This is a genomic window from Azospirillum agricola, assembly GCF_017876095.1.
GTDB lineage: Bacteria > Pseudomonadota > Alphaproteobacteria > Azospirillales > Azospirillaceae > Azospirillum > Azospirillum agricola.
Genome location: NZ_JAGINM010000039.1, coordinates 1 through 44,449, shown reverse-complemented (window position 1 = coordinate 44,449; position 44,449 = coordinate 1). Strand labels below are relative to the sequence as shown.

Sequence of the window (44,449 nt, the reverse complement as noted above, 5' to 3'; positions counted from 1 at the left end):
GACGACCCGCTCGTCATCTCAGCGGAGTAAACCGGCAGCCTCAGCGCGCCGAGGTACACGAACCCTCATCAGACACCACGTCTCGGGGCACGATCAGTAGGAAAGTCGCAATCAAAAGAGTTCGCTATGTCGTCCCGTCGTCTTGACACTATCGCTGCCTTTTCCTTCGCTGCCTTGGCGTCATTGCCCGTCGCCGGGCGAGCCTCTTTTGGCATTTGCAGCAAGGAGACGTCGCTTCAGACCGAGATGGCTGGCAGAGTCAACTCTCGGTGGCTTCGCGCCCCCGCAACCAAATCAAAGCCCCTGAAAGCTTCGCTTTCAGGGGCTTTTCCTTGTCTCCAGCCAGAAGCGACCATCCATTTAGCCCGTGCTGTGGCTTCGATCACGCCGCTTCCTTGTGTCACGTCGGAAATACCGTGTGTTCGATTCATGCTCGCTGTCACACTGTTATCCCTCCCCCGTCATTTGGCGGGGGCTCGCCTCGCGGCCTATTGCATCGAAGCGCCGTCCACGTGCTGAAGCTTGTCCGGGTTTCTGGTGATGTAGATGGCGACGATCTTGTCTTCCGCGATCTGCAACGCGGTGGTCTGGACGATTCCGCCGCCTTCGATGGAGATTAAGCCGGGAAGTCCGTCGATGACCGCATAGCGGATGAGAAGCGACGGCGATTGGTTGAACTCCTGCACAAGCTGGACATGCCGAGCCATGACCTCGGCGATGCCGATCAGTGGACGCGGCGAAGCTGGAACCTTGCCGCCGCCATCCGCGAAGGCCGTAACATCCTCAGCCAAAAGCGACCGCAACGCGCCCATGTCGCCATTGCGCGATGCGGTGAAGAAAGCGGCGGCGATTTCCAGTCCATGCTCCTTCGTCACCGCGAAACGCGGTCGGGCGGCCTGGATATGCTCCCGCGCCCGGCTGGCGAGCTTGCGGCATGCCGCGGGTTCACGGCCAATGGCACTGGCTACGTCATCAAAGCCCATGCCGAAAATATCATGGAGCAGGAAGGCGGCGCGCTCCAGTGGCGACAACCGTTCCAGCGCGATCATCAGCGGAAGCGTGATGTCGTCGTCGGTGTCCGGCTCCCCGTCCTCGAAGATGGGTTCGGGGAGCCATGGTCCGATATAGGTCTCGCGCCTGTGCCGGGCGGATTTCAATTCGTTGAGGCAAAGGCGCGTGACGATGGTGCGCAGCAGGGCAGCCGGTTCGCGCACCGCATCACGATCCATCGCCAGCCACCGCGCCCAGGCATCTTGAACGATATCCTCGGCGTCCGCCACCGATCCCAACATCCGATATGCCAGCCGGACAAGGCGCGGCCGTAAATCGGCGAATGAGGGTTCTGGCCGCATGCCGTTCATTTCAGCACCGTCCTGCCGTTACTTCGCGACAACCGAGCTCACCCTGTAAAGGCTGGGCGCGACCGATTTTGCAAGCCCGGCGAACTGCTTGAGCTGGTCCTGCGTTCCGGGCTTCTTCATAAACCCCTCGAAATGCTCCTTCGACACCCATTGCGCGTAGTTGACGACTTTCCGGCCGTCGAAGCTGCTGTGAATGCTGACCGAGATGAAGCCAGGCTGATGCCGGATCGTGCTTTCGGTCGCGTCGGAAAGCGCCTTCGCAAGCTCGGCCTGCTTTTCAGGCTCGACCTCATACACGTTGATGAGCGTCAGGCTCTCGGCTTGAGAGTCGATCGTCGCTGTCGTCTTCCCGGCCATCGTCATCTCCTTTGCGAGCTGCCGTTACAAAAGACATGACAAGGATGGCCCCGGAAATGTGACACGCGACGCGCGTTTCAGAGACCAACCTTCACGGATCGTCTGGTCATCGGTGAGGGCCCGACGGAGGCCGTCGGGGGCTCGACCGCCAACGGCCCGTTGCGGACGCAATGACCCATCAGCGCCCCCTGGCTCCTCGTCAATGATTGTCGCGCGGGATTCCCATGGTCTGGGCGATGCGCTGGTACTTGACCGCCGGCTTCAGAACCATGCCCTCGTCCAGTTGGCCGACCAAGCCGCGCTGGATTTCCTGCCAGGGCGTCTGCGACGGCGGCACCGGGTAGCCGCCCGCGGCGTCCAGGGCGGCACGGCGGTCGGCCAGTTCCGCTTCGGGGATCAGGATGTCGGCGGAGCCGCGGCGCAGGTCGATCCGCACCCGGTCGCCGCTGCACAGCAGGGCCAGCCCGCCGCCCGCCGCCGCTTCCGGCGATGCGTTGAGAATGGACGGCGAACCCGAGGTGCCGGATTGGCGGCCGTCGCCGATGCAGGGCAGGGAATGGACGCCCTGCCTGATCAGGTCGGCGGGCGGACGCATGTTCACCACCTCCGCCGCTCCCGGATAGCCGATCGGTCCGGTGCCGCGGATGACCAGGATCGTGTAGGCGTCGATGCCGAGCGACGGGTCGTCGATGCGGTGGTGGTAGTCCTCCGGCCCGTCGAAGACGACGACCTTCCCCTCGAACGCCTCGGGATCCTGGGGATTGGACAGGTAGCGTTCGCGGAACTCCTCGGAAATCACGCTGGTCTTCATGATGGCGGCGTCGAACAGGTTGCCGCGCAGCACGACGAAGCCGGCGTTGATCCTCAGCGGCTGGTCGATCGGGAGGATCACCCGGCTGTCCATGATCGGCTGATCACGGCAGTTCTCGCCGATGGTCCGGCCGTTGACGTTGGGGGCGTCCTCGCGGATCAGGCCCTGGCCGATCAGCTGCGCCACCACGGCGGGGACGCCGCCGGCGCGGTGGAAGTCCTCGCCGAGATACTCGCCCGCCGGCTGGAGGTTGACCAGCAGCGGCACGCCCAGCCCATGGGTCTGCCAGTCCTCCACCGTCAGCGGCACGCCGACATGCTTGGCGATGGCGTTGATGTGGATCGGCGCGTTGGTCGATCCGCCGATGGCCGAGTTCACGACGATGGCGTTGAGGAAGGCGTCGCGGGTCAGGATGTCCGATGGCTTGATGTCCTGGCGCACCATCTCGACGATGCGCTTGCCGGTCTCGTAGGCGGCCTGCTGGCGCTCGCGGTAGGGGGCGGGGATGGCAGCGGAACCCGGAAGCTGCATGCCCAGCACCTCCGCCAGCGAATTCATGGTGGAGGCGGTGCCCATCGTGTTGCAGTAGCCGGTCGAGGGGGCGGACGAGGCCACCAGCTCAATGAAGCCCTGGTAGTCGATCTCGCCGGCCGCCATCATCTGGCGGGCCTTCCACACGATGGTGCCCGAGCCGGTGCGCTCGCCGCGGAACCAGCCGTTCAGCATCGGGCCGACCGACAGGGCGATCGCCGGGATGTTGACGGTGGCCGCCGCCATCAGGCAGGCCGGCGTGGTCTTGTCGCAGCCGATGGTCAGCACGACGCCGTCCAGCGGATAGCCGTGCAGCACCTCGACGAGGCCGAGATAGGCGAGGTTGCGGTCGATCGAGGCGGTCGGCCGCTTGCCGGTCTCCTGGATCGGGTGGACGGGAAACTCGATGGCGATGCCGCCGGCGGTGCGGATGCCCTCGCGCAGGCGTTCGGCCAGGACCAGATGGTGCCGGTTGCACGGGCTGAGGTCGGAGCCGGTCTGGGCGATGCCGATGATCGGCGCGCCCGATTGCAGCTCCTCCCGCGTCAGCCCGAAATTCAGGTAGCGCTCCAGATAGAGCGCGGTCATGTCGGGGTTGTCGGGGTTGTCGAACCACGCGCGCGAGCGCAGCCGGCGTCCGGAATCGGAGGGGTTGGGGGGGAAGGGGGGCTTCGTCTCGGACATGTCGGCACCGGTTTCGGGTTGGGGCGCGGACCGGATGGCCCGGCGCCGGGGGTGGGGGAAGCTCGTTCGTCGGCATCGGGCCACGCGCCTGTCCGCCGGGAAACTCCCTGTTGCCGGACCCTCTGCGGGGCCGTCTACCAGTCGAAGGAAGCGGTGCGGTGCCAGCGCCCGACCAGGCAGGCGTCGGCGACCAGGGACAGCGGGCGGGTGTCGACGTCGCTTGCCCCGTCATCGATCAACCGGCGGAAATGGCGGTAGATGCGCTGATACTCGGTGTCGGGCTCGGCCAGGACCGGCACGCCCTCCACCGTCAGGCGGGTCCCGCCATGGGTCAGGTCGAGGCGCCCGTCCGTCGTCTCGATGACGATGGACCAGCTCTGCTCGCCCCGCTGGAGGAAGTCGAAGTCGGCGGTGACAGGACCGACGCGGGAGCCGGGGGCCGCCCCCAGCGCCAGCGTGGCGGCGATGGGGGTGTCGCGGTTGGCCGGGACGTGCAGGTCCGCCGAGCGGACGAAGACCGGGGCCGGCAGGATGCTGGTCAGGATCGACAGCGCGTTGATGCCGGGATCGAAGACGCCGAAGCCGCCGGTCGCGAAGATCCAGTCCTGGCCGGGATGCCAGCGCCGCACATCCTCCTTCCAGATGATGGCGACGCTGTGGATGGTGGCGTCGGCCAGCCGGCGTCTGGTCTCCTCCACCGCCGGGTTGAACCGAGAATGCCAGGCGGTGAACAGGGTGCGCCGGGCGGTCCCGGCCTCGGCCGTCAGATCGTGAAGCTCCGACAGGGTGGCGGCGGGCGGCTTCTCGATCAGCGCGTGCTTGCCGGCGCGGAGCGCCTCGACCGCCAGGCCGTGGCGGACGGCGGGCGGCGTGCAGAGCGCCACGGCGTCGAGGCCGGGCAGCGCCGCCAGCATCTCCGCCTGGGAGCGGAAGGTCGGCGCGCCGTCCGTGGCGGCGCCGTCCGGGCTGACCACGGCGGCGAGATGGAACAGGCCGGTGGCGGCGATGGCCGGGATGTGCTGGTCGCGGGCGATCTTTCCCAGACCGACGAGGCCGAGGGTGGGGAGCGTCATGGCGATGTGTCCGGTTGGGGCAGGTCGGACGGCGGCAGGGGAACCCAGGTCCCGGGGCCGCCGTCAGGCCTTGCCCTTGTTGTAGACGTCGAAGCAGACGGCGGCGAGCAGCACCAGACCCTTGATCACCTGCTGCCAGTCGATGCCGATGCCGAGGATCGACATGCCGTTGTTCATCACGCCCATGATGAAGGCGCCGATCACGGCACCCGTCACCCGCCCGACGCCACCCGAGGCGGACGCCCCGCCGATGAAGCAGGCGGCGATCACGTCCAGCTCGAACGACACGCCGGCCTTGGGCGTGGCGGTGTTCAGGCGGGCCGCGAAGATCAGCCCGGCCAGCGCGGCGAGGACGCCCATGTTGACGAAGGTGTAGAAGGACAGGCGGCGGGTGTCGATGCCGGACAGCCTGGCCGCCTTCTCGTTGCCGCCCAGCGCGTAGACGCGGCGGCCGATGGTGGTGTCGCGGGTGACGAAGGCGTAGAGGCCGATCAGCAGCGCCATGATGATCAGGACGTTCGGCAGCCCCTTGTAGGAGGCCAGCAGCCAGCCGATGCCGGCCATCGCCGCGAACAGCCCGGCGCTCTTGGCGACGAACAGCGGCAGCGGCTCCTGCTCGATGGCGAAGCGGTGGCGGCGCAGGCGGGCGGCGACGCTCAGGCCGACCAGGATCGCCGGGGTCGCCACGCACAGCAGCAGCGTCGTCAGGTGGAAGCCGCCCGTCGCGAAGACGTCCGGGATGAAGCCGGAGCTGAGAAGCTGGAACTCCACCGGGAAGGGGCCGACCGACTGCCCGGCGAGCAGGGCGAGGCTCAAGCCCCGGAAGACCAGCATCCCGGCCAGCGTCACGATGAAGGACGGGATGCGGAAATAGGCGACCCAGTAGCCCTGCGCCGCGCCGATGAGGCCGCCGGCCGCCAGGCAGATCAGGGTGGTGGGGAGGAAATGCAGGTTGAACTGCACCATCAGGATGGCGGCGAGCGCGCCGATGAAGCCGACGATGGAGCCGACCGAGAGGTCGATGTGCCCGGCGACGATCACCAGCAGCATGCCCAGCGCCATGATGACGATGTAGCTGTTCTGGAGCACCAGATTGGTCAGGTTCAGCGGCTGCAACAGCGTGCCGCCGGTCATGTACTGGAAGAACGCCACGATCGCCAGCAGCGAGATCAGCATGCCGTAATCGCGCATGTGGCTCTTGAGGAATTTCGCCGGGGAGGCGTCGCGCGGCTGGGCCGGCAGGTTGATTTCGGCGCTCATTGCGGATACTCCCGGGGGCCTGTGCCGTCGACGGGCCTGGTTCCCGCCGTGCTGTCCGCCATGCCGACCGACATGATGGCGTGCATGATTCTTTCCTGGCTCGCCTCGGCCGCCGGCATCTCGGCCACCAGCGCGCCCTCGTTCATCACGTAGATGCGGTCGGCGACGCCCAGCAGCTCCGGCAGCTCCGACGAGATCAGGATGACGCCGCGGCCCTCCGCCACCAGCTGGTTGACGATGGTGTAGATTTCATACTTGGCGCCGACGTCGATGCCGCGCGTCGGTTCGTCCAGGATCAGCAGCTGCGGGTCGGCGAACAGCCATTTGCTCAGCACGACCTTCTGCTGGTTGCCGCCGGACAGGTTGACGGTCTCCTGGAACACGCTGGAGCAGCGGATGCGCAGGCGGCGGCGGAAGTCGTTGGCGACCTCGATCTCGCGCTCGTGGTGGATCACCCCGCCGCTGGCGACGCCGTCGAGGTTGGCCAGCGTCACGTTGTGGCGGATGTCGGTGTCGAGCACGAGGCCGTAATGCTTGCGGTCCTCGGTGGCGTAGGCCAGCCCGCTGTCCATCGCGCGGCGGATGGTGGAGACGTCGATCACGCGCCCGTTCAGGCGGGCCGTGCCGCGGATGTTGCGGCCGTAGGAGCGGCCGAACAGGCTCATGGCGAATTCGGTGCGGCCGGCGCCCATCAGCCCGGCGATGCCGACGACCTCGCCCCGGCGGACGTGCAGGTCGATGTCCTTGACGACGCGGCGGCCGGGGTGAACCGGGTGGTCGGCGCTCCAGCCCTCGACCTCGAACAGGATGTCGCCGGGGGTGCCGGTCCGCCGGGGGTAGCGGTCGGCGAGGTCGCGGCCGACCATGCCCTTGATGATGCGGTCCTGGCTGATGGGGGCGTCGTGGCAGTCCAGCGTCTCCACGGTCGTGCCGTCGCGCAGGATGGTGACGCGGTCGGCAACCCTGGCGATCTCGTTCAGCTTGTGGGAGATCAGGATCGACGCGATTCCCTGGGCCTTGAAGCGCAGCAGCAGCGCCAGCAGCGCGTCGCTGTCGCTTTCGTTCAGGCTGGCCGTCGGTTCGTCGAGGATCAGCAGCTTGACCTCCTTCGACAGCGCCTTGGCGATCTCCACCAGCTGCTGTTTGCCGACGCCGAGGTCGGTGATCAGGGTCTCCGGCGAATCGGTCAGCCCGACCGTGCGCAGCAGGTCGCGCGCCCGCAGCGTCGCCGCCGTCCAGTCGATGACCCCGCCGCGCGCCCGTTCGTTGCCGAGGAACAGGTTCTCGGTGATCGACAGCAGCGGCACCAGCGCCAGTTCCTGGTGGATGATGATGATGCCCAGCCTTTCGCTGTCGGCGATGCCGCGGACGGCGACCGGCGCGCCCCGGAAGCGGATGTCGCCCTCGTAGGAGCCGTGCGGATGGACGCCGCTCAGCACCTTCATCAGCGTGGATTTGCCGGCGCCGTTCTCGCCGATCAGCGCGTGGATCTCCCCCTCGCGGACCGAGAGGTTGACGTTGTCCAGGGCCTTGACCCCGGGGAACGTCTTGGTGATGCCGCGCATCTCAAGGATGGTGTTCATGCCGATGTCCCCGACCGCCCCGCCTCTCCCCCGACCTTTCCGGTGCCGTGGCGGGCACGGCGGCGGCACCGCCTCCCGCCGTTGCCGCCACGGCCCTGCGGTCACTTGATCTGGGATTCCTTGTAGTAGCCGCTGGCGATCAGGGTTTCCTTCCAGTTCGACGCGTCCACGCTGACCGGCTTCAGCAGGTAGGACGGGACCACCTTCTTGCCGTTGTCGTAGGTCCTGGTGTCGTTGACCTGCGGGGCGCGGCCGCTCAGCATGTCGTCGACCATGCCGACCGCGACCTTCGCCAGCTCGCGGGTGTCCTTGAACACGGTGGAGCGCTGCTCCCCGGCCAGGATCGACTTGACCGACGGGACCTCCGCGTCCTGCCCGGTCACCACCGGCATCGGCAGCGAGGCCGAGCCGTAGCCGACCCCCTTCAACGACGAGATGATGCCGATGCTCAGGCCGTCATAGGGCGACAGCACCGCGTCGACCCGCTTGCCGGAATAGTAGGCGCTCAGCAGATTGTCCATGCGGGCCTGGGCGACGGCGCCGTCCCAGCGCAGTGTGGACACCTTGCTCATGCCGACCTGGCCGCTGCCGACCTTCAGCTTGCCGCTGTCGATGTGGGGCTGGAGCACCGACATGGCGCCGTCGTAGAAGAAATAGGCGTTGTTGTCGTCGGGCGAGCCGCCGAACAGCTCGATGTTGAACGGCCCCTTGCCGTCCTTCAGCCCCAGCGCCGTCTCGATGTAGGAGGCCTGGAGGACGCCGACCTGGAAGTTGTCGAAGGTGGCGTAGTAATCGACGTCGGACGATCCGCGGATCAGGCGGTCGTAGGCGATGACCTTCACGCCGCGTTCCGCCGCCTTGCGCAGAACGTCGGTCAGCGTCGTCCCGTCGATGGCGGCGATCACCAGAACCTTGTCGTTCTTGGTGACCATGTTCTCGATCTGGGCGAGCTGGTTGGGGATGTCGTCCTCGGCGTATTGCAGGTCGGTCTTGTAGCCCTTCTCCTGGAAATACTTGACCATGTTGTTGCCGTCGTCGATCCAGCGGGCCGACGACTTGGTCGGCATGGAGATGCCGATGGTGGGCTTGGTCTGCGCCAGGGCCGGGGCGGCGGTGCCGGCGACGGCCAGCAGGCCGACGGCCAATCCGGTGAGTGTGGACTTGAAAGAAGACATGGACCGCTTTCCTCCCCGTTCCGTGACACGCCGTTCGCCGGCGTTGCCGCACCAAGCACGGATGGCTCGCGCCGCGATGGTTTGCGTATCCAGCAATCCTCCGTTTCATCATAACTGTCAAATACGATTGTTCGATGTTTCGATATGGGTTTTGATATCGGTGAAAGCGGAGTCCGGCGGCGCGGCGGACGATGCGGCGCGGCGCAGGGTTGCCGCCGTCTCCCGCACCGCGCCCAGCACGGTGCGGGCGCCGGGCGACAGCGGGCGCTCCCTGAGCCAGAAGATCCCGTAGGGTTCGACGCTGAACCGCTTGTGGAAGGGCAGGATCGTGCAGCTTCCGCTGGGCGAGAACAGCCGCGCCAGCGCGCGGGCGAAGACGGTGATCGAATCGGTTTCCGCCACCATCGCCATCGAGATGACGGGGGAGGCGCTCTCGATCACCCGCTGCGGCGGCGGCACCCCCTCGGCGCGGAACAGCGCCTCGACGCGGTCGCGTAGCAGCGAGCCCACCGGCTGGAGGATCCAGGTCGTGTCCGCCAGATCCGCCGTGGTCAGCGGGCGGTTCAGCCGCAGCAGCGGGTGGGTGTCGCGTCCGACGAAGCACAGCTCCTCGCTGTTGATCTCCTGGTAATCGAAGGCGGAGGGATCGAACCGTCCCGGCAGGCGGCCGATGGCGAAATCCATCACGCCCTGGTGGACCCGCTCGGCCAGCACGTCGCTGGTTTCGACCGCGACGGCGATCTTCAGGCCAGGATGGTCGCGGGTGAGCGCGCTGATCACCGGCACCACCAGTTCCACCGCCGGGGCCATCACCGTGCCGATCGACACCCGGCCGCTGTGCCCGGCCAGCAGGGCGTTCAGCTCCTCCCCCGTCTCCTGAAGCTCGCTGAGGATCATCCGGGCGTGGCGGATCATCAAACTGCCGTACCAGTTCGGCTCGACCCCCCGGCCATGGCGGTCGAACAGCGTGATGCCCAGCGTCTCCTCCAAATCGCCCAGCAGCTTGGAGGCGGCGGGCTGCGACATGTTCAGGCTGGCGGCGGCGCGGTGCAGGTTGCGGTGTTCGTCCAGCGCCGCGAAGAGCTGGAGGTGGCGCAGCTTCAGCCGCACCCGCTGGAACCAGTTGGCGGAAAAGCGTTGGGGGGTCACGGTGTCAGCCTCCGGTCGGGCGCGGCGGTCGGGCGGGAGCGAGGCCATACGATATTTGATATCGCCAACGCCGATCTTCGTATTGGACGATTATCAAAAGGCCCCTTATCGTTCGGGGCGTCAACAAATTTTAAAAATGGGTCCCCACCGTTCGGTCGGACGGGATCCGCACAGGCTCGGGGGCAGGGGAGGCGGGATGACGCAGGAGGCGCGTTGCGTGTGGCCCGCCGGGGCGCTGCTGGGCGAAGGCCCGCTGTGGTCGCCGGGACAGGGCGCGGTCTACGCCGTCGACATCCGGGGCTCCGGCATCCTCCGCCTGTCGCTGGCCGACGGCGCGCGCCGGGAGTGGGCGATGGAGGACGCCGCCTGCTGGCTGGTCGAGAGCGCCGACGGCGACGGCTTCATCGCCGGCCTGCGGTCGCGCCGGGTGGTTCGCCTGCGCCTGGACGGCGACCGGCCGGCGATCGTCGGCGAACTGGCGCGGCTCGACCCCGACCGGCCGGGCAACCGGCTGAACGATGCCAAGGCCGACGCGCGGGGCCGCCTGTGGATCGGCAGCATGGACGACGCGGAGGCTGCGCCCACCGGCGCTCTGCACCGGCTCGACCCGGACGGCGCGATCGTCCGCGTGGACGAGGGCTACACTGTCGCCAACGGTCCGGCGCTGTCGCCCGACGGGCGCATCCTGTACCACACCGACAGCGCGGCGCGGACGGTCTACGCCTTCGACGTCGGCCCCGACGGCGGGCTGACCGGCAAGCGCGTCCACATCCGCTTCGCCGAGGCGGACGGCTATCCCGACGGCATGACCGCCGACGCCGAGGGCGGGCTGTGGATCGCCCATTGGGACGGCGGGCGGGTCAGCCGCTTCCGGCCCGACGGGGCGTTCGACCGCGCCATCGCGCTGCCGGTGTCCCGCGTCACCTCCTGCGTCTTCGCCGGCCCCGGTCTCGACCGGCTGTTCATCACCACCGCCGCCCATGGCCGGCCCGACGAGCCGCTGGCCGGGGCCATCTTCGAGTGCGCGCCCGGCGTTCGCGGCCTGCCCTGCGGCCGGTTCGGGCGCGCTTCCTGACATCCTTCCGAGAGAGGACGTGATTGCCATGCCGGCGACCACCCGACCCTACCGCGGCGTCTTCCCCGTCGTGCCGACGATCTTCACCGGGACGGGGGAGCTGGACCTCGCCGGGCAGAAGCGCTGCGTCGATTTCATGATCGACGCCGGCTCCACCGGCCTGTGCATCCTCGCCAACTTCTCCGAGCAGTTCGTGCTGACCGACGACGAGCGCACGGTGCTGATGGAGACCATCCTCGGCCACGTCGCGGGGCGCGTCCCGGTCATCGTCACCACCACCCATTTCAGCACCCGGGCCTGCGCCGAGCGCAGCCGGCGCGCCCAGGATCTCGGCGCCGCCATGGTGATGGTCATGCCGCCCTACCACGGCGCCACCATCCGCGTGGCCGAGCCCGGCATCGTGGAGTTCTTCCAGCGGGTGTCCGACGCCATCGGCATCCCGATCATGATCCAGGACGCTCCCGTCAGCGGCACCGCGCTGTCCGCCCAGTTGCTGGCCCGCATGGCGCGCGAGATCGCCAACGTCTCCTACTTCAAGATCGAGGTGCCGCAGGCCGCCGCCAAGCTGCGCGCGCTGATCGAGCTGGGCGGCGACGCCATCGAGGGGCCGTGGGACGGCGAGGAGGCCATCACCCTGCTGGCCGATCTCGACGCCGGCGCCACCGGCGCCATGACCGGCGGCGGCTACCCCGACGGCATCCGCCAGATCATCGACCCCTATCTGGCCGGCGACCGCGAGGCGGCGGTGGCGGCCTACGGGCGCTGGCTGCCGCTGATCAATGTCGAGAACCGGCAGACCGGCATCGCCACCGCCAAGATGCTGATGAAGGAGGGCGGCGTCATCGCGTCGGACGCGGTGCGCCACCCGATGCCCCCGCCGCACCCGGCGGCCCGCGCCGGCCTGCTCGACGCCGCCCGCCGCCTGGACCCGCTGGTCCTGCGCTGGGCACGGTGAAGGGCGCTCCGCCCGCCTCCCTCCCGATCCAGGACGTTGCCATGACCATCACCGGCGAGATGCTGATCGGCGCACGGCGCCACCGCGGCGGGGACGGCGATTTCCACGCCGTCGACCCGGCCACCGGCGCGGAACTGGAACCCGGCTTCGGTGGCGGCGGCGTGGCCGAGGTCGAGCGCGCCTGCGCGCTCGCCGGGCAAGCCTTCGACGCCTTCCGCGAGAGCGGCCTGGACCAGCGGGCGGCCTTCCTGGAGACCGTCGCCCGGAACATCCTCGACATCGGCGACGACCTGATCGCCCGCGCCATGGCCGAAACCGGCCTGCCGCGCCCAAGGCTGGAGGGCGAGCGCGGCCGCACCGTCGGCCAGCTCCGCCTGTTCGCCCGGACGGTGCGCGAGGGAAGCTGGCTCGACGCCCGCATCGACCCGGCGCTGCCCGACCGTGCGCCGATGCCCCGCGCCGACCTGCGCCAGCGTCACATCGCCCTGGGGCCGGTTGCGGTGTTCGGCGCCTCGAACTTCCCGCTGGCCTTCTCGGTCGCCGGTGGCGACACCGCATCGGCGTTCGCCGCCGGCTGCCCGGTGGTGGTCAAGGCGCACCCCGCCCATCCCGGCACGTCGGAGCTGGTCGGCCGCGCCATCCAGGCGGCGGTGGCGGCCTGCGGCCTGCCGGAGGGCGTGTTCTCCCTGCTGTTCGGCGCCGGCACCGCCATCGGCACGGCGCTGGTCGCCGACCCGCGCATCAAGGCGGTCGGCTTCACCGGCTCGCGCCGGGGTGGGCTGGCGCTGATGGAGGTGGCGGCCAAACGGCCGGAACCGGTTCCGGTCTACGCCGAGATGAGCAGCATCAACCCGGTCTTCCTGATGCCGGCGGCGCTGGCGGCCCGCGCCGAGGCGCTGGGTGCGGAATTCGTCGCCTCGCTGACCATGGGAGCGGGGCAGTTCTGCACCAATCCCGGCATCCTGCTGGGGGTGGAGGGACCGGACCTCGACCGCTTCGTGGCGGCGGCGGTGGCGGCGCTCGGCGGCAGCGCGGCGGCGACGATGCTGACGCCGGGCATCCACGCGGCCTACGACGCCGGAGTCGCCCGGCTGACCGGTGCTGCGGCGGTGGAGACGCTGGCGCGCGGCATCGCCGGTGCCGGCCCCAACCGGGCCCGGGCGGCCCTCTTCGCCACGACGGCCCGTGCGTTCCTGGCGGACGCGGGCTTGCAGGAGGAGGTGTTCGGAGCGGCCTCGCTGTTGATCCGCTGCCCGGACATGGCGACGATGCGGGCGGTGGCGGAGCGGCTGGAGGGCCAATTGACCGCGACCGTGCAGATGGATGGGGCCGACGCGGCGGCGGTCGGCGCGCTGATCCCGACGCTGGAGCGCAAGGCCGGCCGCATCCTGGCGAACGGCTGGCCGACCGGGGTGGAGGTCTGCGACGCGATGGTGCATGGCGGCCCGTTCCCGGCGACGTCGGACAGCCGCTCGACCTCGGTCGGCACGCTGGCGATCCGCCGCTTCCTGCGCCCGGTCTGCTACCAGGATCTGCCCGCCGACCTGCTGCCCGAGTCCCTGCGCGACGGCAACCCGCTGGGGCTGTGGCGCCGCGTCGACGGCGTGCCGGGCCGGGAGTGACGCCGGCTTGTGGCGCCTGTCGGGCGTGGCAGGGTGGCGGTCGTAACCTCGTCCGGCCGTGCTTTTCCGTGACGCCTCCGCCCATGCCGGTTTCCGTATCGGACTGGCGGATAAACATATTGGACAGTTATGGTTTCAGACACCTAAAGTGGGCGTAACGAACAGTTTGGAATCCGGCGATTTGAGATCCGGCGGAACGCCGCGATGCCTTGTCGCGCCGGTTCGGCCTTCCCGTTCCGCAGCCTCATCCGCCCCGTTTCCAAGAACACGACAGAACGCAGGGAGTGAAACGAATGTCCAGGAATTGGCTGACGTCCGCCACCACCACCGCTGCCACCGCCATGACGGCCCTGCTCATCGGGCTGGGTTCGGCCCAGGCCGCCGACGGCAAGCTGGTGGTCGGCTTCTCGCAGATCGGCTCCGAATCCGGCTGGCGCGCCGCCGAGACCAAGACGGCCAAGGCCGAAGCCCAGAAGCGCGGCATCGATCTGAAAATCTCCGACGCCCAGCAGAAGCAGGAGAACCAGATCAAGGCGGTGCGCTCCTTCGTCGCCCAGGGCGTCGACGCCATCTTCATAGCACCGGTGGTGGCGACCGGCTGGGACGCGGTGCTGAAGGAGGCCAAGGAGGCGAAGATTCCGGTGGTCCTGCTCGACCGCCAGATCGACACCAAGGACCAGAGCCTCTACATGACCGCCGTCACCTCCGACACGGTGCACGAGGGCCGGGTGGCCGGCGAATGGCTGGCCAAGCAGACCGGCGGCAAATGCGCGGTGGTGGAGTTGCAGGGCACGGTGGGATCCTCCCCGGCGATCAACCGCAAGAAGGGCTTCGACGAGGTCGTCGCCAAGACCCCCGGCATGACGATCATCCGCACCCAGTCCGGCGATTTCACCCGCGCCAAGGGCAAGGAGGTGATGGAGAGCTTCATCAAGGCCGAGGACGGCGGCAAGAGGATCTGCGCCGTCTACGCCCACAACGACGACATGGCGGTCGGCGCCATCCAGGCGATCAAGGAAGCCGGGCTGAAGCCGGGCAAGGACATCCTGGTCGTCTCGATCGACGGCGTCCCCGACATCTTCAAGGCGATGGCGGAGGGCGAGGCCAACGCGACGGTCGAGCTGACCCCCAACATGGCCGGTCCGGCCTATGACGCGCTGGTCGCCTTCAAGAAGGACGGCAAGGCGCCGCCGAAATGGATCAAGACGGAGTCGGCGCTGTTCACCCCCGACACCGCCAAGGCCGAGTACGAGCGCCGCAAGGACGCCTACTGATCCGGCGCCGGGGCCTGTGTAGGACGCTGCTCCGGCACAGGCCCCGGCGCTCTTTGCCGACGTGTTGCTGGCGAGGCTCCGATGACGCCGCACATCCCCGAACCGTCCGCGCCGCTGCTGGCGATCCGCGGCCTGTCCAAGGCCTTTCTCGGCGTCCAGGCGCTCGACGGCGTCGATTTCACGCTGCGCCATGGCGAGATCCACGCGCTGCTCGGCGAGAACGGCGCCGGCAAGTCGACGCTGATCAAGACGCTGACCGGCGTCTACCGGCGCGACGCCGGCACCGTCGCGCTGGAGGGGCGGGAGATCGCGCCGCGCGGCGTGGAGGAGGCGCAGCGCCTGCACATCGGCACCGTCTACCAGGAGGTGAACCTGCTGCCCAACCTGTCGGTGGCGGAGAACCTGTTCCTGGGCCGCCAGCCGATGCGCTTCGGGCTGGTCGATCGCGGGGCGATGCGGCGGCGGGCGCGGGCGGTGCTGTCCGGCTTCGGCCTGTCGGTCGAGGTGACGGCGCCGCTCGGGCGCTTCTCGGTGGCGACCCAGCAGATCGTCGCCATCGCCCGTGCGGTCGACATGTCGGCCAAGGTGCTGATCCTGGACGAGCCGACCGCCAGCCTCGACGCCCAGGAGGTGGCGGTGCTGTTCGGCGTCCTGCGCGCGCTGAAGGGGCGCGGCATCGGCATCGTCTTCGTCACCCATTTCCTCGATCAGGTCTACGCGGTGTGCGACCGCATCACCGTGCTGCGCAACGGCCGGCTGGTCGGCGAGCGCCGGACGGACGAGCTGCCCCGCCTCGATCTGGTCGCCATGATGCTGGGGCGGGAGCTGGAGGCGGCGGCGCACCGCATCGCCGCCGATCCCGCCGCCCACGATGACGCCGACACCGACGCCCGCCCGCCGCTGGTCCGGTTCCGTGGTTTCGGCAGGGCGCGCAGCGTCGAGCCGTTCGACCTCGACATCCATCCGGGCGAGGTGGTCGGGCTGGCCGGTCTGCTCGGCTCCGGCCGGACGGAGACGGTCCGGCTGGTCTTCGGCATGGACCGCGCCGACCAGGGTAAGGCCACGGTGGACGGGCGGCCCGTGCGGCTGCGCGGCCCGCGCGAGGCGATCCGGCTCGGCTTCGGCTTCTGTCCGGAGGACCGCAAGAAGGAGGGCATCGTCGGCGAGCTGTCGGTGCGCGAGAACATCATCCTGGCGCTCCAGGCGCGGCAGGGCTGGCTGAAGCCGATCCCGCGCCGCCGCCAGGAGGAGATCGCCGACCGCTTCATCCGCCTGCTCGACATCCGCACGCCCGACGCCGAACGGCCGATCCAGCTCCTGTCGGGCGGCAACCAGCAGAAGGCGCTGCTGGCCCGCTGGCTGGCGACCGAGCCGCGCCTGCTGATCCTGGACGAGCCGACGCGCGGCATCGACGTCGGCGCCCATGCCGAGATCATCCGCCTGATCGAACGGCTGTGCGCCGACGGCATGGCCCTGCTGGTCGTCTCGTCCGAGCTGGAGGAGATCGTCGCCTACAGCCGCCGGGTCGTGGTGCTGCGCGACCGCCGCCACATCGCCGAATTGAGGGGAGGGGAGGTCACCGTGGACCGCATCGTGTCCGCCATCGCGTCGGAGCCGGCTTCGTCCGGCTCGGAAGGGGCGCTGGCATGACCCTGCCGCTTTCCGGCCCGCCGCCCGGCCTGCGGCGCACCGGTCTGTTGCGCAGCCTGCCGCAATACGGCGCGCTCGCCGCCGTGCTGCTGGCCAACTGGCTGCTGTTCCCCGATTTTTTTTCCATCCGTCTCCAGGACGGCCGGCTGTTCGGCAGCCTGATCGACGTGCTGAACCGTGGCGCCCCAGTGGCGCTGCTCGCCATCGGCATGACCATGGTCATCGCCACCCGCGGCATCGACCTGTCGGTCGGCGCCGTGATGGCGATCGCCGGGGCGGTCGCCGCCACCATGACCCAGGCCGGCTGGGGCCTGCCGGCGGTGCTGGCGGCGTCGCTCGGCGCCGGGCTGCTGTGCGGCTTGTGGAACGGGCTGCTGGTGGCGCTGCTGCGCATCCAGCCGATCATCGCCACGCTGATCCTGATGGTCGCCGGGCGTGGCGTCGCCCAGCTGATCACCGAGGGGCAGATCGTCACCTTCGTCAGCCCCGGTCTGGCGGCGATCGGCAGCGGGTCGTTCCTGACCGTGCCGATGCCGGTCGTCATCACCGCCGCGCTGCTGGCCGTCACCGCGCTGCTGGTGCGGGCGACGGCGCTGGGGCTGATGATCGAGGCGGTCGGCGTCAACCGGCTGTCGAGCGCCGGGGCCGGCGTCAACACGCCGGTGGTGCTGGTCGCCGTCTATGTCTGGTGCGGCCTGTGCGCCGCGGTGGCGGGCGTCATCGTCACCGCCGACATCCGCGGCGCCGACGTCAACAACGCCGGCCTGTGGCTGGAGCTGGACGCCATCCTGGCGGTGGTGATCGGCGGCACCTCGCTGCTCGGCGGGCGGTTCGGGCTGCTGCTGTCGGTGGTGGGGGCGGCGATCATCCAGGCGATGAACACCGGCATCCTGCTGAGCGGCTTCAAGCCGGAGTTCAACCTGATCGTCAAGGCGGCGGTCCTGCTGGCCGTGCTGCTGCTCCAGTCGCCGGTCCTGACGCTGCTGCTGCCCCGGCCGAAGGGCGCCCGGCCGGTTTCGGCGCCGCTCAAGCCGGCCATCCAGCCGGCCAAGCGCGAGAGCGGGAGCGTGAAGCCATGATCCACCGTTTCCTTCCCCTCGTCGTCACCATCGCCGTGCTGGTGGTCGGCTTCCTGCTGTGCGCCATGCAGTTCCCCAACTTCGCCTCGTTGCGGGTGGTGGGCAACCTGCTGACCGACAACGCCTTTCTCGGCATCACCGCGATCGGCATGACCTTCGTCATCCTGTCGGGCGGCATCGATCTGTCGGTCGGGGCGGTGATCGGCTTCACCACCGTGCTGCTGGCGGTGCTGATCGAGCAGGGCGGCTGGGATCCGCCGGCCGCCTTCGCGGCGGCGCTGCTGGCCGCCGCGCTGTTCGGGGCAGCGATGGGCGCCATCATCCATGTGTTCCGGATGCCGCCCTTCATCGTCACGCTGGCCGGCATGTTCGTCGCCCGCGGCATGGCCTTCGTCCTGACCACCGACTCCCTGCCGATCAACCACCCGCTCTACGGTGACTTGAACGACGTCGCATGGCGGTTCGACGGCGGCGGCAAGCTGAGCCTGCCGGCGATGATCCTGCTGAGCGTGCTGGCGCTGGCGGTGGTGCTGGCGCACTGGACCCGGTTCGGCGCCAACCTCTACGCGCTGGGCGGCAACCGCCAGTCGGCGGAGCTGATGGGGGTGCCGGTGGCGCGGACCACCGTGGCGGTCTACACGCTGTCGGGTCTGCTGGCCGGGCTGGCCGGCATCGTCTTCTCGCTCTACACCGGCGCCGGCTATTCGCTGGCGGCGACGGGGGTGGAGCTGGACACCATCACGGCGGTGGTGATCGGCGGCACCCAGTTGACCGGCGGCTACGGCTATGTGCTGGGGACCTTCGCGGGGGTGCTGATCCAGGGGCTGATCCAGACCTACATCACCTTCGACGGCACGCTCAGCAGCTGGTGGACCAAGATCGCCATCGGCGCCTTGCTGTTCGTCTTCATCCTGCTGCAAAAGGGTCTGCTGGCGGCCTGGACCGGCCGTGGCGGCGAACCGGCGGAGGCCTGATGCCGATCGACTCCTTTCCTTTCGACGAGCTGGACGGCCGGCCGGTGGAGGGCTTCAGGCTCGCCGCCGGCGGGCTGGAGGCGACGGTGATCGCCCATGGCGCCCGGCTGGTCCGCGTCCTGATGCCCGATCGCGATGGCCGGCCGGCGGACGTCGTGCTCGGCTTCGACCGGCTGGCCGGCTATCTGGACAGCGACGCCTACTTTGGGGCGACCTGCGGGCGCTACGGCAACCGGATCGGCGGGGCGGCCTTCACGCTGGACGGCGTCCGGCACCGGCTGACCGCCAACGAGCCGCCCAACCATCTGCATGGCGGCAGCGACGGTTTCGACCGCCGGCTGTGGGACGCGGCGGTGGACGAGGCGGCGAACGCGGTCACCTTCACCCTGCGCTCGCCCGACGGCGACCAGGGCTACCCTGGCGCGCTGACGGCCAGCGTCCGCTACCAATTGACCGGGGACGGGGTGCTGGACATCCGGATGACGGCGACCACCGACCGGCCGACAATGGTCAATCTGGTCCACCACAGCTATTGGAACCTCGCCGGTCCCGCGGTGGGTCCTGCGGCCGGCCATGCGGTGGACGATGTGCGCGGCCACCGGCTGGCGGTGCGCGGCGGCTTCGTCACCCCGGTCGGCGCCGACCTCATCCCGACCGGGGAGGTGCGGCCGGTGGACGGCACCCCCTTCGACCTGCGCGACGGCCCGCCGCTGGGGGATGCGCTGGCGGCGGTGGGCGGGTTCGGCTTCGACCACAACTGGTGCCTGGACGGGCCGGCCGGGGACCTGCGCCCGGTGGCCTGGCTGGAGGATCCGGCGTCGGGCCGCCGCCTGGATCTCGCCAGCGACCAGCCGGGCTTGCAGGTCTACACCGGCGGCTACCTCAGCGACCGTGTCGTTGGAAAAGGCGGCCGGCCTTACCGCCCCTTCGCCGGAATCGCGCTGGAGACCCAGCGTTTCCCCGGCACGCCGAACATCGCCCATTTCCCGTCCGCCCGGCTCGACCCCGGTCGGCGGTACGAGCACCGCATGCAACTCCGGTTCCGGACCGTCGCGCGGTAACGGACGGGAGCTTTTCCTTATTCTCGAACATTTCTGATGTGCGCACCTTGGAACGACGTGGGCGAACACCGCCTCTTCGTTGCTTTTTCGCATACGAACGCCTTCACCGTTATTGTGTCTCGCTTTGAGTTGCGTACCTCAGAGCTTTGCGGTATATTCGTATCATGAACAGTCAGCAAGACGACGGACCCTTGACGCTTCGCGACGTGGCGGCGGCTGCGGGGGTCAGTCTTGCGACGGCCGACCGGGTGGTCAACGGCCGGCCCGGAGTCAGCGAGAAGACGGCGCGCAAGGTGAAGGAGGCGGTGCGGCGCCTGGGCTTCCGCCCGCTGGCGGCGGCGGCCGAGCTGGCGCGGGCGCGGTCCTGGCGCTTCGGCGTGGTGCTGCCGCGCGGGAGCAACCGCTTCATGCTGGACATCGCCGACCACATCCGCACCCAGGCGGACTGGTTCCGCGCGCGGCGCATCGCGGTCGAGATCGTCGAGACGGACGTGTTCGACGCCGACACTCTGGCGGCCGAACTGGCCGGGTTGCCCGGCCGCTTCGACGGGGTGGCGGTGGTGGCGCTCGACCACCCGCGGATCCGCGCGGCGATCGACGATCTGGTCGATGCCGGCGTGGCGGTGGTGACGCTGGTGTCGGACTCGCCGTCCTCGCGCCGCCGGCATTACGTCGGCATCGACAACATCGCCGCCGGCCGCACGGCGGGCTCACTGGTCGGCCGGTTCCTCGGGCGCCCCCGGGGGGACGGCCCCGGCGGCTCCGTCGGTGTCGTCACCGGCTCCGCCAGCCTGCGGGACCATGCCGAACGACGGTTCGGCTTCGGACAGGTGATGGCCGAGGAATACCCGCACCTGACGCCGCTGCCTCCGATGGAGGGGCACGACGATCCGGAGCGCAACCGCGCCCTGGTCCGCCGCATGATCGCCGACACCCCCGATCTGGTCGCCATCTACAACACCGGCGAGGGATCGGTCGGCATCGGGGAGGCGCTGGCCGAGGCCGGGCTCGCCCGGAAGATCCTGTGCGTCGGGCACGAGCTGACCCCGGCGACGCGCCGGATGCTGCTGGACGGCACCTTCGCCGCGCTGGTGGCGCAGGATCCCGGGCACGAGGCGCGGTCGATGGCGCGGGTGCTGCACGCGCTGGTCAGCGGGCAGGAGATCGTCGCCGCGCAGGAGCACATCCGGGTCGAGGTCATCCTCCGGGACAATCTGCCCTGACCGGCGTCAGCCGGCGCAAGTGACACCGGCATCCGCCGGGAGAGTCGAACACCGGCATCCGCCGGCACGGCACCACATCGGGAAGGTCGGCCGTCATGTTTCTGGGAATCGACATCGGCACGTCGAGCGCCAAGGCGGTGCTGACCGACGCCGACGGAGAGGTGGCGGCGGTCGCGTCGCGGCCCTGCACCGTCTCCCGTCCGCACCCGCTGTGGTCGGAGCAGGAGCCGGAGGATTGGGTCGTGGCGGCCGTCGCCGCGGTGGACGAGCTGGCGTCGCGGCTGCCGGAGGCCGTCGCCGCCGTCGCCGGCATCGGCTTTTCCGGGCAGATGCACGGCGCCGTGCTGCTGGGCGCGGACGGCCGGGTGCTGCGGCCGGCCATCCTGTGGAACGACGGCCGTTCCCATCGCCAGTGCGCGACGCTGGAGGCGGCGCTGCCGGCCCTGCGCGCCATCAGCGGCAACATCGCCATGCCCGGCTTCACCGCGCCCAAGCTGCTGTGGGTGGCGGAGGAGGAGCCGGAGATCTTCGCCGCCGTCGCCAAGGTCCTGCTGCCCAAGGCCTATGTCCGCTGGCGCCTGACCGGCGCCATGGTGGAGGAGATGTCCGACGCGTCCGGCACCCTGTGGCTCGACGTCGCCCGGCGCGACTGGTCCGACGACCTGCTGGCCGCCACCCGCCTGACCCGCGCCCACATGCCCGACCTTGCGGAAGGCTCGGCCCCGGTCGCCGGGCTGTCCGCCGATTTCGCCCGGCGCTGGGGCATGCGCACGCCGCCGGTGGTGGCGGGCGGGGCGGGGGACTGCGCGGCGAGCGCCGTCGGGCTGGGCGCCATCGCGCCGGGCGACGCCTTTCTCAGCCTCGGCACGTCGGGGGTGGTGTGGACCACGACCGACCGCTTCCTGCCCAACCCGGAGCTGGCGGTCCACGCCTTCTGCCACGCCCTGCCCGGCGTCTGGCACCAGATGGGCGTCATGCTGTCGGCGGCGGCGTCGCTGGCCTGGGCGGCGACGGTGCTGGGGGCAGGGGGGACGGGGGCGGGCGCCGGGGAGGCGGAGCTGCTGGCGCCGCTGGGCGATGCGGTGGACGGCCCGTCGCCGGTCGCCTTCCTGCCCTACCTGTCGGGCGAGCGCACCCCCCACAACGACGCCACCGTGCGCGGCCTGTTCGCCGGGCTCGCGGCCGACACCGGGCGCGACGCGCTGGTGCAGGCGGTGCTGGAGGGCGTCGCCTTCGCCGCCCGCGACAATCTGGCGGCGCTCGGGCAGGCGCCGGCCTCCATCGATCTGGCCGGCGGCGGCTCCCGCTCGCGGCTGTGGGCGCGGATCTGCGCCGACGCGCTCGGCCTGACCGTCCACCGCATCGAGGATGGCGAGGTCGGCGCCGCGCTGGGCGCCGCCCATCTCGGCCGCATGGCGGCGACCGGCGCGGATCCCGCCACCGTCTGCCGCAAGCCCCGCCGCCTGGAAACCTTCACCCCCGATCCGGCCCGCGCCGAGGCCTACAGCCAAGCGTGGCTGCGCTGGCGCCGGCTCTACCCCCTTGCCAAGGAGTTCGCGTCTTGAGCACCGTTCCCTTCTTCGGCGATCTGTCCCCGGTGGCGTACCGCGGGCCGGACAGCCGCGACCCGCTGTCCTACCGCTGGTACGACAAGGATCGCGTGGTGATGGGCAAGCGGATGGAGGAGCATCTGCGCCTCGCCGCCTGCTACTGGCACAGCTTCTGCTGGCCGGGCGGCGATCCCTTCGGCGGCGAGACCTTCCTGCGGCCGTGGATGCGCCCCGGTCTCGACCCGATGGCGGCGGCGCGCGACAAGGCCGACGTCGCCTTCGAGATGTTCCGCCTGCTCGACATCCCCTTCTTCTGCTTCCACGACCTCGACGCCGCGCCGGAGGGCGCCACGCTGGCCGAGAGCACCGACAATCTGAAGGCGATCACCGAGCTGTTCGCCGTCCGGATGGAGAGCGCCAGGGTCCGGCTGCTGTGGGGCACCGCCAACCTGTTCTCGCACCGGCGCTACATGGCCGGCGCCGCGACCAACCCCGATCCCGACGTCTTCCTCTACGCCTGCGGGCAGGTCCGCGCGGCGCTGGAGGCGACGCACGCGCTGGGCGGTGCCAACTACGTGATGTGGGGCGGGCGCGAGGGGTACGAGACGCTGCTGAACACCGACCTCGGCCGCGAACTGGACCAGATGGGCCGCTTCCTGTCGATGGTGGTCGAGCACAAGCACAGGATCGGCTTCCAGGGCCCGATCCTGATCGAACCGAAGCCGCGCGAGCCGACCAAGCACCAGTACGACTTCGACGTCGCCACCGTCTACGGCTTCCTGGCGCGCTACGACCTGCTGGCCGACGTGCGGGTGAACATCGAGCAGAACCACGCCATCCTGGCCGGCCACAGCTTCCAGCACGAGGTCGCCCTGGCGCTGGCGCTGGGGATCTTCGGCTCGCTCGACATGAATCGCGGCGACGGGCTGCTGGGCTGGGACACCGACCAGTTCGCCAACGACGTCGGCGAGACCACGCTGGTGCTGCACGACATCCTGAAGGGTGGCGGCTTCACCACCGGCGGCCTGAATTTCGACGCCAAGATCCGGCGCCAGTCGCTCGACCCGGCCGACCTGCTGCACGGCCACATCGGCGGCATCGACACCTGCGCCCGCGCCCTGCTGCAAGCCGCGGCGATGCTGGAGGACGAGGCGCTGACCGCCCCGCTCGCCGAGCGCTACGCCGGCTGGGACGGCGCGGAGGGCCGGGCGATCCTGGCCGGCGAGCGCGACCTCGCCACGCTGGCCGACCGCGCGCTCGCCACCGGCGTCAATCCGCAGCCGCGCTCCGGCGGGCAGGAGCGTCTGGAGAACGTCGTCAACCGCTACGTCTGAGCCGCCGGCCACCGCTCATCCACCGCCGCTCGTCATCGATCGACAAGGGCCGCCGCATGGACGGCCTCACAGGGAGGGAACACGATGAAGCACCGCCTCGCCACCCCCATCGCGACCGCCGCCGCCGGACTGTTCCTGACGCTGGCCGCCGGCATGACCGCCGCCGGCATGACCGCCGCCGGCATGACCGCCAGCGTCGCGCTCGCCGCCGGGCCGACCGTCGGCGTGTCCTGGTCCAACTTCCAGGAGGAACGCTGGAAGACCGACGAGGCGGCCATCAAGGCGGTGATCGAGAAGGCCGGGGGCACCTACGTCTCGGCCGACGCGCAATCCTCGCCGGCCAAGCAGCTGTCCGACATCGAGTCGCTGATCGCCCGTGGCGCCACCGCGCTGATCATCCTGGCGCAGGACGGCGACGCCATCCGCCCGGCGGTGGAGAAGGCGGCGGCGGAGGGCATCCCGGTGGTCGGCTACGACCGGCTGATCGAGATCCCGTCGGCCTTCTACATCACCTTCGACAACAAGGAGGTCGGCCGGCTCCAGGCCCGCAGCGTCTTCGCCGCCAAGCCCAAGGGCAACTACGCCTTCATCAAGGGCTCCTCGACCGATCCCAACGCCGACTTCCTGTTCGCCGGCCAGATGGAGGTGCTGAAGGAGGCCATCGACCGCGGCGACGTCAAGAACGTCGGCGAGGCCTACACCGACAAGTGGCTGCCGGCCATCGCCCAGCAGAACATGGAGCAGATCCTGACCAAGACCGGCAACAAGGTCGACGCGGTGGTCGCCTCCAACGACGGGACGGCGGGTGGTGCTGTGGCGGCGCTGGCGGCGCAGGGGCTGGCCGGGTCGGTGCCGGTGTCGGGCCAGGACGGCGACAAGGCGGCGCTCAACCGCATCGCGCTCGGCACCCAGACGGTGTCGGTGTGGAAGGACGCGCGCGAGTTGGGCCGCCGCGCGGCGGAGATCGCCCTGGAACTGGCCGGCGGCAAGAAGATGAGCGCCATCGACGGCGCGACCAGCTTCAACGGCGGGCCGAAGAAGCAGACGATGGCCTCGCTGTTCCTGACGCCGATCGCCATCACCAAGGACAACCTGAACCAGGTGATCGACGCCGGATGGGTGACGAAGGACGTGGTCTGCCAGGGCGTCAAGAAGGGCGCGGTCAAGGTCTGCGACTGATGGCCGAGCCGTCCGCCCTGTCGTCCCCGCCGCCTCGGACCGAGGCGCCGGGGGACGTGCCGGCCACCACGCCCGCCGGCCAGCCCAGCGTCGACCGATCCGGCATCGGCGACGCCCTGCGCGCGCTGGAGCTGGACACGAGGCTGGTCGGGATGATCGGCGCGCTCGCCGTCATCTGGATCGGCTTCGACGTCCTGACCGGAGGCGCCTTCCTCACCCCGCGCAACCTGTGGAACCTCTCGGTCCAGGCGGCGTCGGTCGGGGTGATGGCGACCGGCATGGTGCTGGTCATCGTCACCCGCAACATCGACCTGTCGGTCGGCTCGATCCTGGGCTTCACCGGCATGGTGGTCGGCGTGTTGCAGGCGCGGCTGCTGCCGGAGCTGTGGGGTTTCGACCACCCCCTGACCTGGGCGGCGGCGGTGGCGGCCGGCATCGCCGTCGGCGGGATGGTCGGCGCGCTGCAAGGGGCGATCGTCGCCTATCTCGGCGTGTCGTCCTTCATCGTCACGCTCGGCGGGCTGCTGGTCTGGCGGGGGGCCGCGTGGTGGGTGACGACCGGCCAGACCGTGGCGCCGATGGACGGGCTGTTCAAGCGGCTGGGCGGCGGCTTCGAGGGCGCCATCGGCGCCGGGCCGAGCTGGCTGGTCGGGGTGGCCGCCATCGTGCTGGCGGTGGCGGCGCTGCTGCTGACCCGGCGGCGGCGCGCCGGCTTCGGCTTCCCGGTGCGGCCCCTGTGGGCGGAGGCGGTGGTGATCCTGCTGGTGGCCGCCGCCATCGTCGGGTCGGTGCTGGTGGTCAACGCCTACCCGCTGCCGCTGCCCGTCGTGCGGCGGATGGTGGAGGCGCGGGGGCTGTCGACCGACGGGCCGCTGCCGCTGATCGCCCACGGCTTCGCCATCCCGGTGCTGATCGCGCTGGCGGTGGGCGTGGCGGTGACCTTCCTGGCGAGCCGCACCCGCTTCGGCCGCTACGTCTTCGCCATCGGCGGCAACCCGGAGGCGGCGGAGCTGTCGGGCATCAACACCCGGCGCGTCCTGGTGATGGTGTTCGGGCTGATGGGGGCGCTGTGCGGCCTGTCCGCCTGCATCGCAACGGCGCGGCTGAACGCCGCCACCAACGCCAACGGCACGCTGGACGAGCTGTACGTGATCGCCGCCGCGATCATCGGCGGCACCTCGCTGGCCGGCGGCGTCGGCACCATCCACGGCGCCATGCTGGGGGCGCTGGTGATGCAGTCGCTCCAGTCCGGCATGGTGCTGCTGGGGGTCGACGCGCCGATGCAGAACATCGTCGTCGGCGTCGTGCTGGTCGCCGCGGTCTACATCGACACGCTCTATCGCAAAGGTGTGAAATGACCGAGGTCAGCCTGTCCGCGGCGGTGGCGCCGGAGCCGCCGGTCCCGCTGGTGGAGATGCGCGACGTGTCGATCGCGTTCGGCGGCATCAAGGCGGTGGACGGCGTCAGCATCGACCTCCACGCCGGCGAGGTGGTCGGGCTGCTCGGCCACAACGGGGCGGGCAAATCGACGCTGATCAAGATCCTGTCGGGGGCCTACGCCGCCGACCATGGCGAGATCCGCGTGAACGGCGAGCCGGTGCACATCGCCAGCCCGCGCGACGCCAAGCGCTGCGGCATCGAGACGATCTACCAGACGCTGGCGCTCGCCGACAACGTCGACGCCGCCGCCAACATCTTCCTGGGGCGGGAGAAGCTGACCGCCTGGGGCACGCTGGACGACCACGCCATGGAGGCGGAGGCGCGGGCGGTGATGGGCCGCCTCAACCCGCATTTCCGCCGTTTCAAGGAGCCGGTGAAGGCGTTGTCGGGGGGGCAGCGCCAGTCGGTCGCCATCGCCCGCGCCATCCATTTCGACGCCCGCGTCCTGATCATGGACGAGCCGACCGCGGCGCTCGGTCCCGCCGAAACCCGGCAGGTCGGCGAGCTGGTGAAGCAGCTGAAGCAGGAAGGCATCGGCATCTTCCTGATTTCCCATGACATCCACGACGTGTTCGATCTGGCCGACCGCATCCACGTCATGAAGAACGGCAAGCTGGTCGGCACGGCGAAAGTGTCCGACGTGACCCAGGACGAGGTGTTGGGAATGATCATCCTCGGCAAATGCCCGCCGGGCGCCACCCCCGGCCCCGGAGCGATGGCCTGAGCGATGGCCTGAGCGGGCGACCGCCTCCTTGGCCGACCGCCACATGGTGCCATCGCCGGGTCAGGGTGCCTTTCCGGCCGATGCGGCTTCGTCCCCGGACCAGACCTGCGCGGCGCTCGTCCCGGGATGGTCCTCCGCATGGAGGCGAGGCGCGGGGCGACGTTTTTTCAACGCTTTCACCGGGCGTCATTCCGCCTGATACTGGCCCACCGCGTCACCAAGGAAGCCGTTGTTGCGTTCGCGCAGACGCGCCGCCGCCTCGTCGTAGAGAAAGGGCAGGAAGGCGTAGCGCCGTCCGGACGTGACCGGCGTCACCTCGTGCAGCAGCGTGCCGGAGAAGACCACGGCTCCGCCGGTGGGGGCCCGGTAGGTGCGGGGGCCATGCTCGGGGAAGCGCAACTCTCCCCCCTCGTAGTCCTCGGCGTTGAGGTTGATCGACACCGCGAAGCGCCGGTGGGCGGTGCCTCGGGTGGTGTTGTCGCGGTGGGCGCGGAAATGCCCGCCGCTCGCCGCGTCGTAACAGGCGACGATGTAGCGTTCCATCCGGGTCACGGCAAAATTGAACGCCTTGTGGATTTCCGGGACGACGCGCCGCTCGATCCGCCGGCAGGCGAGGGCGCGCACCTCCTCGTCCAGGATCGTATGGTCGTCCCGGCGCTTGTAGCTGTGGTCGTGGACCCCAACGGTCTTGCCATCCACCTCGCGCATGACGCCGGACTCCTCGCCGCCATGCCGGTCGTACAGGGCGATCAGCCGCCGGCACAGTTCGGGCTCGAAGACGCGGGGCAGGACCAGCACCGGAGCGAAGGCGCCCGTGTCGTCCGCCTCGGCCCTGGGCAGGCTGCGGATGAGCGCCCCCACCCGGTCGTCATGGTCCGGATCGGCGAAGTCGACGCGGGCGAAGACGCGGAAGGACGGGTCGAGGATCAGCGTCTGCGGCCAAGCTGCGGTCGTGCCGGCGTCGTCGGTCTCACCGACGGCGCCGCACAGCCGGCTCGCGGCGCCGTCGGGGTCCAGCAGGAAGCGGACACCGGGAATGCGGTCCCGGAGGCGGTCCCAGTCTCCCGGATCAAGCGACATCCCAAAGAAGGCGAGGTTGCGGTCATCGAAGCGCCCGGCGTCTTCGAGCAGCGCGGCGAGCCGGCGGGCCACCCGTTCATCCCGGCTGGAGGGAAAGAAGCACAGCACGAGCCAGCGCCCGGCGGCGGTGTCGATCCGATACCGCGGGTTGCCGCGGCTGCGGGCGATGAACCAGGGCGCCGGGTCGCCCGGCTGCAAGAGAACGGTCCGCACCGATGGCCTCCTTTGCGCGTCCACGGCGACCGAAGCTACGCAGGGACGCCGGGCGTGGCAACAAACGATGGCGCCTCTGAAGCGGTTGTCCGATCAGGGGCGCCGGCAAGGGAGTGGCTGGTCACCTATGGGCGTCAGGCCGGCGGGATTCCGGCGCGGCGCTTCCAGCGGTGCCCGCCGGGTCCGGGTAGTGCCCGCCCAGCGTCTCCGACAGTCGGCGGCCGGCGGCCAGCAGCAGGGGCGCCATCACCGCCACCCGCTCCTCGGTGAAGCGGGTCAGCGGGCCCGACAGGGTCAGGGCGCCGATCAGCCCCTCGCGCTGGGAGAACACCGGCACGGCGGCGGCGCCGGTCTCGGACTCCCGCTCGCCGAAGGACAGCAGGGGCAGGGCGGCGACGTCGGCCGCCGACACCTCCCCGGCGAAGCGGGTCAGGGCATGGCCGGCCGCGCCCCGCTCCAGCGGCAGGCGGTCGCCCTCATGCACATGGTCGCGGATCGCCTGGGTGGAATCCTCGCGGAAGGCGCAGATGCGCCACGCCCCCTCGCGCCGGAAGAAGGAGGCGCTCTCACCGCTCTCGCGCATCAACTGGCGCAGCACCGGCCGGACATGGTCCTCCAGCCGCAGCGAGCGCTGGTAGAGCCCGCCCAGCCGCATCAGCTCCGCGCCGAGCCGATAGGACTTGTCCTGGTGGCGGACCAGATAGCCGGCCTTCTCCAGCGACACGGTCAGCCGCAGGATGGTGCTTTTGTAAAGTCCGGTCCGCGCCGCGATCTCCGTCAGGCTGAGCGCGTGGTCGCCCGCCTGGAAGCAGCCGACGATGCTCAGCGCCCGGTCGACCGCCTCCACTCCTCCGGCGGGGGCGGTGGCCGTGGTGGGCTTGGCATCGGTCATGGCGCGTCCTTCGGTGGTGGCGGCTTCGACGCGCTTTTGTCCCCGACCGCACCACCGGGCGTCAAGGTCGGTCGGCGCCGGAGGTGGCGCGCAGAAAGTTCGGACTCGAAAATATCGGGAGGGAAAAGGTTGGGGCTTGACACATTTCGCTCACGCATGTTCTCTTAGATGAAACTTAGTTCTATCTAACAGAACTTCTGCGAGGCGAGGGTGGAACGCTACACGATGTTCATCGACGGGGACTGGTGCGATCCGGTCTCCAACGAATGGTTCGAGACGACGGAGCCCTTCTCCGGGGAGGCGTGGGCGCGCATCCCGCGCGGCACGCGGGCCGACGCCGACCGCGCGGTCGAGGCGGCGCACCGCGCCTTCCTGTCGCCGGAATGGGCCGGCCTGACCGCGACCCAGCGCGGCGCCCTGCTGCGCCGGCTGGCCGAGCTGATCGAGCGCAACGTCGAGCGGCTCGGCGCCATCGAGCAGCGCGACAACGGCAAGCTGATGGCCGAGGTCAGCGGGCAGGTGCGCAACGTCGCCCAGTGGTTCCATTATTACGCCGGGCTGGCCGACAAGGTGCAGGGCGCCGTGGTGCCGATCAACAAGGCCGACGTCTTCAACTACGTGAAGTACGAGCCGCTCGGCGTCGTCGTCGCCATCACGCCGTGGAACTCGCCGCTGGCGCTGACCACCTGGAAGATGGCGCCGGCGCTGGCCGCCGGGAACACCATCGTCATCAAGCCGTCGGAATACACCTCCGCCTCGATCCTGGAACTGGCGCGGCTGGCGCAGGAGGCGGGGTTCCCGCGCGGCGTCGTCAACGTCGTCACCGGCTTTGGTCCGGAGGTCGGCGAGCCGCTGGTGCGTCATCCGCTGACCGCCAAGATCGCCTTCACCGGCGGCGACATCGGCGGCCAGAAAGTGAACGAGGCGGCGGCGCCGGGCCTGAAGAAGGTGACGCTGGAGCTGGGCGGCAAGTCGCCGAACATCGTCTTCGACGACGCCGACCTCGACCAGGCGGTGAAGGGCGCCATTTCCGGCGTGTTCGGCGCCTCGGGCCAGACCTGCATGGCCGGCTCGCGCCTGCTGGTGCAGAAGACCATCCACGACGCCTTCGTCGAAAAGCTGGTCGCGGCGGTGGGCGAGGCGCGCATCGGCGACCCGTCGCGGATGGAGACGCAGATCGGCCCCATCGCCACCCGCGCCCAGTGGGAGAAGATCCTGCGGATGATCGACATGGCGAAGGCGGAGGGCGCGGTCTGTGCGCTCGGCGGCCATGCCCTTTCGGGGCCGGAGTACGGCCAGGGCCAGTTCGTCGCGCCGACCATCTTCACCGGCGTGCGCAACGACATGCGCATCGCCCAGGAGGAGGTTTTCGGCCCGGTGCTCTGCGTCATCCCCTTCGAGGACGAGGAGGACGCGCTGCGCATCGCCAACGACGTCGAGTTCGGGTTGGCGGCCGGCGTGTGGACGCGCGACCTGCACCGGGCGATGCATTGCGTCGACCGGCTGCGCGCCGGGACGGTGTGGGTCAACAACTACCGCTCGACCAGCTTCACCACGCCGTTCGGCGGCTACAAGCGCTCGGGCCTGGGGCGCGAGGGCGGGGTCGAGGCGATCAAGGAATACCTCCAGACCAAGAGCGTCTGGATCACCACCAAGCCCAACCGCGCCAACCCCTTCGTGCTCGGCTGAGGCCAGGGCCTTCGGGAGCATTCCCATGTCAGACATAAGCATCGACGCCGCCACCGGCTGGTGGCGGACCTCGATCATCGACATCCATCCCGGCTCGATCCGGGTGCGCGGCTACGCCATCGAGGAACTGATCGGCACGATCGGCTTCCCCGACATGATCTGGCTGATGCTGCGCGGCGAGCTGCCGACGCCGGCGCAAGGCCGGCTGCTGGGCGCGGCGCTGGTGGCGGCGGTGGACCACGGTCCGCAGGCGCCTTCCATCGCCACCGCCCGCATGGCCGCCACCTGCGGCGTCGGACTGAACAACGCCATGGCGTCGGGCGTCAACGCGCTGGGCGACGTCCATGGCGGCGCCGGCCAGCAGTGCATGGAGCTGTACGCCGCCGTCGCCGCCCGCGTGGCGGAGGGCCTGTCCGTGGCGGAAGCGGCCGACCGGGAGATCGCCGCCCGGCTGGAGCGGCGCGAGCACATCCCCGGCTTCGGCCACCGCTTCCACCCCGTCGACCCGCGCGCCGGCCGCCTGCTGGCGCTGGTCGAGGAGGCGAGGGGGGAGGGCGCCGTCACCGGCGAGACGGCCGTCCTCGGCCGCGCGGTCGAGGATGCGCTCGCCGCGCGCAAGGGCAAGCGGCTGCCGATGAACATCGACGGCGCCACCGCCGTGGTGTTCGCCGAACTCGGCTTCCCGGCCGGGCTGGGGCGCGGGCTGTTCGTGCTGTCGCGCTCGGTCGGCATCCTGGCGCACGCCTGGGAGCAGTCGCAGCAGGGCGGCCGCATCAAGGGGCCGATGCCGCCCTCCGTCCCCTACCGTTACGAGGGCGCCGCGCCGCGCCCGGTGCCGGGAGACGGCGCATGAGCACGGCCCAATCCACGGCCCAATCCACGGCCCAATCCATGGCCCAATCCGGCGACAAGCCGCTGCCCCTGGCCGGCGTCAAAATCCTCGATTTCGGCCACACGGTGATGGGGCCGTCCTGCGCGATGATCCTCGCCGACCTCGGCGCCGACGTGGTGAAGATCGAGCCGGTGCCCGACGGCGAGCCGACCCGTCATCTGAAGGGCTTCGGCACCGGCTATTTCGGCTATTTCAACCGCAACAAGCGCTCCGTCGCCGTCGATCTGAAGACGCCGGAGGGCCGAGACATCGCGCGGCGCCTCGTCGCCGAGGCCGATGTGCTGGTGGAGAACTTCGCCCCCGGCACCATGGAACGGCTGGGGCTGGGCGCCGAGGCGCTGGCACGGGTGAACCCGCGCCTGATCTACGCCAGCCTGAAGGGCTTCCTCGACGGCCCCTACGCGGACCGCCTTGCGCTCGACGAGGTGGTGCAGATGATGACCGGGCTGGCCTACATGACCGGCCCCAGCGGCCGGCCGCTGCGCGCCGGCACCTCGGTGGTGGACATCACCGGCGGCATGTTCGCGGTCATCGGCATCCTGGTGGCGCTGCGCGAGCGCGAGCGGACCGGCAGGGGCCAGACCATCGAATCCGCCCTGTTCGAGACCACGGTGTTCCTGATGGGCCAGCATCTCTGCTACGCCGCCCAGTCGGACGCGCCGATCCCGCCGATGCCGGAGCGCGTGTCGGCCTGGGCGGTTTACGAAACCTTCCACGTCGCCGACGGGCGGCCGATCTTCGTCGGCATCACCACCGACAGCCATTGGGAGCGCTTCTGCGCGGTGATCGACCGGCCGGACCTGCGCGACGATCCGGAGTTCCGCACCAACAACGACCGCATCGCCGCCCGGCCGCGCCTGCTGCCGCTGCTGACCGCTCTGTTCGGCGGCCTGTCTATGGAGGACGCGGTGGCGGTGTGCGAGCGCGCCCGCATCCCCTTCGCCCCCATCGCCCGGCCGGAGGATCTGTTCGACGACCCGCATCTGCGGGCGACCGGCGGGCTGATGGCGACGACCCTGCCCAACGGGGTGCGGACCGCCCTGCCGCGCCTGCCGATCCACGTCGCCGAAGCCGATCTGGCGATCCGCCGCGACCCGCCGCGCGTCGGCCAGGACACCCGCGCGGTGCTGGCCGAACTCGGCTACGGCCCGGCGGCGATCGACAGCCTGTGCGACGCCGGGATCGTCGTGGCCGACAGCGCACCCGACAGCAACCAACAGCGCCTCGCGGGATGAACGCGGGACATGTCAGGAGACGACTGAGATGACGGAGGAAACCAGGATGGATCAGGCGGGCATCAGCGATCTGGTCATCGTCGGCTGTGGCATCGCCGGCCTGTCGGCGGCGGTGACGGCGCTCCAGGCCGGGCTGTCGGTCACGCTGCTGGAGCGGTCGCCGGAGGAGGAGTTCGGCGGCAACTCCCGCTGGACCGAGGCCTACATGCGGATGAAGAACGATTCCGAGATCGCCGACGATTTCGAGGAGCATTTCGCCGCCAACGCCGGGCTGAACATCGACCCCAACGTGCTGGCCGCCGCCGCCGAGCCCTACGAGTACTGGCCCGACTACGTGAAGGCCCACCCCTTCCCCGATCCGGAAGTGATCGCCCGCTTCGCCGAGCGGGTGCCGCCGACCATCGGCTGGCTGAAGGAGTTCGGCCTGCGCTTCGAGCCGCAGGCGATCTATCTGCTGACCCAGAACACCCAGCGCATCGCCGCGCAGGGCGGCGGCCTCGCCCTGATCGAGCGTCTGATGGCGGAGGCCAGGACGCTGGGCGCCCGCGTGCTCTACCGGACCACCGCGCTCGACCTGCTGCGCGACGAGCGGGGCCGCATCGGCGGCGTGCACGCGACCGGGCCGGACGGGCTACGGGTCGCCATCCGGGGCCGTTCGACGATCCTGGCCTCGGGCGGCTACCAGGGCAATTCGGAGATGATGACCCGCTACATGGGCGCCCGCGCCAAGCATGTGCGGCCGGTGGCGCGCGGCGGCTACTACAACCGGGGCGAGGGCATCCGCATGGCGCTCGACGCCGGGGCGGCGCCGGCCGGCGATTTCGGCTCCTACCACGCCGAGCCGGTCGATCCGCGCTCCCGCCAGCCCGAGGCGGTGATCTTCATCTGGCCCTACGGCGTGCTGGTCAACAAGCGCGGCGAGCGCTTCCTCGACGAGGCGCCGGGCACCGCCGACGCCACCTACGACGCCATCACCCGAATCGTCGCCGACCAGCCGGACGGGCTCGCCTACGTCCTGTTCGACGACCAGGTGGAGGACATCCCGCGCTGGCGCGCCAGCATCCGCAGCGACGTGCCGGCCATCGAGGCGCCGACGCTCGACGCGCTGATCGAGAAGCTCGGGTTGCCGGCGGACGCCACCAAGGCGACGGTCGCCGCCTACAACGCGGCTTGCCCGGCCGACGGCAGCCGCTTCGACCCGACGCGGGTGGACGGTCTGGCGACGACCGGACTCTCGCCGGCCAAGACCAACTGGGCGCGCCCGCTGGTCAAGGGGCCGTTCCGCGCCTTCCCCATCGTGTCGGCCAACTGCTTCACCTTCGGCGGGCTGAAGGTGGATGTCGACGCCCGCGTGCTGGACGGCAACGGCCGGCCGATGCCGGGCCTCTATGCGGCGGGCGAGACGGTCGGGCTCTACCATCAGGTCTACACCGGCTCGACCTCGGTCCTGCGCGGCGCCGTGTTCGGGCGTCTGGCCGCCCAGCACGCCGCCGCGTCCAGGGACGCCGGCTGACCAAATCCATAAGAACCCTCGGCCCATAAAAACTCGGGAGGACATCATGAACCGTTACGCCGTGACGGCGGCCGTCGCCGCCTGCCTGCTCGCCCAGACGCTTCCCCGGACGGCGGGGGCGCAAAGCGCCTACAGCGACGGCAAGATCAAGATCGGCGTCCTGACCGACCTGTCGGGCCAGCTCACCGACACCACCGGCCAGGGCTCGATCACCGCCGCGCAGATGGCGGTCGAGGATTTCGGCGGCGCCGTCAACGGCACGCCGGTCGAGCTGATTTTCGCCGACCACCAGAACAAGGCCGACGTCGGCGCCTCCACCGCGCGGCGCTGGTACGACGTCGATCAGGTCGACGCCATCGTCGACGTGCCGAACTCGGCCGTCGCGCTGGCCGTGCAGCAGATCACCAAGGAGGCGAACCGCGTCGCCATCTTCTCCTCGCCGGCCAGTTCGGACCTGACCGGCAAGGCCTGCACGCCCAACGGCATCCACTGGACCTACGACACCTACGCGCTGGCCCATGTGACCGGCGAGGCGGTGGTGGCGGCCGGCTTCAAGAACTGGTTCTTCCTGACCTCCGACTACGCCTTCGGTCACGCGCTGGAACGCGACACCGGCGCCGTCGTGCAGGCCCAGAAGGGCAAGGTGGCGGGCAGCGTGAAGATGCCGGCCAACAACGCCGACTTCTCCTCCTTCCTGCTCCAGGCGCAGGCGTCGCCGGCCGAGGTGGTGGCGCTCGCCACCGCCGGGGCCGACACCCAGAACGCCATCAAGCAGGCGGCGGAGTTCGGGCTCGGCCAGTCGGGCAAGAACATCGTGGCGCTGCTGCTCGCCATCAACGAGGTCCACGCGCTGGGCCTGCCGGCGACCCAGGGGGTCATGCTGACCGATCCCTTCTATTGGGACATGGACGAGGAGACCCGCGCCTTCTCCAAGCGCTTCTTCGAGAAGCGCAAGGCGATGCCGACCTTCTACCAGGCCGGCGTCTACGGCGCCGTCGCCCATTACCTGAAGGCGATCAAGGCCGCCGGCACCGACGCCGCCCCCGCCGTCATGAAGACGATGAAGGCGACCCCGGTGAACGACTTCATGACGAAGAACGGCACGGTGCGCGAGGACGGCCGGGTGCTGCGCGACATGCACCTGTTCCAGGTCAAGACCCCGGCGGAATCCAAGGCGCCGTGGGACTATTACAAGCTGGTCCGGACGGTTCCCGGCGACAAGGCGTTCCGCCCGCTGGCCGAGAGCGACTGCCCGCTCGTCAAGAAGATGTGACCGGGTGGACGCGGTGGCGCCGGCTGTCCGGCGTCACCCGCGTTCGGCATCATTCGCGTTCGGTGCGGGCCATGGCGTCGAAGACATGGCCCATCGCCAGCTTCATGTCGTTGAACACGGTGCCCGGCGACACGCCGAGATGCTCGGCGATCCGGGGGTAGGACCAGCCCTCGACCCGGTTCAGCGTCCACACCCGGCGGGCCCGTTCCGGCAGCGCCTCCAGCGCGTCCCTGAAGCTGGTCAGGCGCTCGCGTTGCAGAAGGCGGTCCTCGGCCGAAGGGGTGTCGCTGGCGACCTGCAACGGATCGAACCGGTCGGAGGGCGGGACCTCGAAGCGCTCCTGCGTCTTGCGGCGGCGGAGATGGTCGAGCGCCAGATTCTGGACCGTGCGGTGCAGGAAGGCGCCGATGTTGTCGATCGATCCCCGTTCCGCCGCCCTGTGCGCCCGCAGATAGCTTTCCTGGATCACGTCCTCGGCGGCCTGGAGGTCGCGCACGATCCGCAGCGCCCGGCCGAGCAGCGAGGGGCGGTGATCGAGATAGATCGCATCCAGGCTTGCGGGCATCCTCGGCCTATCGTCGCTTGCGGTCGTGGCTTGCGGGCAATACGGTGCGTCGAACCGTCGCCCAACCCTTGCCAGATCGGCCAGCGACACGCAACTGATTATTATTCGCATAACCATGCCGAGAGGATGCAAGGGGCCGCGTCCGCCGATTGTGTCGTTCGCGTTCTGAAACGTCTAAGATAGCGACAGGCCCCAAACCAAGAGCGACGGAATGGCCCGCGTGGAACAGGAAAAGACGGCCGGGCCGGAAGCGGCCGGGTCAGGGGGCGCCGGACCGTACCGACACGCCGACCCCGTCGTCGATGCGGCGCTCGACTGGTTCGTCGCCTTCCAGGGCGGTGCCTCCGACGGCGAGACCCTGGCCGCCTACCGGGCGTGGCGGGAGAGCGACGCCCGTCATGCGCAGGCCTTCGACCGGCTGGCGGCGATGAGCGGAATGCCGGAGCTGCACGCGGCGACCCTCGCCGCCACCACGCCGCCATCCGCCGGGGGCGGGCCCGTTTCCCCTGCCGCTCTCGCGACCGTCGTTCCGTTCGTCCATGCGCAAGGGGTACGGTCCCGTTCGCCTTCGCGCCGGGCGGGGTGGGGCGCGCGGTGGAGATCGCTGGCCGCCGCCGCGCTGCTTGCCGTCGTCGGCCTCAACCTCTACCCCGAGCTGATGCTGCGCTGGACCGCCGACCACCGGACGGCTGCCGGGGAACGTCGGGAGATCGCGCTGCCCGACGGGTCGCGGCTGACGCTCGACACCGGCTCGGCCGTCGCGCTGGATTTCGCGGAGGGGCGGCGCGGCGTGCGGATGCTGCGCGGCGAGGGCTATTTCGACGTGATCTCCGATCCCTCCCGGCCCTTCCGCGTGACCGCCGGCTTCAGCATGGTCGAGGTCACGGGAACCGCTTTCGCGGTGCGCGCCGACGACGCGGCGGACTCGGTCGTGCTGGAGCGCGGCCGGGTGTCCGTCAGCCCGCTCGACGAGCCGGGCCGGCCGGTGGCGCTGGCGCCCGGCGACCGGGTGACGGCCACGGCGCTCGGTCTGTCGGCGGTGGCGCGGACGGAGCCGGCCAACGCGCTGGCGTGGCGGGAGGGGCGCTACATCTTCCACCAGCAGCCCTTCGCCGCGGTCGTCGACAATCTCCGCCGCTATTATCCGGGGCTGATCCTGGTGCTCGACCACCGCACGGACGGGGAGCGGGTGAGCGGCAACTACCGGCTGGACGACCCGGCCGCCGCCCTGCGGTCGGTGGCCGCCATCGCCGGGGTGCGGATGACCACCCTGCCGGGCGGACTGATCGTTTTCGGCTGACCCCGATCTTTTTTTGTGAGGCCCCGCCGCCCCGCGCGTCTGGCGAAAAGGGGGTAGGCCCGAGCGTCTGCGCGACGGCCACCCCGACGACACCGGAAACAGGGGAGTTTTGGGGAATGCAGGGCCGGACGGGGATGGTGGCTGAGGGTACGACACGCGCGCGGGCGACCACCGCCCGGAGCATGGTGGTGGCGCTGATGGCCTCGACGTCGCTCGGCGGCGCGCTGGGCGTCCTGGCGCTCGCCTCGCCGGCCGCCGCCCAGCAGGGAACGGCGGCCCCGGCCGCCGGTGCGCCGGTCGCCTTCGCGCTTCCGGCGCAGCCGCTCCAGGCGGCGCTCGACGCCTTCATCCGTCAGACCGGCTGGCAGATCGGCTATCCCAGCGCGCTGGCCGAGGGCCGCAGCTCCCGCCCGGTGACCGGCACCATGACCCCGGCCCAGGCGCTGGACACGCTGCTCGGCGGCACCGGCGTCGGCTACCGGATGACCGGGCCGGGCACCGCCACGCTGGTCCCGGCGCCGGCCGCGGCGGCGCCGGGCGCGGTGCTGCTGGGGCCGGTCGCGGTGTCGGCCTCCGCCCTCAACTGGACCGGGGTCAGCCAGACCACCGTCACCCAGGAGGATCTCGACCGCAAAAATCCAAGCGACATCCGCGACGTCTTCTCCGGCGAGCCGGGCATCCGGGTCGGCAGCTCGATCCCGATGTCGCAGAAGGTCTATGTGAACGGCATCGAGGAAACCAACCTCGCCGTCACCATCGATGGCAGCCGCCAGAACAACAAGGTCTTCCACCACAACGGCACCACCCTGATCGACCCGGCCTTCCTGAAGGTCGCGCGGGTCGACGCCGGCGTGGCCCCGGCCGACACCGGGCCGGGCGCGCTGGCCGGCTCCATCGCCTACGAGATGAAGGACGCCCGCGACTTCCTGAGCGGCGACGGGGTGGGCGCCTATGTGAAGTCCAGCTTCAACACCAACGGATCCGGCCTGACCACCGGCCTGTCCGGCTACGGCCGCCAGGGCGGCTTCGACGGCCTCGCCTACCTGACCTACGGCAAGGGCGGCAAGTTCAAGGACGGCAGCGGCCGCAAGGTGGACGGCACCGAGACCGACATGCTCAGCGGCCTGTTCAAGGGCGGTTTCGAGACGACGGACGGCAACCGCCTGCAAATCAGCTACGAGCGCATCCACGATGACGCCCCGCGGCCCTTCCGCGCCAACGTCGGCTTCATCTCCGGCCGCCCGGCCTGGGAGCCGCGCGTGCGCGACTACCGGATGGACCGGCAGAACGTCGTCCTGACCTACTCCACCACCCAGCCGACCGACCTGTGGAATCCGAAGATCGTGCTGGCCTACGGGCGCACCGACGTGAAGACGCCGATCTACCTGCGCCCGGTGGCGCCCAGCACCGTGCCGGGCAGCTATCCGGGGGAGGGCGGCACCAGCTCCTTCAACGGCAAGGCCGAGAACGTCTTCACCTTCGCGATGGGCACGCTGACGGCGGGCACCGATTTCTATTTCGACCGCGGGAATTACGAGGACCGGACCATGTCGGCGCGCGAGCGCGCCAGCAACGCCGGCCTCTACGCCCAGGCGCGGCTGACGCCGTTCGAGCGGCTGCGCCTGTCCTTCGGGCTGCGCGGCGACCGGCAGGTCTTCGAGGGCACGACCGACCAGGAATGGACCAACAGCGGGGTCAGCCACAACGTCTCCGGCGAATTCGACCTGATCCCGCGGCATCTGACCGCCAAGGCCGGCTACTCCCACAGCTGGGCCGGCATCCCGCTGGCCGAGAACTTCATCCTGAACCCGGCCTGGCGCTACGGCGCCGGCGGGCCGGAGCCGGTGACCGCCGACAACGTGACCGCCGGGCTGGAGGCCCGCTACCAGGGCTTCACGGTCGAGGGCCGCGTGTTCCAGACCAAGCTCGACGAGGCGCGGGCCGCGCGCTACGCCGTGGGCAGCGCGACGCTGGCCCATGACGTGAAGTCCAAGGGCTACGAGATCGGGGCCGGCTATGCCTGGGACGACGGGTTCGTCCGCGCGAAATACGCCGACATCGACGTGACCATCGACGGGCTGCCGGCCGACTCCGACACCGGCACCTATCTGGCGACGCCGATGGGCCGGGTCGTCACCGTCGGCGGCGCCCACACGGTGCGGAGCTGGAACCTGACCTTCGGCGCCGACGCGGAGTTCGTGCTGGACCACACCAAGGTCCAGGCCGGGCAGCAGTCCCTGAAGGGCTACGAGGTGGTCAACCTGTTCGTCGAGCACCGGCTGCCGCAGTTCTCCAACCTGACCCTGCGCGCCGACGTGCGGAATCTGTTCGACGCCTCCTACGCCGACCGCGCCACCTACGGGCAGGAATTCGGCACCGTCACGCCGCTGCACCAGCCGGGCCGCTCGTTCCTGCTCAGCGCCTCGGCGCGGTTCTGACCGTCCGGAGGGGGCCGTCCGCCGTGCCGCGCCGGAAGACGGGTCGATGCCGGGTCGGCAATCCGCTATTGTGGACGGGCAAAAGTCCGCAAAGGGTCGATCGGCAGAGGGTCTGAATGCGCGTGTTGTTCCAGTTGGACCTTCCCAACGCCGATGGCAGCGTCGCCATCGCCCAGGCCGCCTGCCTGTGCGCGGCCGACCAGCTTCGGCTTGCGCCGGAAAAGCGGATTCGGCTCGAGCTGGCCGTCGAGGAGGTGGTGGTCAACGCCGTCCGCCACGCCTATCCGCCCGGCGTGTCCGGCTTGTTGCGGGTCACGGCCTCGGTCGAGGGCGCGGTGCTGACGGTCCGCGTCCAGGATTGGGGGCTTCCCTACGATCCGTCGGAGATCACGCCCTTCTCCGTGGAGGACCCCCAGTTGCGGGGGCTCGGCCTGCATCTGGCATGGTGCTGCTGCGACGAGGCGGTCCTGCGGAATCTCGGGCGGGACGGCAAGGTCTTCAGCCTGCGCTTCCGCCTGCCGCCGTCGCCGGTGCCCGTTCCCGAGCCGGCCGTGCCGGCCGCGCGTGGAGCGGGCAGGGTGGAGGCCGACGTGCGCCTCTTCACCCCCGCGGACGCACCCGGCGTCGCCCGCTGCGCGTGGCTCGCCTATGGCTACAGCAAGCCGGACGATCATCTGTACGATCCGACGGAACTGGCGCGGCTGAACCGTGACGGGCTGATGATCGGCATCGTCGCGGTCGGCGGCGACGGCGGGGTCGTTGCCCATGCGTGCCTGGACCTGTCCGAGAACCCGCTGGTTCCGGAATTCACGGATCTGGTGATCGCGCCGGCGGCGCGCGGCAACCCGATGCTGCTCGGCCGGATCCTGCAACTCGGCTACGACACGGCGGTCGCCCGCGGCTGCCTGGGCGTGCTCGTCAACGCGGTGACGGCGCACACCGTCTCCCAGCGCGGCGCCCTGCGGTTCGGCGGCGTGCCGATCCAGGTGCATCTGGCAAGCGTCAGCCCGGAGTGGGACCTCACGGCCGGCAGCGGGAAGGAGGACGGGGCGGGCGCCGGGGGAAAGGCCGCCGTCCGCCAGTCGGAGATCGCGCTCTACTGCCGGAACCGGATCGGCGAGCCGCGCCTGCTCCATTGCCCGGAGAGGCATCGCGCCATGCTGCGGTCGATCTTCGCCGCCTTCGGCGAGCCGGTGACCATCGCCGACGCGGCGCCGCCGGAACCGGCCTCCCTTCCGCCGGCGTCGGATCTGCTCGTCGAGAGCGGCCTGCTCGCCTGGGGGCATGTCCTGATCGACGTTCGGGCCTATGGGCAGGACCTGATTTCGTCGGTCGCCGCCTTCCTGCGCCGCTTTTGCCAGGACGGGGTGGCGACCGTGCTCCTGCAACTCCCCCTGGGGGACCCCGCGACGCCCGGGATGGCGGACCGGCTCGAAAGGCTGGGGTTCAGCTTCGCCGGCATCTTCCCGCAGGCGGTTTCCAAGGCCGGCGCCCCAGGGCAGGACGCCGGGCCGGCCGGCCCCGATACCGATACCGATCCCGGCCGGGCAGCCGACATCATCCTCTTCCAGTATTTGAACAACGTGTCCGTCGATCCGGCCAGCGAGCGGATCGCCAGCGCCTGCCAGCCGCTCTACGACTATGTGATGGCTGAACGCCGGCGGGTCGACCGGGAACTCTACGCGCTGTCCGACATGGAGTAGGGCCGGCGGGCCGGGCGGCCGTCAGCCGCGCTTCCACACCGTCGTTTCGATGAAGCGGCTGGCGAGGAAGCGGTAGGTCTGCTTCTGCAACTGCTCCATCTGGCTGGACCGCTCCATCGCGATGTGGTCCCAGCCGTTCAGCAGATCCTCCCATTCCAGCAGCTTGGCCCGCAGATCGTCGCGGATCTTGCGGATGAACTGCACCGTGGCGTGGAAGTCCTTCAGGGCGCCGACGATGTCGCCGGTCTGGGCGTCGGCCTGGTCGAAGATCATGTCGTATTCGCGCAGCGGCTTGCGGATCAGCCCCTGCATCCGGTTGACCTCGCTGCAAAAGGTCCGGTCGGTCCGGTAGACCGTCGTCAGCTTGCCGAGCTTGGTCTCGATCTTGCCGATGTGCTTGAAGCGGTCGCGCAGCGCCTCGATGTAGGACAGCTCCTGCGCCAGATCGTCGATGCGGCCCTGGACGATCTCCTCGGCCTTCTCGGTGATCTTGAGCCTTGCGGCGATGCGCTCGATCGCGGCCTTCATGCGGGCCTGGGTCTGGGGGTCGTCGAGCAGCTGCTCGAGCTGGTCGGCGTCCGAGACGATGATCTCGTTGCCCTTCACCGACGAGGCGACCTGCATCATCAGCCGGCCCTTGGCCAGCTTGCGGTGGCGCTCCTCGACCGACCAGGAGGCGCGGCCGTCCAGCAGCTCTCCCGGAATCTGCTCGCCGGGGCGGATCTGCTTGACGTAGGCGAGGCCCTGCTCGACCACCTCCAGCAGCCGGTCGTCGTGGCTGCCCTCCTCGATCTGGAAGGATTCCTGGATGGTCGGGAAGGCCAGCGCCGCCTTGAGATCGCCCAGCGTGATGTTCAGCACCGGGTCCTTGCTGGTCGGGTCGGCGCAGAAGAAGGCGCCCGGCAGGCTGAACACCTTGTGCTGGAAATCGAAATGGGTGTCCCGCATCGGCTGGACCAGCCGGTCCTCGTCGGCCGCCTTGGCCGTCGCCTCGGCGTTGATCTCCCCGTCGGAGACGGCCGGTTCGGGGCTGTTCTGGTCGTCGTCGCTGGACACGTCGGTCATCGTCCCTGCTGGCATCGTCTCTGGAATGACGTTTCCCAACGGGAAACACGGCGGCGCGGAGAGTGTCGCGGTTGCCGCCCGCCGCCGGGCCGGTCGCCGCACCGGGCAACCCTACAGCAGATCGCGCAGGCGGAACCAGAGCATTGCGAGGACCAGGGCCGGGGTGCGGAAGCGCCGCCCGCCGGGGAAGGGGATGTTGGGGATGCGGGTGAAGACGTCGAAGCGTTCGGCGGTGCCGCGGATCGCCTCGGCCATCACCCGGCCGGCCATGCCGGCAAGCGCCACGCCGTGGCCGGAATAGCCGTGGGCGAACAGCACCGTCGGCGACAGCCGGCCGAGATGCGGCATGCGGTTCATCGTGATGGCGACCTGACCGCCCCAGAAATACTCGACCTTCGCGTCGTGCAGGGCCGGGAAGACCGCCAGCATCTTGTTGCGCATGGCGTGGCGCAGTCCCGGCGCGTCCATCCCCGAATAGCTGACCCCTCCGCCGAACAGCAGCCGGTGGTCGGCGGAGCGGCGGAAATAGTTCAGCGAGAAGTTCATGTCGGAGACGGCGATGTTGGTCGGGATCAGCGCGGCCGCGCGCTCCGCCCCCAGCGCCTCGGTGGCGATCAGATAGGTCGCCACCGGCATGACGGTGCCGGCCAGCGGCGGCGCCACCCCGCCGAGATAGGCGTTGCCGGCCAGCACCATGTGCCTGGCCCGCACGAGGCCCTTGCCGGTGCGCGCCCAGGGCTCGGCGCCGCTGTCGATGGCGGTGACGGCGCTGTTCTCGAAGATCCGCACCCCGGCGGCGGCGGCGGCGCGCGCCAGTCCCAGCGCGTAGTTCAGCGGGTGGAGGTGCCCGCTGCCCTCGTCGAGCAGGCCGCCGACATAGGCGTCGGTGCCGACCTGTTCGCGGATGCCGTCGCGGTCGAGGCGCCGCACCCGGTCGTAGCCGTAGCGGTCGCGCATCTCGCGCTCCATCGCCGTCACGTCGTCCATGTGGCGCGGCTTCAGCGCGGCGTAGGCGAAGCCCCAGGTCAGGTCGCAGGCGATGGCGTGGCGCCCAACCCGTTCGGCGAGCTGGGTCTTGGCCTCCTCGCCGAAGTCCCACAGGCGGCGGGCGTCCTCGGCGCCGACCCAGCGCTCGATGGTCGCCATCGGCTTGTTGTAGCCGGTGATGATCTGGCCGCCGTTGCGCCCCGACGCGCCCCAGCCGCAGCCGTGGGCCTCCAGCAGCACCACGTCGAAGCCGCGCTCGGCCAGCTCCAGCGCGGTGGTCAGCCCGGTGTAGCCGCCGCCGACGACGCAGACGTCGCAGCGCAATTCGCCCTCCAGCGCCGGGTGGGCGGGGTGGGGGTGGGCGCTGGCGGCGTACCAGCTCTTCAGGTAGGAGGCTTTCGGCATGGCGGCAGTTAGGCGCGCCGCCCCGGCCCGGTCAATGGGGTGCTTTGGGGACTTCGCGAAAACGGACAGGTTCCA

35 protein-coding genes are annotated in these 44,449 nt (G+C 70.2%); 22 read left to right on the top strand and 13 right to left on the bottom strand.

The window, feature by feature from the left end; translation table 11 throughout:
* Positions 1 to 488: 488 nt before the first annotated feature.
* From J2847_RS32305 to J2847_RS32270, 8 genes are all read right to left on the bottom strand, one after another.
* The gene (locus J2847_RS32305) at positions 489 to 1,361 is read right to left on the bottom strand and encodes a sigma-70 family RNA polymerase sigma factor (RefSeq protein WP_209782836.1); all 873 of its coding nucleotides are present in this window, start codon (positions 1,359 to 1,361) and stop codon (positions 489 to 491) included.
* A gap of 18 nt (positions 1,362 to 1,379) precedes the next feature.
* Positions 1,380 to 1,718 carry an antibiotic biosynthesis monooxygenase family protein gene (locus J2847_RS32300; protein ID WP_209782835.1) on the bottom strand — a complete coding sequence of 113 codons (339 nt, stop codon included), beginning with the start codon at positions 1,716 to 1,718 and terminating at the stop codon, positions 1,380 to 1,382.
* A 199-nt stretch (positions 1,719 to 1,917) separates the two neighbouring features.
* Positions 1,918 to 3,744: an IlvD/Edd family dehydratase gene (locus J2847_RS32295; RefSeq protein WP_209782834.1), complete on the bottom strand. Its 1,827-nt coding sequence runs from the start codon at positions 3,742 to 3,744 to the stop codon at positions 1,918 to 1,920.
* A 134-nt stretch (positions 3,745 to 3,878) separates the two neighbouring features.
* A complete protein-coding gene (locus J2847_RS32290) occupies positions 3,879 to 4,817 on the bottom strand; it encodes a Gfo/Idh/MocA family protein (RefSeq protein ID WP_209782833.1) in 939 nt (312 codons plus the stop codon).
* A 63-nt stretch (positions 4,818 to 4,880) separates the two neighbouring features.
* Positions 4,881 to 6,077: a multiple monosaccharide ABC transporter permease gene (gene mmsB / locus J2847_RS32285; protein ID WP_209782832.1), complete on the bottom strand. Its 1,197-nt coding sequence runs from the start codon at positions 6,075 to 6,077 to the stop codon at positions 4,881 to 4,883.
* Positions 6,074 to 7,660 (bottom strand): multiple monosaccharide ABC transporter ATP-binding protein, encoded by a 1,587-nt coding sequence (gene mmsA / locus J2847_RS32280; protein ID WP_233474937.1) that lies wholly within the window; start codon positions 7,658 to 7,660, stop codon positions 6,074 to 6,076. Before mmsA ends, mmsB begins: the two co-directional genes overlap by 4 nt.
* Positions 7,661 to 7,761: 101 nt before the next feature.
* The gene (gene chvE, locus J2847_RS32275) at positions 7,762 to 8,835 is read right to left on the bottom strand and encodes a multiple monosaccharide ABC transporter substrate-binding protein (RefSeq protein WP_233474936.1); all 1,074 of its coding nucleotides are present in this window, start codon (positions 8,833 to 8,835) and stop codon (positions 7,762 to 7,764) included.
* A 117-nt stretch (positions 8,836 to 8,952) separates the two neighbouring features.
* Positions 8,953 to 9,984, bottom strand: a complete 1,032-nt coding sequence (locus J2847_RS32270; protein ID WP_209782831.1) for a LysR family transcriptional regulator — start codon at positions 9,982 to 9,984, stop codon at positions 8,953 to 8,955.
* Between the two features lie 196 nt (positions 9,985 to 10,180).
* Here J2847_RS32270 and J2847_RS32265 point away from each other — a divergent pair, with 196 nt between their 5' ends.
* From J2847_RS32265 to J2847_RS32200, 14 genes are all read left to right on the top strand, one after another.
* Positions 10,181 to 11,059: an SMP-30/gluconolactonase/LRE family protein gene (locus J2847_RS32265; RefSeq protein ID WP_209782830.1), complete on the top strand. Its 879-nt coding sequence runs from the start codon at positions 10,181 to 10,183 to the stop codon at positions 11,057 to 11,059.
* A gap of 28 nt (positions 11,060 to 11,087) precedes the next feature.
* A complete protein-coding gene (locus J2847_RS32260) occupies positions 11,088 to 12,014 on the top strand; it encodes a dihydrodipicolinate synthase family protein (protein ID WP_209782829.1) in 927 nt (308 codons plus the stop codon).
* 41 nt (positions 12,015 to 12,055) lie between these two features.
* The gene (locus J2847_RS32255) at positions 12,056 to 13,636 is read left to right on the top strand and encodes an aldehyde dehydrogenase (NADP(+)) (RefSeq protein ID WP_209782828.1); all 1,581 of its coding nucleotides are present in this window, start codon (positions 12,056 to 12,058) and stop codon (positions 13,634 to 13,636) included.
* A 293-nt stretch (positions 13,637 to 13,929) separates the two neighbouring features.
* Positions 13,930 to 14,910: a galactofuranose ABC transporter, galactofuranose-binding protein YtfQ gene (gene ytfQ / locus J2847_RS32250; protein WP_209782827.1), complete on the top strand. Its 981-nt coding sequence runs from the start codon at positions 13,930 to 13,932 to the stop codon at positions 14,908 to 14,910.
* Positions 14,911 to 14,991: 81 nt separating this feature from the next.
* Positions 14,992 to 16,560 carry a galactofuranose ABC transporter, ATP-binding protein YtfR gene (gene ytfR, locus J2847_RS32245; protein ID WP_209782826.1) on the top strand — a complete coding sequence of 523 codons (1,569 nt, stop codon included), beginning with the start codon at positions 14,992 to 14,994 and terminating at the stop codon, positions 16,558 to 16,560.
* Positions 16,557 to 17,639, top strand: coding sequence for an ABC transporter permease (locus tag J2847_RS32240; protein WP_209782825.1), 1,083 nt, complete (start codon positions 16,557 to 16,559; stop codon positions 17,637 to 17,639). Before ytfR ends, J2847_RS32240 begins: the two co-directional genes overlap by 4 nt.
* Positions 17,636 to 18,613, top strand: coding sequence for a galactofuranose ABC transporter, permease protein YjfF (yjfF, locus tag J2847_RS32235; protein WP_209782824.1), 978 nt, complete (start codon positions 17,636 to 17,638; stop codon positions 18,611 to 18,613). The genes J2847_RS32240 and yjfF overlap by 4 nt, the downstream gene beginning before the upstream one ends.
* On the top strand, positions 18,613 to 19,674 hold the full coding sequence (locus tag J2847_RS32230) for an aldose epimerase family protein (protein WP_209782823.1): 1,062 nt from the start codon (positions 18,613 to 18,615) through the stop codon (positions 19,672 to 19,674). Before yjfF ends, J2847_RS32230 begins: the two co-directional genes overlap by 1 nt.
* A 191-nt stretch (positions 19,675 to 19,865) precedes the next feature.
* Positions 19,866 to 20,897 carry a LacI family DNA-binding transcriptional regulator gene (locus tag J2847_RS32225; RefSeq protein WP_233474935.1) on the top strand — a complete coding sequence of 344 codons (1,032 nt, stop codon included), beginning with the start codon at positions 19,866 to 19,868 and terminating at the stop codon, positions 20,895 to 20,897.
* A 95-nt stretch (positions 20,898 to 20,992) separates the two neighbouring features.
* Complete coding sequence (gene xylB, locus J2847_RS32220; protein ID WP_209782821.1) at positions 20,993 to 22,462, top strand: xylulokinase; 1,470 nt, start codon at positions 20,993 to 20,995, stop codon at positions 22,460 to 22,462.
* Positions 22,459 to 23,781, top strand: a complete 1,323-nt coding sequence (gene xylA, locus J2847_RS32215; RefSeq protein ID WP_209782820.1) for a xylose isomerase — start codon at positions 22,459 to 22,461, stop codon at positions 23,779 to 23,781. The genes xylB and xylA overlap by 4 nt, the downstream gene beginning before the upstream one ends.
* Positions 23,782 to 23,865: 84 nt before the next feature.
* Positions 23,866 to 24,960 carry a D-xylose ABC transporter substrate-binding protein gene (gene xylF / locus J2847_RS32210; RefSeq protein ID WP_209782819.1) on the top strand — a complete coding sequence of 365 codons (1,095 nt, stop codon included), beginning with the start codon at positions 23,866 to 23,868 and terminating at the stop codon, positions 24,958 to 24,960.
* Positions 24,960 to 26,318 (top strand): sugar ABC transporter permease, encoded by a 1,359-nt coding sequence (locus J2847_RS32205; RefSeq protein ID WP_209782818.1) that lies wholly within the window; start codon positions 24,960 to 24,962, stop codon positions 26,316 to 26,318. Before xylF ends, J2847_RS32205 begins: the two co-directional genes overlap by 1 nt.
* A complete protein-coding gene (locus J2847_RS32200) occupies positions 26,315 to 27,124 on the top strand; it encodes an ATP-binding cassette domain-containing protein (RefSeq protein ID WP_209782817.1) in 810 nt (269 codons plus the stop codon). Before J2847_RS32205 ends, J2847_RS32200 begins: the two co-directional genes overlap by 4 nt.
* A gap of 186 nt (positions 27,125 to 27,310) precedes the next feature.
* Here the strand turns inward: J2847_RS32200 and J2847_RS32195 are convergent, their stop codons facing one another.
* Positions 27,311 to 28,417: a 2OG-Fe(II) oxygenase gene (locus tag J2847_RS32195; protein ID WP_209782816.1), complete on the bottom strand. Its 1,107-nt coding sequence runs from the start codon at positions 28,415 to 28,417 to the stop codon at positions 27,311 to 27,313.
* A gap of 121 nt (positions 28,418 to 28,538) precedes the next feature.
* The gene (locus J2847_RS32190; RefSeq protein ID WP_209782815.1) at positions 28,539 to 29,309 is read right to left on the bottom strand and encodes an IclR family transcriptional regulator; all 771 of its coding nucleotides are present in this window, start codon (positions 29,307 to 29,309) and stop codon (positions 28,539 to 28,541) included.
* A gap of 210 nt (positions 29,310 to 29,519) precedes the next feature.
* Here J2847_RS32190 and J2847_RS32185 point away from each other — a divergent pair, with 210 nt between their 5' ends.
* Genes J2847_RS32185 through J2847_RS32165 form a run of 5 tightly spaced genes read left to right on the top strand, consistent with a single transcriptional unit; the run spans position 29,520 to position 35,911 of the window.
* Positions 29,520 to 30,998: an aldehyde dehydrogenase gene (locus J2847_RS32185; RefSeq protein WP_325169530.1), complete on the top strand. Its 1,479-nt coding sequence runs from the start codon at positions 29,520 to 29,522 to the stop codon at positions 30,996 to 30,998.
* 25 nt (positions 30,999 to 31,023) lie between these two features.
* Positions 31,024 to 31,851, top strand: a complete 828-nt coding sequence (locus tag J2847_RS32180) for a citryl-CoA lyase (RefSeq protein ID WP_209782814.1) — start codon at positions 31,024 to 31,026, stop codon at positions 31,849 to 31,851.
* Positions 31,848 to 33,125 carry a CaiB/BaiF CoA transferase family protein gene (locus J2847_RS32175; protein ID WP_233474934.1) on the top strand — a complete coding sequence of 426 codons (1,278 nt, stop codon included), beginning with the start codon at positions 31,848 to 31,850 and terminating at the stop codon, positions 33,123 to 33,125. Before J2847_RS32180 ends, J2847_RS32175 begins: the two co-directional genes overlap by 4 nt.
* A gap of 28 nt (positions 33,126 to 33,153) precedes the next feature.
* A complete protein-coding gene (locus J2847_RS32170) occupies positions 33,154 to 34,638 on the top strand; it encodes an FAD-dependent oxidoreductase (RefSeq protein ID WP_209782813.1) in 1,485 nt (494 codons plus the stop codon).
* A gap of 46 nt (positions 34,639 to 34,684) precedes the next feature.
* Complete coding sequence (locus tag J2847_RS32165; RefSeq protein ID WP_209782812.1) at positions 34,685 to 35,911, top strand: ABC transporter substrate-binding protein; 1,227 nt, start codon at positions 34,685 to 34,687, stop codon at positions 35,909 to 35,911.
* Between the two features lie 49 nt (positions 35,912 to 35,960).
* Here J2847_RS32165 and J2847_RS32160 read toward each other — a convergent pair whose 3' ends face one another.
* Positions 35,961 to 36,476, bottom strand: coding sequence for an RNA polymerase sigma factor (locus J2847_RS32160; protein ID WP_209782811.1), 516 nt, complete (start codon positions 36,474 to 36,476; stop codon positions 35,961 to 35,963).
* A gap of 220 nt (positions 36,477 to 36,696) precedes the next feature.
* Between J2847_RS32160 and J2847_RS32155 the strand changes: the two genes are divergently transcribed.
* The 3 genes from J2847_RS32155 to J2847_RS32145 all read left to right on the top strand — a co-directional run bounded on the left by J2847_RS32155 (position 36,697) and on the right by J2847_RS32145 (position 41,917).
* Positions 36,697 to 37,776: a FecR family protein gene (locus J2847_RS32155; protein WP_325169529.1), complete on the top strand. Its 1,080-nt coding sequence runs from the start codon at positions 36,697 to 36,699 to the stop codon at positions 37,774 to 37,776.
* A 116-nt stretch (positions 37,777 to 37,892) separates the two neighbouring features.
* The gene (locus J2847_RS32150; RefSeq protein WP_233474933.1) at positions 37,893 to 40,214 is read left to right on the top strand and encodes a TonB-dependent receptor; all 2,322 of its coding nucleotides are present in this window, start codon (positions 37,893 to 37,895) and stop codon (positions 40,212 to 40,214) included.
* Between the two features lie 116 nt (positions 40,215 to 40,330).
* Entirely contained in the window at positions 40,331 to 41,917 is a 1,587-nt protein-coding gene (locus J2847_RS32145) for an ATP-binding protein (protein ID WP_209782809.1), read from the top strand.
* 21 nt (positions 41,918 to 41,938) lie between these two features.
* On the opposite strand, the gene J2847_RS32140 is transcribed toward J2847_RS32145, so the two are convergent.
* Together J2847_RS32140 and J2847_RS32135 are read right to left on the bottom strand one after the other, a co-directional pair.
* Complete coding sequence (locus J2847_RS32140) at positions 41,939 to 42,982, bottom strand: hypothetical protein (protein WP_209782808.1); 1,044 nt, start codon at positions 42,980 to 42,982, stop codon at positions 41,939 to 41,941.
* Positions 42,983 to 43,093: 111 nt separating this feature from the next.
* Positions 43,094 to 44,374, bottom strand: coding sequence for an NAD(P)/FAD-dependent oxidoreductase (locus J2847_RS32135; protein ID WP_209782807.1), 1,281 nt, complete (start codon positions 44,372 to 44,374; stop codon positions 43,094 to 43,096).
* Between the last annotated feature and the right edge of the window lie 75 nt (positions 44,375 to 44,449).

Coding starts and splice junctions, on each gene's coding strand:
- J2847_RS32300 (WP_209782835.1), bottom strand. CDS start 1,718: ATGGCCGGGAAGACGACAGCGACGATCGACTCTCAAGCCGAGAGCCTG.
- J2847_RS32305 (WP_209782836.1), bottom strand. CDS start 1,361: ATGAACGGCATGCGGCCAGAACCCTCATTCGCCGATTTACGGCCGCGC.
- J2847_RS32135 (WP_209782807.1), bottom strand. CDS start 44,374: ATGCCGAAAGCCTCCTACCTGAAGAGCTGGTACGCCGCCAGCGCCCAC.
- J2847_RS32190 (WP_209782815.1), bottom strand. CDS start 29,309: ATGACCGATGCCAAGCCCACCACGGCCACCGCCCCCGCCGGAGGAGTG.
- J2847_RS32265 (WP_209782830.1), top strand. CDS start 10,181: ATGACGCAGGAGGCGCGTTGCGTGTGGCCCGCCGGGGCGCTGCTGGGC.
- J2847_RS32290 (WP_209782833.1), bottom strand. CDS start 4,817: ATGACGCTCCCCACCCTCGGCCTCGTCGGTCTGGGAAAGATCGCCCGC.
- chvE (WP_233474936.1), bottom strand. CDS start 8,835: ATGTCTTCTTTCAAGTCCACACTCACCGGATTGGCCGTCGGCCTGCTG.
- J2847_RS32200 (WP_209782817.1), top strand. CDS start 26,315: ATGACCGAGGTCAGCCTGTCCGCGGCGGTGGCGCCGGAGCCGCCGGTC.
- J2847_RS32205 (WP_209782818.1), top strand. CDS start 24,960: ATGGCCGAGCCGTCCGCCCTGTCGTCCCCGCCGCCTCGGACCGAGGCG.
- ytfQ (WP_209782827.1), top strand. CDS start 13,930: ATGTCCAGGAATTGGCTGACGTCCGCCACCACCACCGCTGCCACCGCC.
- J2847_RS32150 (WP_233474933.1), top strand. CDS start 37,893: ATGCAGGGCCGGACGGGGATGGTGGCTGAGGGTACGACACGCGCGCGG.
- ytfR (WP_209782826.1), top strand. CDS start 14,992: ATGACGCCGCACATCCCCGAACCGTCCGCGCCGCTGCTGGCGATCCGC.
- mmsB (WP_209782832.1), bottom strand. CDS start 6,077: ATGAGCGCCGAAATCAACCTGCCGGCCCAGCCGCGCGACGCCTCCCCG.
- J2847_RS32255 (WP_209782828.1), top strand. CDS start 12,056: ATGACCATCACCGGCGAGATGCTGATCGGCGCACGGCGCCACCGCGGC.
- xylF (WP_209782819.1), top strand. CDS start 23,866: ATGAAGCACCGCCTCGCCACCCCCATCGCGACCGCCGCCGCCGGACTG.
- J2847_RS32230 (WP_209782823.1), top strand. CDS start 18,613: ATGCCGATCGACTCCTTTCCTTTCGACGAGCTGGACGGCCGGCCGGTG.
- J2847_RS32145 (WP_209782809.1), top strand. CDS start 40,331: ATGCGCGTGTTGTTCCAGTTGGACCTTCCCAACGCCGATGGCAGCGTC.
- J2847_RS32170 (WP_209782813.1), top strand. CDS start 33,154: ATGACGGAGGAAACCAGGATGGATCAGGCGGGCATCAGCGATCTGGTC.
- xylB (WP_209782821.1), top strand. CDS start 20,993: ATGTTTCTGGGAATCGACATCGGCACGTCGAGCGCCAAGGCGGTGCTG.
- J2847_RS32165 (WP_209782812.1), top strand. CDS start 34,685: ATGAACCGTTACGCCGTGACGGCGGCCGTCGCCGCCTGCCTGCTCGCC.
- J2847_RS32180 (WP_209782814.1), top strand. CDS start 31,024: ATGTCAGACATAAGCATCGACGCCGCCACCGGCTGGTGGCGGACCTCG.
- mmsA (WP_233474937.1), bottom strand. CDS start 7,660: ATGAACACCATCCTTGAGATGCGCGGCATCACCAAGACGTTCCCCGGG.
- J2847_RS32260 (WP_209782829.1), top strand. CDS start 11,088: ATGCCGGCGACCACCCGACCCTACCGCGGCGTCTTCCCCGTCGTGCCG.
- J2847_RS32295 (WP_209782834.1), bottom strand. CDS start 3,744: ATGTCCGAGACGAAGCCCCCCTTCCCCCCCAACCCCTCCGATTCCGGA.
- J2847_RS32175 (WP_233474934.1), top strand. CDS start 31,848: ATGAGCACGGCCCAATCCACGGCCCAATCCACGGCCCAATCCATGGCC.
- J2847_RS32140 (WP_209782808.1), bottom strand. CDS start 42,982: ATGACCGACGTGTCCAGCGACGACGACCAGAACAGCCCCGAACCGGCC.
- yjfF (WP_209782824.1), top strand. CDS start 17,636: ATGATCCACCGTTTCCTTCCCCTCGTCGTCACCATCGCCGTGCTGGTG.
- J2847_RS32160 (WP_209782811.1), bottom strand. CDS start 36,476: ATGCCCGCAAGCCTGGATGCGATCTATCTCGATCACCGCCCCTCGCTG.
- J2847_RS32240 (WP_209782825.1), top strand. CDS start 16,557: ATGACCCTGCCGCTTTCCGGCCCGCCGCCCGGCCTGCGGCGCACCGGT.